General features: G+C 59.9%; 46 protein-coding genes and 1 rRNA gene (1 of these 47 running past the window's edge). 27 read left to right on the top strand and 20 right to left on the bottom strand.

The genetic code is table 11. From position 1 onward, the window contains the following. Positions 1-102: 102 nt before the first annotated feature. Together rrf and mrdA are read left to right on the top strand one after the other, a co-directional pair. Positions 103-218: ribosomal RNA gene (rrf, locus tag CRO59_RS05405) — 5S ribosomal RNA — on the top strand. 236 nt (positions 219-454) lie between these two features. Further along, entirely contained in the window at positions 455-2347 is a 1893-nt protein-coding gene (mrdA, locus tag CRO59_RS05410; protein WP_027611428.1) for a penicillin-binding protein 2, read from the top strand. A 68-nt stretch (positions 2348-2415) separates the two neighbouring features. On the opposite strand, the gene CRO59_RS05415 is transcribed toward mrdA, so the two are convergent. From CRO59_RS05415 to CRO59_RS05435, 5 genes are all read right to left on the bottom strand, one after another. Beyond that, positions 2416-3087, bottom strand: a complete 672-nt coding sequence (locus tag CRO59_RS05415; protein WP_097088530.1) for a hypothetical protein — start codon at positions 3085-3087, stop codon at positions 2416-2418. A gap of 78 nt (positions 3088-3165) precedes the next feature. Continuing rightward, on the bottom strand, positions 3166-3372 hold the full coding sequence (locus tag CRO59_RS05420) for a helix-turn-helix transcriptional regulator (RefSeq protein WP_003226632.1): 207 nt from the start codon (positions 3370-3372) through the stop codon (positions 3166-3168). A gap of 9 nt (positions 3373-3381) precedes the next feature. Continuing rightward, positions 3382-3987 carry a DUF2975 domain-containing protein gene (locus CRO59_RS05425; protein WP_095140016.1) on the bottom strand — a complete coding sequence of 202 codons (606 nt, stop codon included), beginning with the start codon at positions 3985-3987 and terminating at the stop codon, positions 3382-3384. 220 nt (positions 3988-4207) lie between these two features. Then, positions 4208-4612, bottom strand: coding sequence for a lysozyme inhibitor LprI family protein (locus tag CRO59_RS05430; protein WP_097088532.1), 405 nt, complete (start codon positions 4610-4612; stop codon positions 4208-4210). A gap of 56 nt (positions 4613-4668) precedes the next feature. Further along, positions 4669-5589 carry an ADP-ribosylglycohydrolase family protein gene (locus tag CRO59_RS05435; protein WP_097088534.1) on the bottom strand — a complete coding sequence of 307 codons (921 nt, stop codon included), beginning with the start codon at positions 5587-5589 and terminating at the stop codon, positions 4669-4671. 197 nt (positions 5590-5786) lie between these two features. Between CRO59_RS05435 and CRO59_RS05440 the strand changes: the two genes are divergently transcribed. Continuing rightward, complete coding sequence (locus CRO59_RS05440) at positions 5787-6275, top strand: SRPBCC family protein (RefSeq protein WP_025111040.1); 489 nt, start codon at positions 5787-5789, stop codon at positions 6273-6275. Continuing rightward, a complete protein-coding gene (locus tag CRO59_RS05445; RefSeq protein WP_371917804.1) occupies positions 6265-7083 on the top strand; it encodes an aminoglycoside phosphotransferase family protein in 819 nt (272 codons plus the stop codon). The genes CRO59_RS05440 and CRO59_RS05445 overlap by 11 nt, the downstream gene beginning before the upstream one ends. A 353-nt stretch (positions 7084-7436) precedes the next feature. Here the strand turns inward: CRO59_RS05445 and acnA are convergent, their stop codons facing one another. Continuing rightward, positions 7437-10178 carry an aconitate hydratase AcnA gene (acnA, locus tag CRO59_RS05450; protein WP_097088535.1) on the bottom strand — a complete coding sequence of 914 codons (2742 nt, stop codon included), beginning with the start codon at positions 10176-10178 and terminating at the stop codon, positions 7437-7439. Between the two features lie 222 nt (positions 10179-10400). Between acnA and rlmM the strand changes: the two genes are divergently transcribed. Then, the gene (gene rlmM, locus CRO59_RS05455) at positions 10401-11474 is read left to right on the top strand and encodes a 23S rRNA (cytidine(2498)-2'-O)-methyltransferase RlmM (protein ID WP_027611436.1); all 1074 of its coding nucleotides are present in this window, start codon (positions 10401-10403) and stop codon (positions 11472-11474) included. 115 nt (positions 11475-11589) lie between these two features. Then, positions 11590-11841 carry a sulfurtransferase TusA gene (gene tusA / locus CRO59_RS05460; RefSeq protein ID WP_003226616.1) on the top strand — a complete coding sequence of 84 codons (252 nt, stop codon included), beginning with the start codon at positions 11590-11592 and terminating at the stop codon, positions 11839-11841. 138 nt (positions 11842-11979) lie between these two features. Here tusA and CRO59_RS05465 read toward each other — a convergent pair whose 3' ends face one another. Beyond that, entirely contained in the window at positions 11980-13389 is a 1410-nt protein-coding gene (locus CRO59_RS05465) for an MATE family efflux transporter (RefSeq protein WP_097088537.1), read from the bottom strand. Between the two features lie 218 nt (positions 13390-13607). Here CRO59_RS05465 and pdxB point away from each other — a divergent pair, with 218 nt between their 5' ends. Then, positions 13608-14750, top strand: a complete 1143-nt coding sequence (pdxB, locus tag CRO59_RS05470; protein WP_097088539.1) for a 4-phosphoerythronate dehydrogenase PdxB — start codon at positions 13608-13610, stop codon at positions 14748-14750. Between the two features lie 163 nt (positions 14751-14913). Here the strand turns inward: pdxB and CRO59_RS05475 are convergent, their stop codons facing one another. After that, positions 14914-15093, bottom strand: coding sequence for a PA1571 family protein (locus tag CRO59_RS05475; protein WP_027611439.1), 180 nt, complete (start codon positions 15091-15093; stop codon positions 14914-14916). Positions 15094-15349: 256 nt separating this feature from the next. On the opposite strand from CRO59_RS05475, the gene CRO59_RS05480 reads away from it, so the two are divergent. Then, positions 15350-17128, top strand: coding sequence for an ABC transporter transmembrane domain-containing protein (locus CRO59_RS05480; protein WP_097088541.1), 1779 nt, complete (start codon positions 15350-15352; stop codon positions 17126-17128). Positions 17129-17213: 85 nt separating this feature from the next. Here CRO59_RS05480 and CRO59_RS05485 read toward each other — a convergent pair whose 3' ends face one another. Further along, on the bottom strand, positions 17214-19142 hold the full coding sequence (locus CRO59_RS05485) for a transglycosylase SLT domain-containing protein (RefSeq protein ID WP_097088543.1): 1929 nt from the start codon (positions 19140-19142) through the stop codon (positions 17214-17216). A gap of 214 nt (positions 19143-19356) precedes the next feature. Here CRO59_RS05485 and CRO59_RS05490 point away from each other — a divergent pair, with 214 nt between their 5' ends. Then, positions 19357-21279 (top strand): ATP-binding cassette domain-containing protein, encoded by a 1923-nt coding sequence (locus CRO59_RS05490; RefSeq protein WP_096797179.1) that lies wholly within the window; start codon positions 19357-19359, stop codon positions 21277-21279. A gap of 173 nt (positions 21280-21452) precedes the next feature. Here CRO59_RS05490 and CRO59_RS05495 read toward each other — a convergent pair whose 3' ends face one another. Then, entirely contained in the window at positions 21453-21890 is a 438-nt protein-coding gene (locus tag CRO59_RS05495) for a universal stress protein (RefSeq protein ID WP_027611443.1), read from the bottom strand. 103 nt (positions 21891-21993) lie between these two features. Here CRO59_RS05495 and CRO59_RS05500 point away from each other — a divergent pair, with 103 nt between their 5' ends. From CRO59_RS05500 to CRO59_RS05535, 7 genes are all read left to right on the top strand, one after another. Beyond that, positions 21994-22431, top strand: a complete 438-nt coding sequence (locus tag CRO59_RS05500) for a hypothetical protein (RefSeq protein WP_027611444.1) — start codon at positions 21994-21996, stop codon at positions 22429-22431. A 527-nt stretch (positions 22432-22958) separates the two neighbouring features. Next, the gene (gene fadB, locus CRO59_RS05510) at positions 22959-25106 is read left to right on the top strand and encodes a fatty acid oxidation complex subunit alpha FadB (protein WP_024013640.1); all 2148 of its coding nucleotides are present in this window, start codon (positions 22959-22961) and stop codon (positions 25104-25106) included. A gap of 29 nt (positions 25107-25135) precedes the next feature. After that, the gene (fadA, locus tag CRO59_RS05515) at positions 25136-26311 is read left to right on the top strand and encodes an acetyl-CoA C-acyltransferase FadA (RefSeq protein WP_097088545.1); all 1176 of its coding nucleotides are present in this window, start codon (positions 25136-25138) and stop codon (positions 26309-26311) included. A 99-nt stretch (positions 26312-26410) separates the two neighbouring features. Further along, on the top strand, positions 26411-26647 hold the full coding sequence (locus CRO59_RS05520; RefSeq protein WP_027611446.1) for a DUF1653 domain-containing protein: 237 nt from the start codon (positions 26411-26413) through the stop codon (positions 26645-26647). A gap of 114 nt (positions 26648-26761) precedes the next feature. Beyond that, complete coding sequence (gene topA / locus CRO59_RS05525) at positions 26762-29392, top strand: type I DNA topoisomerase (protein WP_096797175.1); 2631 nt, start codon at positions 26762-26764, stop codon at positions 29390-29392. A 144-nt stretch (positions 29393-29536) separates the two neighbouring features. Beyond that, complete coding sequence (locus CRO59_RS05530; protein ID WP_097088548.1) at positions 29537-30061, top strand: DUF6586 family protein; 525 nt, start codon at positions 29537-29539, stop codon at positions 30059-30061. A gap of 106 nt (positions 30062-30167) precedes the next feature. Then, positions 30168-30401 carry a hypothetical protein gene (locus tag CRO59_RS05535; protein WP_003226592.1) on the top strand — a complete coding sequence of 78 codons (234 nt, stop codon included), beginning with the start codon at positions 30168-30170 and terminating at the stop codon, positions 30399-30401. A gap of 94 nt (positions 30402-30495) precedes the next feature. Here the strand turns inward: CRO59_RS05535 and sulA are convergent, their stop codons facing one another. Beyond that, positions 30496-30969 carry an SOS-induced cell division inhibitor SulA gene (sulA, locus tag CRO59_RS05540; protein WP_097088550.1) on the bottom strand — a complete coding sequence of 158 codons (474 nt, stop codon included), beginning with the start codon at positions 30967-30969 and terminating at the stop codon, positions 30496-30498. A gap of 10 nt (positions 30970-30979) precedes the next feature. After that, positions 30980-31588: a transcriptional repressor LexA gene (gene lexA / locus CRO59_RS05545; RefSeq protein WP_003226590.1), complete on the bottom strand. Its 609-nt coding sequence runs from the start codon at positions 31586-31588 to the stop codon at positions 30980-30982. Positions 31589-31816: 228 nt separating this feature from the next. Here lexA and CRO59_RS05550 point away from each other — a divergent pair, with 228 nt between their 5' ends. The 4 genes from CRO59_RS05550 (at position 31817) to CRO59_RS05565 (ending at position 37745) form a co-directional block, all read left to right on the top strand. Then, positions 31817-32524: a TetR/AcrR family transcriptional regulator gene (locus tag CRO59_RS05550; RefSeq protein ID WP_007961819.1), complete on the top strand. Its 708-nt coding sequence runs from the start codon at positions 31817-31819 to the stop codon at positions 32522-32524. 158 nt (positions 32525-32682) lie between these two features. Continuing rightward, positions 32683-33693 (top strand): beta-N-acetylhexosaminidase, encoded by a 1011-nt coding sequence (nagZ, locus tag CRO59_RS05555; protein ID WP_041068989.1) that lies wholly within the window; start codon positions 32683-32685, stop codon positions 33691-33693. Between the two features lie 11 nt (positions 33694-33704). Next, positions 33705-34442, top strand: coding sequence for an S-methyl-5'-thioinosine phosphorylase (locus tag CRO59_RS05560; protein WP_027611451.1), 738 nt, complete (start codon positions 33705-33707; stop codon positions 34440-34442). A gap of 9 nt (positions 34443-34451) precedes the next feature. After that, a complete protein-coding gene (locus CRO59_RS05565; RefSeq protein ID WP_097088552.1) occupies positions 34452-37745 on the top strand; it encodes a DEAD/DEAH box helicase in 3294 nt (1097 codons plus the stop codon). Positions 37746-37870: 125 nt separating this feature from the next. Here the strand turns inward: CRO59_RS05565 and CRO59_RS05570 are convergent, their stop codons facing one another. From CRO59_RS05570 to mfd, 3 genes are read right to left on the bottom strand one after another with little or no spacing between them, the layout of a single operon-like run. Further along, positions 37871-40561 carry a DEAD/DEAH box helicase gene (locus CRO59_RS05570; protein WP_097088554.1) on the bottom strand — a complete coding sequence of 897 codons (2691 nt, stop codon included), beginning with the start codon at positions 40559-40561 and terminating at the stop codon, positions 37871-37873. A gap of 11 nt (positions 40562-40572) precedes the next feature. Beyond that, positions 40573-41139, bottom strand: a complete 567-nt coding sequence (locus CRO59_RS05575; protein WP_097088556.1) for a CsiV family protein — start codon at positions 41137-41139, stop codon at positions 40573-40575. Positions 41140-41149: 10 nt separating this feature from the next. Further along, positions 41150-44599, bottom strand: coding sequence for a transcription-repair coupling factor (gene mfd / locus CRO59_RS05580; protein ID WP_097088558.1), 3450 nt, complete (start codon positions 44597-44599; stop codon positions 41150-41152). A 354-nt stretch (positions 44600-44953) separates the two neighbouring features. On the opposite strand from mfd, the gene CRO59_RS05585 reads away from it, so the two are divergent. Further along, positions 44954-46417 (top strand): glyceraldehyde-3-phosphate dehydrogenase, encoded by a 1464-nt coding sequence (locus CRO59_RS05585; RefSeq protein WP_003226583.1) that lies wholly within the window; start codon positions 44954-44956, stop codon positions 46415-46417. A gap of 181 nt (positions 46418-46598) precedes the next feature. On the opposite strand, the gene CRO59_RS05590 is transcribed toward CRO59_RS05585, so the two are convergent. Beyond that, a complete protein-coding gene (locus tag CRO59_RS05590; RefSeq protein WP_096797170.1) occupies positions 46599-47900 on the bottom strand; it encodes an MFS transporter in 1302 nt (433 codons plus the stop codon). A 72-nt stretch (positions 47901-47972) separates the two neighbouring features. On the opposite strand from CRO59_RS05590, the gene CRO59_RS05595 reads away from it, so the two are divergent. Together CRO59_RS05595 and sthA are read left to right on the top strand one after the other, a co-directional pair. Continuing rightward, positions 47973-49022: an FAD:protein FMN transferase gene (locus CRO59_RS05595; RefSeq protein ID WP_177408956.1), complete on the top strand. Its 1050-nt coding sequence runs from the start codon at positions 47973-47975 to the stop codon at positions 49020-49022. A 197-nt stretch (positions 49023-49219) separates the two neighbouring features. Beyond that, positions 49220-50614 carry a Si-specific NAD(P)(+) transhydrogenase gene (sthA, locus tag CRO59_RS05600; RefSeq protein WP_003226580.1) on the top strand — a complete coding sequence of 465 codons (1395 nt, stop codon included), beginning with the start codon at positions 49220-49222 and terminating at the stop codon, positions 50612-50614. Between the two features lie 42 nt (positions 50615-50656). On the opposite strand, the gene CRO59_RS05605 is transcribed toward sthA, so the two are convergent. Together CRO59_RS05605 and CRO59_RS05610 are read right to left on the bottom strand one after the other, a co-directional pair. Continuing rightward, complete coding sequence (locus tag CRO59_RS05605; protein ID WP_008087738.1) at positions 50657-51379, bottom strand: glycerophosphodiester phosphodiesterase family protein; 723 nt, start codon at positions 51377-51379, stop codon at positions 50657-50659. Between the two features lie 14 nt (positions 51380-51393). After that, entirely contained in the window at positions 51394-51975 is a 582-nt protein-coding gene (locus tag CRO59_RS05610; RefSeq protein ID WP_097088562.1) for a PilZ domain-containing protein, read from the bottom strand. Between the two features lie 94 nt (positions 51976-52069). Between CRO59_RS05610 and CRO59_RS05615 the strand changes: the two genes are divergently transcribed. The 3 genes from CRO59_RS05615 to CRO59_RS05625 all read left to right on the top strand — a co-directional run bounded on the left by CRO59_RS05615 (position 52070) and on the right by CRO59_RS05625 (position 55320). Then, on the top strand, positions 52070-53320 hold the full coding sequence (locus CRO59_RS05615; protein WP_097088565.1) for a lipoprotein-releasing ABC transporter permease subunit: 1251 nt from the start codon (positions 52070-52072) through the stop codon (positions 53318-53320). A 7-nt stretch (positions 53321-53327) separates the two neighbouring features. Continuing rightward, positions 53328-54011 (top strand): lipoprotein-releasing ABC transporter ATP-binding protein LolD, encoded by a 684-nt coding sequence (lolD, locus tag CRO59_RS05620; protein WP_164747873.1) that lies wholly within the window; start codon positions 53328-53330, stop codon positions 54009-54011. Between the two features lie 64 nt (positions 54012-54075). After that, positions 54076-55320, top strand: coding sequence for a lipoprotein-releasing ABC transporter permease subunit (locus tag CRO59_RS05625; RefSeq protein ID WP_097088567.1), 1245 nt, complete (start codon positions 54076-54078; stop codon positions 55318-55320). A gap of 98 nt (positions 55321-55418) precedes the next feature. Here CRO59_RS05625 and CRO59_RS05630 read toward each other — a convergent pair whose 3' ends face one another. Then, the gene (locus CRO59_RS05630; protein ID WP_097088568.1) at positions 55419-56768 is read right to left on the bottom strand and encodes a heavy metal sensor histidine kinase; all 1350 of its coding nucleotides are present in this window, start codon (positions 56766-56768) and stop codon (positions 55419-55421) included. Beyond that, positions 56768-57448: a heavy metal response regulator transcription factor gene (locus CRO59_RS05635; RefSeq protein ID WP_027611462.1), complete on the bottom strand. Its 681-nt coding sequence runs from the start codon at positions 57446-57448 to the stop codon at positions 56768-56770. Before CRO59_RS05635 ends, CRO59_RS05630 begins: the two co-directional genes overlap by 1 nt. A gap of 154 nt (positions 57449-57602) precedes the next feature. Here CRO59_RS05635 and CRO59_RS05640 point away from each other — a divergent pair, with 154 nt between their 5' ends. Then, a protein-coding gene (locus tag CRO59_RS05640; RefSeq protein ID WP_097088570.1) for a plastocyanin/azurin family copper-binding protein crosses the window boundary here: on the top strand, positions 57603-57671 show its beginning. Its footprint extends 465 nt past the window's final position; only the first 69 of its 534 coding nucleotides appear in the window; its start codon is at positions 57603-57605; its stop codon lies off the right edge, out of view.

Below are 57671 nucleotides of genomic sequence, written 5' to 3' on the forward strand. Positions count from 1 at the left end.
AAGACGCAATGAACCGAAAGTTCGCGATGCTCACAAACACCTGTATCACATACCCGATTTGCTGAAGCGAGGCCAGTTGGTCACGAGTCAGTACCCGAATTTCTTGACGACCATAGAGCGTTGGAACCACCTGATCCCATCCCGAACTCAGAAGTGAAACGATGCATCGCCGATGGTAGTGTGGGGTTTCCCCATGTGAGAGTAGGTCATCGTCAAGATTAAATTCCGAAACCCCAATTGCGAAAGCAGTTGGGGTTTTGTTTTGCCCGCAGGAAAGTGCTTCTCTCGTCAGAGTCAGACGGCACGAGAGTTCCAACCGTCGCCGGGACTGCCATTAGGGAAAATCCTTCTGAAGTGACCACTCGGTTTTTGGTATGGTGCAGCTCGTTTTTTAACGGACTGATGTCATGCCCACGGATCGGCACTCAATTTATGTCAAAGAGTTGCTGTAGAAATGCCTGAACCCATCCCGATCAAGGATCACGAAAAAGAGACGCGTCTGGTCAACAAGCGGTTGATCGCCTGCGCTCTGTTCGTCTTTGCCATCAGTTGCGCGCTGGTGGTACGCCTGTACATCCTGCAAGTGGTTGAATACGACTACCACTCGACCATCTCTGAAAACAACCGCGTGCACGTCTTGCCGATTCCGCCGACAAGAGGCCTGATCTACGATCGCAATGGTGTGCTGCTCGCTGATAACCGTCCCAGTTACAACCTGATCATTACCCGCGAACGCGCCACTGATGTTAATCAGGAGCTGGACGAGGTAATTAATCTGCTGCATTTACCCGCCGAAGATCGTACGATTTTCGATAAGGCCATGAAGCAGTCCCGTCACCCATTCACCCCGGTGACACTGTTCTACGAGCTGACGGAGGAACAAATCGCCGTGTTGGCGGTTAACGAGTTCCGTTTGCCTGGCCTCGATGTCGAGCCGCAGTTCGTTCGGCATTACCCGTTGGGGGCGCACTTCGCGCATTCGATCGGCTACGTTGGCCGGATCAACGAAAAAGAATCCAAGACCCTCGATTCGGTAGAGTACCGCGGCACGCAGTCCATCGGAAAAACCGGTATCGAACGCTTCTACGAAGCGCAACTGCACGGTCACGTTGGCTATGAAGAAGTTGAGACCAACGCCCAGGGCCGAGTATTGCGGGTGCTCAAGCACACCGATCCGGTCCCTGGCAAAAACATCGTTCTAAGTCTCGACGTCAAACTGCAGGAGGCTGCGGAAGCCGCACTGGGCGACCGTCGTGGCTCGGTGGTGGCTCTCGACCCGTCCACCGGTGAAGTGCTGGCCATGGTCAGCAATCCGAGTTTCGACCCGAACCTGTTCGTCACTGGCATCAGCTCCAAGGAATACTCGGCGCTACGCGATTCCATCGACCGCCCGCTGTTCAACCGTGTGTTGCGCGGCCTCTATGCGCCGGGCTCGACCATCAAGCCGGAAGTGGCAATCGCCGGCCTCGATGCCGGTGTCGTGACGCCGCAGACCCGCGTCTTTGACCCAGGCTACTACCAACTCCCGGATTTCGATCACAAGTACCGCAACTGGAACCACAGTGGCGATGGCTGGGTGGACATGGACGCGGCAATCATGCGCTCCAACGACACCTACTTCTACGATCTGGCACACAAGCTCGGCATCGATCGCCTGCACGACTACATGGCGATGTTCGGCCTTGGCGAAAAGGTCTCGCTGGACATGTTCGAAGAGTCGCCCGGTTTGATGCCGTCTCAGGCCTGGAAGCGTGCCACGCGCCGTCAGGCCTGGTTCCCGGGGGAAACGGTGATCCTGGGTATCGGCCAGGGTTACATGCAGGTTACGCCGCTACAACTGGCTCAGGCTACCGCACTGATTGCCAACAAGGGCGTATGGAATCGTCCGCACTTGGCGAAGACGGTCGATGGTGTGGCGCCGGTCGACGAGCACCCGATGCCGAATATCCTGCTTAAAAACCCGCGTGACTGGGATCAGGTCAACCACGGGATGCAGATGGTGATGCACGATGCCCGGGGTATCGCGCGCGCCGCAGCGGCAGGTGCGCAGTATCGCATTGCCGGTAAGAGTGGTACCGCGCAAGTGGTAGCGATCAAGCAAGGCGAGCGCTACAACCGGGAGAAAACCCTCGAACGTCATCGCGACAACGCCTTGTTCGTTGGTTTCGCTCCGGCGGAGCACCCGAAGATCGCCATCTCGGTGATGATCGAAAACGGTGAGGCCGGTGGTCGAGTGGCCGGCCCTGTGGTGCGGCAGATCATGGACGCCTGGTTGCTGGACCAGGACGGCCACCTCAAGCCGCAATACGCGGCGCCGGCCAAGCCGCCGGGTGATCCCCACGTCTAACCCGAGTCAGCTTCACAGCACCGCCTCACGCTGGCTGAGCTGTGAAGCTCTCACGTTTGGGCAACTGACTACTTGCAGCTGTAACCCTCGGGCATCGTGACGCTGTAGTTGCGTTGCATGCGATCCTGGAAGTTCAAATTCTGCAGGCCCTGCTCGACCAGAAACGCTTCGACCTTGGCGGCCTGACAGTCCTCGTTATAAGACGACGCCCGCAGCAGATACACCGTGCGCTTACTCGCCTCATCCCGGGCGGTGACAGTGAAGGTACTGAGGGTGGTGTAGCCGATACGCTCTGACGTTCCCACCGGGCCATAGGTCGTATTGGGCTTACTGGTACAGGTCAGTCGGTCATCTTTCTTCTTGGCGTTCTTGCACACGGTCGTAGTGCTGGTTGGAACTTGCCCATAGTCGGTGGCGGTATAGCGATAAGACACTTGCCGGCTGCCGATATCGAGAGTGACGGTCATTTTGATCGGCGCGTGATTCCTGGGCAGGCTGGCGTCGGTATAAACCTCCTGAAAGCCTCTGTCTTTCAGTGCGTTGACCATGTCGCGAAGATAGTAGCGGGCATTCAGTGCGTTCTCATCGGCGCTGTTGGTCGAGGTCACCAGCACGGTTGCCTTTCGATCGAACGGATAGTCCGGATCAGGTATTGCGTTGAGTGCTACGTCTATTTGCGTGGCGCAGCCGCCAAGCAACGCGGTCAGCATTAATAGGACGCAGAACAAATAACGGGACATGACAAAGACGCCTTGCAACTAAGGATTGAATAAAAGTTAAACGGATGAGGGGGCGATAAATAAACCGCCGCCAGCGGGCTAGTCTTTCTGGTATTCCAGCAGATCGCCCGGCTGGCAATCGAGCGCAGCGCAGAGCTTGTCCAGAGTTGCCATCTTCACGCCTTTGACTTTGCCGTTTTTGAGCAATGACAGATTCGCCTCGGTGATCCCGAGCAGGGCGGCTAACTCTTTTGAACGAATTTTTTGCGTGGCCATGACTACGTCAAGGCGGACAATAATGGTCATTATATTGTTCTATATGTATTGGCTTTGCTCATCGCTGAGTACTTTTGCGTCACGCATGATAATTGAAAAAATACAGAGTAATACGCCTTTGATTATTTCGTAGGCAGAAGCGGAAGACATGCCGATCGAGAACTGGAAAATCCGATCCCCCGGCGGCAGATCTATCGACAACGCCAGACCTTGCAAGGTCTCTATTAGCGGGTAGGTTGCCGGAGAAACGATGCAGAGCACGCCTACTCGCCAGAGAACCCTGATGTTGCGGTCGGTCCAGGTTTCGCCGCGCGACAAGCGCAAAAAGAACAAACCGGTCAGCCATAACGCGTAAGCCGACAGGACCACGGGCAGGAAATCCAGAAAGACGATCAGCGCCGTGACCGTTGATGACAGCCAGGTGTCGGGATCAAGCAGTGCACCTTCGACAAACGGGTCAAGCAATTGCGGCGAGCCCTCAGCAAAGGCATAGAGCAGGCCCGCCAGCATTTCATCCTTTTTGAAGAACCAGATCGTTGCGTTGCCGCCGACCTCCGTTACCCCCAGAACCCAGACGAGAATTGCTGCCAGCAGCCCTATCCAATGCATGCGCTGCAGCGCCAATCCGTTGATGTGAGTACTCATGAAAATTCCTGGTTGCTACAATTTGGTAGCGAATTCTCGATGATAAATTATCTAATTACAATAATTAATTTTTGATTTTGATGCTTGAGCATCCTCTTCTAATCCGGCGCCGCATGGTCGCTCGCATGGTGCGGGGAGTCGGTAGGCTGGCCAGCGCGCCGACAGGTGCTCCGAGTGGGGAATCAACAAACCTGTCGGCGAAACTGAAACCCCTGCGACATCAGGCCCCTGGCACCGGGCAGCTCATGTCACCTTCCTGACACTTCAAATACTGCTTCAGCGCCTCGACCCGCACCTTGGTCACCTCGGTCAGGCAGTTGCTGTAAATCAATGGATAAACACTCCCGCCGTCCACACCGGACGCGGAAAACTTGCACTCGGCATCACGAAAGCCGATCCACGCCCGCTGCGCGCTCACCAGCAGCTTTTTGGCGTCGGCGTTGTCCTTCAAACGACCGGTGATCTGCTGATATACCGCGTTCAATTCCTTGTCCGCCGTCTTGAATTCCTGCCCGGCACACTGATTCATGGTGGCCTGATCGCTGGCGTTGGCGCAGTCGACGGCGGCGTGGGCGAAAGGTGTTAACAGGAAGGGGGTCAGGGCCAGGAGCAGGCGTGGGAGCATGGTTAATCTCACTGTGTCGGATAAAAGTGCAGAGCAGTTTAGCGGCTGTGGTGCGGCTATTCAGGAACTCGCAGTCGGGAGGCTTCGAGCAGGCGATCCGCGGCGGCTGCAATTTCCTCGCCGTCATGAAGTATTTCCAGCCAGTGGGCAGGAATCGCCCGAACGCCATAATAGGCCCCGGCCAATTGACCGACGATCGCGGCAGTGGTGTCAGCATCATCGCCGAGGTTGGCGGCTTGCAGAATCGCCGCTGTAAAACTGTCGGTGTGATGAAAACACCACAGCGCGGCTTCCAACGACTCAACGCTGTAGCCGCTGCCACGGATATCATTGACTGATTTGGCCAGATAATCTCCCCGAGCAATTGCGGCAACTTTAGGCTCAGTGAAAGCTGAGCGCGGCAGCCTGCACAGTTCGTTTTTGCAGGTACCGAACAGCGCGTTGGCGATCAGTTCGGCAAACAATTGACAGCATTCGATGGCTTCAGGGGCCGCGTGGGTTGTCCGCGAACTGTCGCTGGCGAAGTTGCGGATCTGCTGGACGTCAGGGAAGAAAAACAGCACCACTGGCGCCAAACGCATGAGCGAGCCGTTGCCGGCGGTAAACGGGTCGGTTGACCCGGCAAAGGGCTGACCGGTTTGCTGATACTGCGACAGTGCCTGACTGACCGTCATGCCAATATCGAAACAATCCCCCGTCGAGCTCAGATATCCCCACCGCCACCAGTTCAGATAGCGCCCCATCTGGTCCGCCGCATCGAATGCGTTTTTGCTCAGAAGACTCTCCGCCAGGCAAAGCGCCATCGAGGTGTCATCCGTCCATTGCCCGGGCTTCAAGTGAAAGGGGCCACCGCCGACCATGTCCGTCAGCGGCTGGAATGAGCCTCGTGGCTTGAACTCCACCGTGGTGCCGACGGCGTCGCCGCAAGCGAGACCGAGCAGAGCGCCGCGATAACGTTCGGATAGAGATGGCTGCATGCTTCGTCCTTGTTTGTTTCCATTTCGCTGGAAAAGGTAACAGGTTCAGCGAGAGGGTTGCGTCAGTCATTCACTCATTCAACGATCGGAAATGCCGCCGAATGTTTCCTTTGGACTGAACAGGTGCAGCCCTTTGATACAACTTCAGGTTGGACATGTGGTCATACAAGCCTACTGTTCAAAACAGGAGGTGACTTATGAAGCCGGTACCCAATAGTTTCGAACGCAAAATCACGCTGAAGGCGCCGCGTTCTTATGTCTGGCGCGCATTGGTCGATGCCGAGGCTTTTGGCCAGTGGTTTGGTGTGGCGCTGGAGGGCAGGAGGTTCATTGCCGGGGAATGGACGCAAGGGCAGGTCACGTATCCTGGTTATGAACACGTGTTGTGGAACGTGCTCGTCGAGCGGGTCGAGCCACAGCAGTTGTTTTCGTTTCGCTGGCACCCTTACGCAGTCAATCCAAAGATCGACTATTCACAGGAGCCGACGACGCTGGTCAAGTTCGAGCTGCAGGATTACGAGGGCGGCACTTTGCTCAAAGTGTCCGAGTCCGGCTTCGCGCACATTCCCGACGTGCGGCAGAAGGAGGCGTATTACATGGACAGCCGTGGCTGGGAGGAACAGCTGAGTCGACTTGAACAGTTTCTCGCCGAAAGCGCCAAGACCCGCGAGCGTGATGGTGACTGACTGCGCAATCTTCGAACCCTGGTTGCAACGCTGGGCGCTGGTACCGGACGGTGAGCCGATCATCACCCCCGGCAGCCGTCTGTTGCCGGTGCGTTTTGGCGAAACGCCGGCCATGCTCAAGGTTGCGCTGGATACCGACGAGCAATTCGGCAATCGACTGATGACTTGGTGGGACGGTGAGGGCGCAGCGCAGGTGCTGGCCCATCACGAGGAAGGTTTGTTGCTGGAACGGGCCATGGGCCGGCGTTCGTTGATGCACATGGCGCTCAACGGTGAAGACGACGAAGCCACGCAGATCATGTGCACGACACTAGCGCGCTTGCATGCGCCGCGCCCGACGCCGCCACCGCCGCTGGTGGAGCTGGCACCGTGGTTCGCCTCGCTGCGCGTGGCCGCGGCCGAACATGGCGGGACCTATGCCCTGAGCCTGCGAGCGGCTGAAGCCTTGCTCGCAGATCCGCAGGACGTGGTGGTGCTGCACGGTGACATGCACCACGACAATGTTCTCGATTTCGCTGCACACGGCTGGCTCGCTATTGATCCCAAACGAATACGCGGCGAGCGCGGTTATGACTACGCCAACCTGATCTGCAACCCGGACTTGCCGACGGCTGGCGATTCACAGCGATTGCGCCGGCAGGTTGAGGTGATCGTCGAGGCGTCCGGGCTTGATCGCCGACGCTTGCTGCAATGGGTGCTGGCGTTTGCCGGATTGTCGGCCGCCTGGTTCCTGGAGGACGATGCGCAGCAACAGGCTGCCCAACAGCTGCAGGTCGCGCAAATCGCCGCTTGCCTGCTGGATGACTGAGAGGGCTAAGGGTTTTCGGAAGGGCTGGTATAGCGAATGTCTTACACGCGGTGGTAGCTTTTGCGACTATTGCCGATTGGATCCACCGCGTAATCTACACCCATCAACTGAGACACAGGGAGTGTTTCAGGATCACGGATGATCGACCATAGCAAGGATCGCTGCCGACAGGGAGTCGATAATGGTCTTGGGAAAAACCCGCTTCGGCGGGTTTTTTTTCGCCTGCAGAAAAGTGCTTGTGTCGAGCATCTGTAGCGAGGGGATTTATCCCCGATGGGTAGCGAAGCGACCCAAAAAAGGGCCCGCTGCGCAGTCCATCGGGGAAAAATCCCCTCACCACAGGAATCAAGCAATCAAGAGGCGATCAGCTGCCGCAACACGTAGTGCAGAATCCCGCCCGACTTGAAGTACTCCACCTCATTCAATGTATCAATGCGGCACAGCACCTCGATTTTCTCCTGGCGCCCGTCTTCACGGGTGATCACCAGCGTCAGGTTCATGCGCGGGGTCAGCTCGACACCGGTCAGGCCCTGAATATCCAGGGTTTCCTTGCCGGTGAGGTTCAGGCTCTTGCGGTTCTGATCGAGCTTGAACTGCAGCGGCAACACGCCCATGCCCACCAGGTTGGAACGGTGGATACGCTCGAAGCTTTCAGCGATCACCGCTTTGACGCCCAGCAGGTTGGTGCCTTTGGCCGCCCAGTCACGGCTGGAGCCGGTACCGTATTCCTGACCGGCGATCACCACCAGCGGCGTGCCCGAGGCCTGATACAGCATGGCGGCATCATAAATCGGCATTTTCTCGCCACTCGGGATGTAGATTGTGTTGCCACCTTCTTCGCCGCCGAGCATCTCGTTACGAATGCGGATGTTGGCGAATGTGCCGCGCATCATCACTTCGTGGTTGCCACGCCGTGAGCCATAGGAGTTGAAGTCCCGCGGCTCCACGCCTTTTTCGCGCAGATAGCGCCCGGCCGGACTGTCAGCTTTGATGTTACCGGCAGGGGAGATGTGGTCAGTGGTTACCGAATCGCCCAACAGCGCCAGAACCCGCGCGCCCTTGACGTCGGTGATCACCGGCAAAGGTCCGGAAATGTCGTCGAAGAACGGTGGATGCTGGATGTAGGTCGAATCGTCCTGCCACACATAGGTGGCGGCCTGCGGCACCTGGATCGCTTGCCATTGCTCGTCGCCGGCAAACACTTCGGCGTATTCCTTGTGGAACATCGCGGTGTTCACCTGATTCACCGCCTCGGCGATTTCCTTGCTGCTCGGCCAGATGTCGCGCAGGTAAACCGGATTGCCTTGCTGGTCATTACCCAGCGGTTCAGTGCTGATGTCGGTGCGCACGCTGCCGGCCAAGGCGTAGGCGACCACCAGCGGTGGCGAGGCCAGCCAGTTGGTCTTGACCAGCGGATGCACCCGGCCTTCGAAGTTGCGGTTGCCGGAGAGCACCGACGCCACGGTGAGGTCGGCTTTCTGAATGGCTTTCTCGATCGGTTCCGGCAGTGGCCCGGAGTTGCCGATGCACGTGGTGCAGCCATAACCGACCAGCGAAAAGCCCAGTTGATCGAGGTATTGCGTCAGCCCCGCCGCCTTGTAGTAGTCGGTGACCACTTTCGACCCGGGTGCCAGCGAACTCTTGACCCACGGCTTGCGGGTCAGGCCTTTCTCCACGGCTTTTTTTGCTAGCAGACCCGCCGCCATCATCACGCTCGGGTTGGAGGTGTTGGTGCAGGAGGTGATCGCGGCGATTACCACCGCGCCGTTTTTCAGGCGATAGGTCTGGCCTTCGTATTCATACTCGGTTTCGCCGACCAGATCGGCGTTACCCACGGCCACGCCACCACCACCCTCGCTTTCCAGGCGACCTTCTTCCTTGCTGGTGGGCTTGAATTGCAGGTCCATGAAGTCACTGAAGGCCTGCGCCACGTTCGGCAGCGAAACCCGATCCTGCGGGCGCTTTGGCCCGGCCAGGCTGGCTTCGACGCTGCCCATGTCCAGCGCCAGGCTGTCGGTGAACACCGGTTCCTGACCGGGCAGGCGCCACAGGCCCTGAGCCTTGGTGTAGGCCTCGACCAGTTTCACCACTTCGGCCGGGCGACCGGACAGGCGCAGGTATTCGAGGGTTACGTCATCGACCGGGAAGAAGCCGCAGGTCGCGCCGTATTCCGGGGCCATGTTGGCGATGGTCGCGCGGTCGGCCAGTGGCAGATCGGCGAGACCGTCACCGTAGAATTCGACGAATTTGCCGACCACCCCTTTTTTGCGCAGCATCTGCGTGACGGTCAGCACCAGGTCGGTGGCGGTGATGCCTTCCTTGAGTTTGCCGGTGAGTTTGAAACCGATCACTTCCGGAATCAGCATCGACACCGGTTGGCCGAGCATCGCGGCTTCCGCCTCGATCCCGCCGACGCCCCAGCCAAGTACGCCGAGGCCGTTGATCATGGTGGTGTGGGAGTCGGTGCCGACCAACGTGTCGGGAAAGGCGTAGGTGCGGCCGTCCTCATCCTTGGTCCATACCGTGCGCCCGAGGTATTCGAGGTTGACCTGGTGGCAGATCCCGGTACCCGGCGGCACCACGCTGAAGTTGTCGAAGGCGCTCTGACCCCAGCGCAGGAACGCATAACGCTCGCCGTTGCGCTGCATCTCTATGTCGACGTTCTGTTCGAAGGCGCTCGGGGTGGCGAATTTGTCGACCATCACCGAGTGGTCGATCACCAGATCCACCGGCGACAGCGGGTTGATTCGCTGCGGATCACCGCCGGCCTTGGCCATGGCGGCGCGCATCGCGGCGAGATCCACTACCGCAGGTACACCGGTAAAATCTTGCATCAATACACGGGCCGGGCGGTACTGGATTTCCCGGTCGGAGCGGCGCTCCTTGAGCCAGGCAGCGATGGCCTTGAGGTCGGCGCCAGTGACAGTTTTTTCATCTTCCCAGCGCAGCAGGTTTTCCAGCAGGACTTTCAGCGACATCGGTAGCTGGTCGATATTGCCAAGGCTCTTGGCGGCATCGGGCAGGCTGAAATAGTGGTAGGTCTTATCGTCGATTTGTAGAGTTTTAAGGGTCTTCAGACTATCGAGGGACGGCATTACGATCACTCCTTTGAATCCGCACGGCTACGGATTGAGGGGACGGGCAGAGCTATCAACGTAGCCCTGTTTTCAGTAGCTGGCTAATAACTGGACTCTATGGGCAAGTCCAAGGTTCCGACATCGGCTATCATGCGCCGGTTTTCGTGACAGGCTTTGCTTCACCGCAAGGCTTGAGCAGCGTGCAGGGGCCGAATGTCCGCCCTCTGCCCAGGAGTAAGAATGAACACCCTATTCATGCATTGCCGGCCAGGCTTCGAAGGCGAAGTCTGTTCGGAGATTTCCGACCTCGCCGCCAAACTCAACGTAGCCGGCTACGCCAAGGCCAAACCGGCCACCGCGTACGCCGAGTTTGTCTGCACCGAAGCAGACGGTGCCGAGCGCCTGATGCGCGGCCAACGCTTCGCCGAGCTGATTTTCCCGCGGCAATGGGCGCGCGGCGTCTTCATCAATCTGCCGGAAACCGACCGTATCAGCGTGATCCTCGAGCACATGGCGGACTTCCCGGTCTGCGGCAGCCTGTGGCTGGAAGTGGTCGACACCAACGACGGTAAAGAGCTGTCGAACTTCTGCAAGAAATTCGAAGGCCCGCTGCGCAAGGCGCTGACCGGCGCCGGCAAACTGGTGGACGACGCGAACAAACCGCGCCTGCTGCTGACCTTCAAGAGTGGTCGCGAAGTGTTTCTCGGCATGGCCGACGCCGGCAACTCGGCGATGTGGCCGATGGGCATTCCGCGCCTGAAGTTTCCGCGCGAGGCGCCAAGCCGTTCGACCTTGAAGCTGGAGGAGGCCTGGCACCACTTCATCCCGCGTGATCAGTGGGACGAGCGCCTGCACAGCGACATGACCGGCGTCGATCTCGGCGCAGCACCGGGCGGCTGGACCTGGCAATTGGTTAACCGCGGCATGCTGGTGACCGCCATCGACAACGGCCCGATGGCTGAAAGTCTGATGGACACCGGGCTGGTGCAGCACTTGATGGCCGACGGCTTCACCTTCAAGCCCAAGCAGCCGGTGGACTGGATGGTCTGCGACATCGTCGAGAAGCCGGCGCGTAACGCGGCGATGCTTGAAGAGTGGATCGGCGAGGGCCACTGCCGCGAAGCGGTGGTCAACCTCAAACTGCCGATGAAACAGCGCTATGCCGAAGTGAAGCGCTTGCTCGAACGCATCGCCGATGGCTTCAAGGCGCGCGGGATCAAGGTCGATATTGGTTGCAAGCAGCTGTATCACGACCGCGAGGAAGTGACCTGCCATTTGCGTCGGCATGACATCAAGAAAGCCAAATCCCGCTAAGTCACCACTAAACCCTGTGGAAATGATCTCTGTGGTGAGGGGATAAATCCCCTCGCTACAGATGACTGAGCCCCCGGCAATGCGCGACAATGCCGGCCAGTTTCAGGAGTGAATCATGAGTGAAATGATCGATACCCCGGTAGACGGCACCCTCGACGCCACCGGCCTCAATTGCCCGGAGCCGGTGATGATGCTGCACCAGCACATCCGTGACCTGGTACCTGGCGGCCTGCTCAAGGTGATTGCCACCGATCCCTCGACCCGTCGCGACATTCCCAAGTTCTGCGTGTTTCTCGACCACGAACTGGTGGGCCAGCACGAAGAGGCTGGTACTTATCTGTACTGGATCCGCAAGAAACAAGCCTGACCCTCAGGCAAACGCAAAACCCAATGTGGGAGCGGGCTTGCTCGCGAAAGCGGTGTGTCAGTCACTGTAAATGTCGACTGAAACACCACTTTCGCGAGCAAGCCCGCTCCCACATTTTTTTTATCCTGCGTAAGGGTTTTAGCCGGCGCTGCGACTGATCCGAATACGTTTGCGCGCGCTGCGGGTCAGGCGGATCGACAGCATGAGTGCCGCGCAGCTCAAACCGACGATCAAACCCTGCCACAAGCCGCTCGGGCCACGCGGTTCGCCGAGCCAGTCGGTCAGGCCAAGGGCGTAGCCCACCGGCAGGCCGATGCCCCAGTAGGCGAACAGGGTCAGGATCATCGTCACCCGGGTGTCCTGATAGCCGCGCAGAGCGCCAGCGGCGGTGACCTGGATTGCGTCGGAAAACTGGAACAGCGCCGAGTACACAATCAGCATCGCCGCGATGTGGATCACCGTCGGATCAGCCGTATAGATCGACGCAATCGGCTCGCGCAGCAACAGCATCATGCTCGCCGAAATACAGGCGTAAGCCAACGCAGTGCCCATGCCGACACCGGCGGCAAAGCGTGCTTCACGCGGCTCCTCACGGCCCAAGGCCTGGCCGACACGTACGGTCACCGCCATGCCCAGCGAATACGGAATCATGAACACCAGCGAGCTGACGTTCAGCGCGATCTGATGCCCGGCCACCACGGTGGCGCCGAGGCTGCCGATCAGCAGGGCGATCACCGCGAAGATGCTCGACTCGGCAAACACCGCGATGCCAATCGGCAGACCGATCGCCAGCAGACGCTTGATCACCGCCCATTGTGGCCAGTCGAAACGGCTGAAGATCTCGCTCGAACGATAGGCCGGCGCCCAGCGCTCGTAACCGGCCAGCCCCAGCGCCATGACCCACATCACGATTGCCGTGGCCCAACCGCAACCCACGCCGCCCATGGCCGGCACGCCGAAGTGACCATAGATGAAGATGTAGTTCAGCGGAATGTTCAGCGCCAGACCGCACAGCCCCAGCATCATCGCCGGGCGAGTGCGGCCGATGCCGTCACTGGTGCAGCGCAGCACGTGATAGAACGCCACCGCTGGCAGACCGCTGGCAATGCCGTGCAGGTATTGCATGCACGGGCCGATCAGCTCGGGATCGACCTTCATCAGATGCAGCACCGGTTCGGCGGCGACCAGCATCGCTGTCGCGATCAGGCCCACCACCAGCGCCAGCCACAGCGCCTGACGCACGATCGGGCCGATTTCACTGTGGGTGCCGGCGCCGAAACGCTGAGCGACTTTCGGCGTGGTGGCCAGCAGGGTGCCGGTCATCAGCAGAAACACCGGGACCCAGATCGAGTTGCCCAGCGCTACCGCCGCCAGATCTTTCGGCCCGACGCGGCCGGCCATCACCGCATCGACGAAGCCCATCGCGGTAGTCGCCAGTTGCGCGATGATGATCGGCAAGGCCAGGGCTAGCAGGTTCCTGAACTCCAGGCGAATTCGCGCGGGGCGGGTGAGTGAGGCAGCGAGAGGTTGATCAGTAACAGAATTCACAGGCAAAGCGTCCACAGGTGTTGATGCGCAAGGCGCGGCATTCTACGCCGCTGACGTGACAGTCAGGAAAAATCCTCTGTTGCGGATTTGTAATCTGTAGGAGCTGCCGCAGGGTGCGATCTTTTGAACTCGATCTCGAGCTTGAAAAACAAAATCAAAAGATCGCAGCCTGCGGCAGCTCCTACAGTTAAACTGCCGATCCCCTCAAGGAGCCCGCCATGCTGATTGTTGCCGACGAAAATATCCCGCTGCTCGATGCCTTTTTTGCCGGTTTCGGCGAGATCCGCCGGGTGCCGGGCCGTTCCATCGACCGTGTGACGGTCGAGCAGGCCGATGTGCTTCTGGTGCGTTCGGTGACCAACGTCAACCGCGCGTTGCTTGAAGGCAGCAAAGTGCGTTTCGTCGGCACGTGCACCATCGGTACCGATCATCTCGATCTCGATTATTTCAACGAGGCCGGCATCAGCTGGTCCAGTGCACCCGGTTGCAATGCGCGGGGCGTGGTCGATTACGTGCTCGGCAGCCTGATGACCCTGGCGGAAATCGAAGGCGTTGATTTGCCGCACCGTACGTACGGTGTGATCGGCGCGGGTGAAGTTGGCGGGCGGCTGATCAAGGTCCTCAAGGGCTTGGGCTGGAATGTCAAAGTTTGCGATCCGCCGCGTCAGGCAGCCGAGGGCGGCGATTACGTCAGCCTCGAGCAGATCATCGAGCAGTGCGACGTGATCAGCCTGCACACGCCGCTGACCCGTACCGGCGCAGGCGCGACCTGGCACCTGTTCGACGAGCAGCGTTTGCTCCAGCTCAAACCCGGCACCTGGCTGATCAACGCCGCCCGTGGGCCGGTGGTGGATAACGCCGCATTGCGCAAAGTGCTGCTGGAGCGCGAAGACCTGCAAGCGGTGCTCGATGTTTGGGAAGCCGAGCCTGAGGTCGATGTCGCCCTTGCCGAACTCTGCGTGTTGGCCACGCCGCACATTGCCGGTTACAGCCTCGATGGCAAACAGCGCGGGACGGCGCAGATCTATCAGGCTTATTGCGAATTTATCGGTCAGCCGCCGAGCATCCAGCTCAGTGACCTGCTGCCGGCACCGTGGCTGTCAGAAGTGACCCTGCACGCCGACAGCGATCCGGCCTGGGCGCTGGCGATGTTGTGCCGCGGGGTGTACGACCCACGCCGCGATGACGCGGATTTTCGCCGGAGTCTTGTAGGCAATGTCACTGAACAGCGTGCGGCCTTCGATGTGTTGCGCAAGCAGTATCCGGTGCGGCGCGAGATCGAGGGGTTGAAGGTGCGGATCGACGGTGATTCGCCGCAGTTGCAACAGATTGTGGCGGCGCTGGGGGCGGTGGCTGTCTGAAAATCCTGTAGGAGCTGCCGAAGGCTGCGATTTTTTGATCTTGCCTCTGAGAAACAAAATCAAAGGATCGCAGCCTTCGGCAGCTCCTACACAGAACAGAAGAGAACGGCAGGCAGAAAAAACCCGGCCAAACAGGGGCCGGGTCAGGAAGACGGTGGCTATATCACTTTTGTTCGGCAGGCTTGACCAATCGCTTCTCCAGTTCGCGGCACGCGTCCTGGATCATGTCTTCAGTGATCGGTACTTCACGCCCATCCTTGTCGATAATCGAGCAACCCAGAGGTTGGCCGGGCTTGGTGCGGATCACTTGAATCTTGTCATCGCTGCTGTGTTGCAAGGACATGGCCTGTCTCCTCATCAGGTTGTGCACGTAGATTAAAACCGCCACGTGACCAGGCTGTGACAACACCCTTGGGTCTGTCAAAAGCGGCACCTCCAGTCCAACAGAAATGACCGCTCGTCTCAACCGGGACATTAGACCAATAGCAACTATGGCCTAGTCTTTGGGGGCATATTTAACCTGACTCATTGTGATTTACAGAGTTCCGCCCCATAGAAGGTTTAGGCTAGCCCTTTCACCAACACGGATGTGTACCTGAATGATCTCGAAGCTTTCTTCCCGGCACCGTCGAGCGCTGAGCCTGACCAGCCGGTTTCTGGCGCCTTATCGTTGGCAAGTCGGCGCTGCACTGCTGGCGCTGATCGTCACCGCGGCCGTCACTTTGTCGATGGGGCAGGGGATCAAATTGCTGGTCGATCGGGGCTTCATGACGCAGTCGCCGCATCAACTGAACCAGAGCATCGGCATCTTCATGCTGATGGTGCTGGGCCTGGCGATCGGCACGTTTGCACGGTTTTACTGGGTATCGTGGATCGGTGAGCGCTGTGTGGCGGACATCCGGCGCGAGGTGTTCAACCATCTGGTCTATCTGCACCCTGGATTTTACGAAAACAACCGCAGTTCGGAGATTCAGTCACGACTGACCGCCGACACCACGTTGCTGCAATCGGTGATCGGCTCGTCACTGTCGATGTTTCTGCGCAACCTGTTGATGGTGATCGGCGGGGTTGTCCTGCTGTTTATCACCAACCCGAAACTCACCAGCATCGTGGTGATTGCCTTGCCGTTCGTGGTCGCGCCGATTCTGATTTTCGGTCGGCGCGTGCGTAATCTGTCGCGGCTGAGTCAGGACCGGGTGGCCGACATTGGCAGCTATGTCTCCGAAACCCTGGGCCAGATCAAGACCGTGCAAGCCTACAACCATCAGGTGCAGGACGAGCGGCGTTTTGCCACGACCGTCGAGGACGCGTTCGATACCGCGCGCAAGCGCATCTTTCAGCGCTCCTGGATGATCACCGTGGTGATCGTGCTGGTGCTCGGCGCGGTGGCGGTGATGTTGTGGGTCGGTGGCATGGACGTGATTGCCGGGCGCATTACCGGTGGCGAACTGGCGGCGTTCGTTTTCTACAGCCTGATCGTCGGCAGTGCGATCGGCACGTTGAGTGAAGTCATCGGCGAGTTGCAGCGTGCGGCGGGTGCCGCTGAGCGCATTGCGGAACTGCTCAGTTCGCAGAACATCATCCAGCCACCGAGCATCGGACTGGTGACATTGCCAGAACGGATCAAGGGCGATCTGCAATTGCAGAATGTGCGTTTCTCCTACCCGTCACGTCCGGACAGCTACGCCGTCAACGGCTTGAGCCTGACCATCAGGGCCGGCGAGACCCTGGCCCTTGTCGGGCCATCCGGGGCCGGCAAGTCCACGGTGTATGACTTGCTGTTGCGCTTCTACGACCCGCTTGAAGGCCGGATCCTGATAGATGGTGTGCCGCTGACCAGCCTCGACCCGCTGGATCTGCGGCGCAATTTCGCCCTGGTCTCGCAATCGCCTGCGCTGTTTTTCGGCAGCGTCGAAGAGAATATTCGTTACGGCAATGCAGATGCGACGCTGGAACAGGTCAAGGAAGCGGCAAGAATTGCCCACGCCCATGACTTCATCGAGAAGATGCCCAATGGCTATCAGACCCACTTGGGGGACGCCGGCCTCGGACTTTCCGGCGGCCAGCGTCAACGCCTGGCGATTGCCCGCGCGTTGCTGGTGGATGCGCCGATTCTGCTGCTGGACGAAGCCACCAGCGCCCTCGATGCGCAGAGCGAACACTTGATTCAGGAAGCGTTGCCAAGCCTGATGCAAAATCGCACCACATTGGTAATCGCGCATCGCCTGGCCACAGTGAAAAACGCCGACCGGATCGCGGTGATGGATCAGGGTAGCCTGGTGGCCATCGGTACCCATCAGGAACTGATCGTAAGCAATCCGCTGTATGCCCGGTTGGCAGCGCTGCAGTTCAACGACGGGCATGCGGTGGCGGTGTAGGAACTGCCGCAGATCTTTGCTGACGGCAAAAAAATGCCCGCATCGATTGATGCGGGCATTTTTCATTTCAGGTATTCAGCACCTGTCATTGATCGTCGAAATACCGCTCATGCCAGTCCACCAGCGGCTGCGGCGAATTGAGCTTCTGCCCGTAGATCACCGAGTATGACAGCACGTTTTGCACGTACTGGCGGGTTTCGTCGAACGGGATGCTTTCCACCCACACGTCGAAGCTCAGGTGATCGGCACCGCGCAGCCACTGGCGCACGCGGCCGGGGCCGGCGTTGTAGGCGGCGGAGGCCAGCACGCGGTTGCCGTTGAACTGGCTGTGCACCTGGCTCAGATAGGCGGCGCCGAGCTGGATGTTCTTGTCCGGATCGAGCACTTGCTGCGGCGAGGCCAGCGGGATGCTGAACTTGCGTGCGGTTTCCTTGGCAGTGCCGGGCATCAACTGCATCAGACCGCTGGCACCAACGCCGGAGCGGGCGTCGTCCATGAAGGCACTTTCCTGGCGAGTAATGGCGAACACCCAGCTCGAATGCAGGCCGCGCGTCTTGGCTTCACGCACCAGTGTGTCGCGGTGGGCCATCGGGAAGCGGATATCCAGGTCGTCCCAGTATTGCGCCTGACTGATGGTGCGGATGGCCGGGAAGTACCATTTCAGGTCGTAGGCCAGTTTGGCCTGAGCGACCATTTCGTCACGATTGAAATGGCGACTGACGTGATACCACTCGCGGCGACCGTCAACGATCTGCCCGCGCGCATGGAATTCCAGCGCGCGCCGCACGCCGGGAGTGTTACGCACCTTGTTGATGGTGGCCTGACTGAGTACCAGCGGCTTGTTCATCAGCGAGTAAGGCAGTTGCGAGCGGTCGGCAGCGAGGAAACCGTAGAAGTCGCGTTCCTTCGCCAGATTTTTGTACAGGGTCTGCGCTTCCGGGTTCTGCGGTTGCGCCAGTTCCAGGCTGCGGGCCTGCCAGTAACGCCAGCGGTTGGTGGTCGCCAGATCCTGTGGCAGACGACGAGTCAACTGATACGCATCGTCCCAGCGTGCCAGTCGCAGCAGCAAACGCAGGCGCCATTCGGACACGGTGTTGTCACGCAGTTCCGGATCGTATTTGGTCATCACGTCCAGCGCGCGGCTGTCGAAACGCCGGGCCAGGGTCAGGCCGATTTCCCGGGCAATCGCGACTTTCTCGTCACGGGAGAAATGCATGCTGCTGGCGTATCCGTCGAGCAGGGCCATGGCCTTGTCCGGATCCTGACGGGCGAGGCGGCGCAGGCCGAGGCTGACCACATCGGACATCGGCTCGTCGGCCGGGGTGAAGCGCGACGGCTGATTGAGCAGCTCGGGTTTCTGCGCCACATCTACCAGCAGCCGACCGCGCGGGGCGAGGGTGGTCAGGCCGTTGACCAGACTGTTGGCCAGTGGATAGTTACGCGCCTGGGCGGCGAGTTTGGTGCGTTCCCAGCGTTTCTGTTCGGTCAGCTGGCCGTCGGCGGCCCAGATCCCGAACAGCCCGTCACAGGCGGCCGGTTGCGATTTACCGGTCAGCCACAGTTTGTCGGCGTTGGCATAACCCTCGGCCTTGTGGCCACTGCTGATCTGGTACTGAGCATTGAGGCAGTCCAGTTCGGTGAAGTTGAGTTTCGGATCGTAATACTTGGTGAAAGTGGCCCAATCGCCACGGTCGGCGAGCCAGCGCAACCAGCGCAGCTTCATCCAGTTGGCCTGGGGCAGGTCGCCGTGCTCGGCGAGGAACTTCTCGATTTCGGCGTTGCTCGCGGTTTTCAGGCGCGCGGTCAGTTCGTCGTAGGCCAGATACGGTTCCAGCGGGTAATCGGCGAGGGCCTGGCTGTAACGGAAGTACGGGCCGGTATCGCCCTTGGCCAGGGCGCGTTTGGCTTCATCGTAATACTGGCGTTGGGTGGACAGGTCCACCGCCTGGGCGGATTGAGCGGCAGCGGCGGTAAGTAGCAAACAGGACAAGACACTGAAAAGGCGACTGCGCATGAGACATCCGGGCAGAGAAATCATGACAAGCACCGGCCGCGGCCAGTACTGAATTGTCTGTAGCTTAGCCTTTTGCCAGCAACGGGCGAAAGCTTTGCCGGTCCCGCAGCACAAGTTCGCAACAAATGTTGTGCAGAGTGCTTCGGCAGACAAATTGCCGGCCTGCTGAGAACCTGAATCAGGTAGAATGCGCGCCCGGTTTTTGGAGAAGCTCATGACCCTGCTCAAATTCAGCGATGTGTCCCTTGCATTCGGCGCGATGCCGTTGTTGGACAAGGTGTCCTGGCAGATCGCCCGTGGTGAGCGGGTGTGCATCATCGGCCGCAACGGCACTGGCAAATCCAGCATGATGAAACTGGTCAAGGGCGACCAGAAGCCCGATGACGGCTCGGTGTGGCGTGCCCCCGGTCTGAAAATCGGCGAATTGCCGCAAGAGTTGCCAGTGGCCGACGGGCGGACCGTATTCGACGTGGTTGCCGAAGGCCTCGACGGCGTTGGCGCCTTGCTCGCCGAATATCATCACCTGAGCCAGAACATCGTCACCGACGCCGATCTGGACAAGCTGATGCACGTCCAGCACGACCTCGAAGCCCGTGACGGCTGGCGCTTGCAGACCCTGGTCGACAGCACTCTGAGCCGCCTGCAACTGCCGGCCGACAAAACCCTCGCCGAGTTGTCCGGCGGCTGGCGTCGTCGCGTGCTGCTGGCGCAGGCATTGGTGTCCGAACCGGATCTGTTGCTGCTCGACGAGCCGACCAACCACCTGGACATCGGTGCGATTGCCTGGCTCGAAGAAGCCCTGAAGGATTTCCAGGGCGCCGTGCTGTTCATCACGCACGACCGTTCCTTCCTGCAGAACCTCGCCACGCGCATCCTCGAACTGGATCGCGGTGGCCTGATCGACTGGAACGGCGACTACGCCAGCTTCCTCGTGCACAAAGAAGCTGCGCTGGCCGCGGAAGAAACTGCCAACGCGCTGTTCGACAAGCGTCTGGCTCAGGAAGAAGTGTGGATCCGTCAGGGCATCAAGGCCCGTCGTACCCGTAACGAAGGCCGTGTGCGCGCCCTGAAAGCCCTGCGTGTTGAGCGCAGCGAGCGTCGCGAGCGTACCGGCAAGGCGAACATCCAGCTGGAAACCGCCGACAAGTCCGGCAAGCAAGTGATGGTGTTGGAGAATGTCAGCTTCCATCACCCGGACGGCCCGTACCTGATCAAGGACTTCTCGATGGTCCTGCAGCGCGGCGACCGTATCGGTCTGCTCGGCGCCAACGGTACCGGCAAGACCACCCTGCTGAAGCTGATGCTCAACGGTCTGCAACCGACCAGTGGCAAGGTGGAAGAGGGCACGCGCATCGATGTGGCCTACTTCGACCAGTTGCGCCATCAGCTGGATCTGGAAAAGACCGTGATCGACAACGTCGCCGAAGGTCGCGATTTCATCGATATCGACGGCCAGAGCCGCCACGTCCTGAGCTACCTCGGTGACTTCCTGTTCAGCCCGCAGCGTGCGCGCACGCCGGTCAAGGCGCTGTCCGGTGGCGAGCGTGCGCGTTTGCTGCTGGCCAAACTGTTCAGCAAACCGGCGAACCTGCTGGTCCTCGACGAGCCGACCAACGACCTCGACGTGGAAACCCTCGAGCTGCTCGAAGAAGTGCTGCTGACCTTTAACGGCACTGTGCTGATGGTCAGTCACGACCGGGCATTCCTCGACAACGTGGTCACCAGCACCCTGGTCTTCGAAGGTGAAGGCAAGGTGCGTGAATACGTCGGTGGCTATCAGGACTGGATCCGTCAGGGCGGTTCGCCGCGCCTGCTGGGCGTGACCGAGAGCAAGTCGGGCAAGGCTGATCTGAATTCGGCTGTGGTCACCGCTGAACCTGTCGTGGCTGCCGCACCTGCTGCTGCCGCGCCGGCAGCCAAGAAGAAGCTGAGCTACAAGCTGCAGCGCGAGCTGGAAGCATTGCCGGGCGACATCGATGCCAAGGAACAGCAGATCGCGGCCGTCGAAGCCGAAATGGCTGAAGCCGGCTTCTATCAGCGTCCGCCAGCAGAAACGGCCAAGGTGATTGCTTCGCTGGAGCAGTTGCAGGCTGAGCTGGATGCACTGTTGGAGCGTTGGGCCGAGCTGGATGCCTGATTGATCCGGCCATGAAAAAGCCCGGCGTTCAGTGATGAGCGCCGGGCTTTTCATATCCGGGTGGAGACCTAATGTGGGAGCGAGCCTGCTCGCGAATGCGGTATGTCATGCGGCATTAATGCTGATGTGCCGACGCCTTCGCGAGCAGGCTCGCTCCCACAATGATCAGTGTTTCAACGTTTGACCAGGTGTACCGCCAAAACATCGCAAGGCGCGCCGTGCAGCACGTCGTTGGCCGTGGAGCCCAGCAACAGTGCCAGACCGTGACGGCCATGGCTGCCGACCACGATAAGATCGCACGAGTTTTCCTTGGCGAAATGATGGATCTCCTGACGTGGCTGGCCATAGGTCAGGTGGCAATTGGCGCCTTCGAGCTCGGCATATTTGGCTTTCAGGCGCTCAAGACGCTCCTTGGCCTGATCGAACTGCTGCTGTTGCAGTTGTGACAGATCCATCGGCACATCGCCGCCGAACGCCATGGCCATCGGTTCGACGATATGCACCAGCGACAGCTTGGCGCCATTGCTCGCCGACAGCTCTCGGGCGCGGTGAATCACAGGGTCGCACTCTTCGGTCAGGTCTACGGCGACCAGGATATGGTTGTAGGGCATGAGGTGCTCCTCGTGACGGTTCAATATTGTTAAGTATGGCTGGTTTCAAGCGCATTGGTTCCAAAGTGACACAATGCGCTCACCTTAAGTCGGGAGTAGAGATATGACGGTCTGGTTGGTGGTGTCAATCCTGCTGGTGGTTTTGAGTCCACTGGCGTGGTTGCGCCCGTCGCGCGTGCAGAGCGGCCGGATGGCCCTGCGCATGGAGGCGCGACGCATCGGGCTGGCCATGCAGCTGGCGCCTCAGGAGTGGCCGCACTGGCTGTCTCAGGAGCCGCCCAGCCCGTGCGCGCAATATCATCGGCCACGGCGTGGCACTCAGCCGGCGTGCTGGACCTACTGGCAGAAATCGCCGGGGGTATGGGTCAATCAGTGGCAGGAAGTCTGCGAGGACCGGTTGCTGCTCGATCATTTTGAAAAGTTGCCGGGCAACGTGTTCAAGGTCGAGGCCGACAAGCAGATGATCGCGCTGTACTGGGGCGAGAAGGGCGAAGCCACGGTTTTGCAGGATATCGACGCGACTCTGAAAGCGCTGGCCTGACTCGCGGACTTTTCCCACTGCAAGGGTGGGGAGCGTCCGGCAGACGAGCAATAAAAAGCCCGACATGATTCATCGGGCGGGGTGGCCAGGCAGGCCGGTAACTGTTTTTGTCGCTGATTTGGCTTTTCGCGGTCAGCGATTCTCCCTGTAGTCCAGCCAGCGTAGCCTGTTAAACAAGGCTCGCAGGGAATTAGGGCGACTTTTCTAACTATTGATTCTATGAATGGCTTTGCACGCAGCTGCGTGTTGCGGATCTGTGTGCAACGGAAATGACCACAAAGTCGCATTTCAACCCGTATTTTGGGCGATTGACAATTGTTGGAAATTCCGTGAAGGTGACGTACCCAAATCAAACGGGCGTATGAATTGAGCGTTTGTCTTACAGACTGCTCCTACAGAATCCCGACTATCGCGTTGGCGGGTGTGCCGGGTGGATTGGCGTCAGCATCGACGAAAAAGCGTCCTGCCGAGCCATTTACCTGCGTCCGACGTGTACTGTTCAGCTTCCATATCGTGGAGATCAGTTGATGATTTACGAAGGTAAAGCCATCACGGTTAAAGCTCTTGAAAGTGGCATCGTCGAATTGAAATTCGACCTCAAGGGTGAGTCCGTCAACAAGTTCAACCGTCTTACCCTGAACGAACTGCGTCAGGCCGTGGACACCATCAAGGCAGATGCTTCGATCAAGGGCGTGATCGTCAGCAGTGGCAAGGACGTGTTCATCGTCGGCGCCGACATCACCGAATTTGTCGACAACTTCAAGCTGCCGGATGCCGAGCTGGTTGCTGGCAATCTCGAAGCCAACAAGATCTTCAGCGATTTCGAAGACCTCAACGTTCCGACCGTGGCCGCGATCAACGGCATCGCCCTGGGTGGTGGTCTGGAAATGTGCCTGGCGGCGGACTACCGCGTCATGTCGACCAAGGCCAAGATCGGTCTGCCGGAAGTCAAACTGGGCATCTACCCAGGCTTCGGCGGTACTGTGCGTCTGCCACGTCTGATCGGCGTCGATAACGCCATCGAGTGGATTGCCGCCGGCAAGGAAAACCGTCCTGAAGACGCGCTGAAAGTCAGCGCCGTCGACGCCGTGGTTGCTCCGGAGAAGCTGCAGGAAGCTGCCCTTGAACTGATCAAGCGCGCCATCTCCGGCGAGTTTGATTACAAGGCCAAGCGTCAGCCAAAACTTGAAAAACTCAAGTTGAACGCCATTGAGCAGATGATGGCTTTCGAAACCGCCAAAGGTTTTGTGGCAGGGCAGGCTGGCCCGAATTACCCGGCGCCGGTCGAAGCGATCAAGACCATCCAGAAAGCCGCGAACTTCGGTCGTGACAAGGCGCTGGAAGTCGAAGCCGCCGGTTTCGTCAAACTGGCCAAGACCTCTGCCGCGCAGAGCTTGATCGGTCTGTTCCTGAACGATCAGGAGCTGAAGAAAAAGGCCAAGGCCTACGACGAAATCGCCAAGGACGTGAAGCAGGCTGCCGTACTGGGCGCCGGCATCATGGGTGGCGGCATCGCTTATCAGTCGGCCTCCAAAGGTACGCCGATCCTGATGAAGGACATCAACGAGCACGGTATCGAGCAGGGGCTGGCCGAAGCCGCCAAACTGCTGGTTGGTCGCGTTGACAAAGGCCGCATGACCGCCGCGAAAATGGCTGAAGTGCTCAACGGTATTCGTCCGACCCTGTCCTACGGTGACTTCGGTCACGTCGATCTGGTTGTTGAAGCCGTGGTCGAGAACCCGAAGGTCAAGCAAGCGGTACTGGCTGAAGTCGAAGACAAGGTCAAAGAGGACACCATCCTCGCGTCCAACACCTCGACCATTTCCATCAGCCTGCTGGCCAAGGCCCTCAAGCGCCCGGAAAACTTCGTCGGCATGCACTTCTTCAACCCGGTGCACATGATGCCGCTGGTGGAAGTGATCCGTGGCGAGAAGTCCAGCGAGCTGGCGATTGCCACAACCGTTGCCTACGCCAAGAAAATGGGCAAGAACCCGATCGTCGTCAACGACTGCCCGGGCTTCCTGGTCAACCGCGTTCTGTTCCCGTACTTCGGCGGTTTCGCCAAGCTGGTCAGCGCTGGTGTGGATTTCGTCCGCATCGATAAAGTCATGGAAAAATTCGGCTGGCCGATGGGCCCGGCGTACCTGATGGACGTGGTCGGCATCGACACCGGTCACCACGGTCGTGACGTGATGGCTGAAGGTTTCCCGGATCGCATGAAGGATGACCGTCGTTCGGCCATCGACGTGCTTTACGAAGCCAAGCGTCTGGGCCAGAAGAACGGCAAGGGCTTCTACGCCTACGAAGCCGACAAGAAAGGCAAGCAGAAGAAGGTTGCCGATCCGTCGGTGCTGGAAGTGCTCAAGCCGATCGTTTACGAGCAGCGCGAAGTCACTGACGAAGACATCATCAACTGGATGATGATCCCGCTGTGCCTGGAAACCGTGCGCTGCCTGGAAGACGGCATCGTTGAAACCGCCGCCGAAGCCGACATGGGTCTGGTCTACGGTATCGGTTTCCCTCCATTCCGTGGCGGTGCGCTGCGCTACATCGATTCGATCGGTGTGGCCGAGTTCGTTGCCCTGGCTGACCAGTACGCTGATTTGGGCGCGCTGTACCACCCGACCGCGAAGCTGCGCGAAATGGCCAAAAACGGCCAGAGCTTCTTCGGTTAAGCGCCCCCAACTAGAGTGAGAGTGAACTTATGAGCTTGAATCCTAGAGACGTCGTGATTGTCGACTTCGGTCGTACTCCGATGGGCCGCTCCAAGGGCGGCATGCACCGCAACACCCGCGCCGAAGACATGTCGGCGCACCTGATCAGCAAACTGCTGGAACGCAACGCCAAGGTCGATCCTGCTGAAGTCGAGGACGTGATCTGGGGCTGTGTGAACCAGACCCTGGAGCAGGGCTGGAACATCGCGCGCATGGCGTCGCTGATGACCCAGATTCCGCACACCTCGGCCGGCCAGACCGTCAGCCGTCTGTGCGGCTCGTCGATGAGTGCCCTGCACACTGCAGCGCAAGCGATCATGACCGGCAACGGTGACGTATTCGTGGTTGGCGGCGTCGAGCATATGGGCCACGTGAGCATGATGCACGGTGTCGATCCGAACCCGCACATGTCGCTGTACGCGGCGAAAGCCTCGGGCATGATGGGCCTCACCGCTGAAATGCTCGGCAAGATGCACGGCATCACTCGTGAGCAGCAGGACGCCTTTGGCGTGCGCTCCCACCAGCTCGCCCATAAGGCGACGCTTGAAGGCAAGTTCAAAGACGAAATCATCCCGATGCAGGGCTACGACGAAAACGGCTTCCTGAAGCTGTTCGACTACGACGAAACCATTCGTCCGGAAACCACTCTGGAAAGCCTGGCGGCTCTCAAGCCTGCCTTCAATCCAAAGGGCGGCACCGTGACTGCCGGTACTTCGTCGCAGATCACCGATGGTGCTTCGTGCATGATCGTGATGTCGGCGCAGCGTGCGCAGGATCTGGGGATCCAGCCGATGGCCGTGATCCGTTCGATGGCAGTGGCGGGTGTGGACCCGGCAATCATGGGCTATGGTCCAGTGCCGGCTACACAAAAAGCCCTGAAGCGTGCGGGCCTTGGCATCAACGATATCGACTTCTTCGAGCTCAACGAAGCTTTCGCTGCACAGGCCCTGCCAGTGCTGAAAGATCTGAAAGTGCTCGACAAGATGAACGAGAAGGTTAACCTGCACGGCGGCGCGATCGCCCTGGGTCACCCGTTCGGTTGCTCCGGTGCCCGTATTTCCGGCACCTTGCTGAACGTGATGAAGCAGAATGGCGGCACCTTCGGGGTGGCCACCATGTGCATTGGTCTCGGCCAAGGCATCTCCACCGTCTTCGAACGCGTTTAAGCGTCTCGTCGATGGAAGCCGGGGCCCAGTGCCCCGGTTTTTGTTTTTGCGGATTTATTTTTGTATTTATTTTGAAAAAATTTGAGTGAGGGCCGAAGCATGCCGATACAACCTGGGCTCTACCAACATTACAAAGGTCCGCAGTACCGCGTATTCAGTGTTGCGCGGCACTCCGAGACCGAAGAGGAAGTGGTGTTTTACCAAGCCCTGTATGGCGATTACGGCTTTTGGGTGCGCCCTTTGAGCATGTTCGTCGAGTCGGTCGAGGTTGACGGCGAGCAGGTGCCACGCTTTGCTTTGGTGCACGCCGAACCGAGCCTTTTTTCCAAGGCATAAGGCGAGTGCGCACAGAACCCTGTGCTTGACCTCACCTTGTAGCCACTATATATAGCGGTGCCGCGTCAGGCGCCAACCGCCTTTCACTTCTAGAATTCAGGAATTTTCTGATCCATGGGCAAATCGCTGGTCATTGTGGAATCCCCGGCTAAGGCCAAGACCATCAACAAGTATCTGGGCAACCAATACGTGGTGAAGTCGAGTATCGGCCATATCCGAGACCTGCCCACCAGCGGTTCGGCTAGCGCCAGCAAAGAGCCAGCCGCCAAGCGCGGCAAGGCTGCCGCGGGCGAGGGGCCGGTGCTCACGCCGAAAGAGAAAGCGCGCAAGCAACTGGTCTCGCGCATGGGTGTCGATCCCGATCATGGCTGGAAAGCCCAGTACGAGATCCTCCCGGGTAAAGAGAAGGTCATCGAAGAGCTGCGCCGGCTCGCCAAGGATGCTGACACCATCTATCTCGCAACCGACTTGGATCGCGAGGGGGAAGCCATTGCCTGGCACCTGCGCGAAGCCATTGGTGGTGACGACAGCCGCTACAAGCGCGTGGTGTTCAACGAAATCACCAAGAAGGCGATTCAGGAAGCTTTCTCCGAGCCGGGCGAGCTGGACATTGATCGTGTAAATGCCCAGCAGGCGCGTCGTTTCCTCGACCGCGTCGTGGGTTACATGGTCTCGCCGTTGCTGTGGGCCAAGATCGCCCGTGGCCTGTCAGCCGGTCGCGTGCAATCGGTTGCCGTGAAACTGGTGGTGGAGCGTGAGCGTGAGATTCGTGCATTCAACCCGGAAGAGTACTGGGAAGTGCACGCTGATCTTGGCACCGCCAAGGGTTCGACCGTACGTTTCGAAGTGGCGCGCGAGAAGGGTGAAGCCTTCAAACCGCTGAACGAAGCTCAGGCCACAGCCGCGCTGGAGAAGCTCAAGTCCTCCAGCTACAGCATCGTCAAGCGCGAAGACAAACCGACCAGCAGCAAGCCGTCGGCGCCGTTCATCACCTCCACCCTGCAGCAGGCCGCGAGCAACCGCCTGGGCTTCGGCGTGAAGAAAACCATGATGATGGCCCAGCGTCTGTACGAAGCCGGCTACATCACTTATATGCGTACCGACTCGACCAACCTCTCGGCTGATGCCGTGGCGATGGCGCGTACCTATATCGAGGACGAGTTCGGCAAGAAGTACCTGCCGGAAACACCGAACGTCTACAGCAGCAAGGAAGGCGCACAAGAGGCTCACGAAGCGATTCGTCCTTCCGATGCCAATACCACGCCAAGCAAGCTTGCAGGCATGGAGCGCGATGCTGAGCGCCTCTACGAGTTGATCTGGCGCCAGTTCCTCGCTTGCCAGATGCTGCCGGCGCAATATCTGTCGACCACCGTCAGCGTTGCCGCTGGCGACTTCGAGCTGCGTGCCAAAGGCCGCATCCTCAAGTTCGACGGTTACACCCGCGTTCTGCCGCAAATCACCAAGCCTGGCGATGACGATGTTCTGCCGGACATGGCGCAGGGCGATGCGATGAAGCTGATCAAGCTCGATCCGTCGCAGCATTTCACCAAGCCGCCGGCCCGTTACTCGGAAGCCAGCCTGGTCAAGGAAATGGAAAAACGCGGCATCGGTCGTCCTTCGACTTACGCAGCGATCATTTCGACCATTCAGGATCGCGGCTACGTGACCCTGCACAACCGTCGTTTCTACTCGGAAAAGATGGGCGATATCGTCACCGAGCGTCTGTCGGAGAGCTTCTCGAACCTCATGGACTACGGCTTCACCGCCGGCATGGAAGAGAACCTCGATGATGTGGCTCAGGGCGAGCGCGACTGGAAAAACGTGCTGGACGAGTTCTACGGCGACTTCAAGAAGAAGCTCGAAGTGGCCGAGAACCCGGAAAGCGGCATGCGTGCCAACCAGCCGGTCATGACTGACATTCCGTGCACCACGTGCGGTCGTCCGATGCAGATCCGTACGGCATCGACCGGCGTGTTCCTCGGTTGCTCGGGCTACAGCCTGCCGCCAAAAGAGCGCTGCAAGGCCACCGTCAACCTGGTGCCGGGCGACGAGATCGCTGCGGACGACGAGGGCGAGTCGGAGTCGCTGGTGCTGCGCGGCAAGCATCGCTGCCCGATCTGCAGCACCGCGATGGACGCCTACCTGCTCGACGAGAAGCGCAAACTGCACATCTGCGGTAACAACCCGGATTGTGCCGGCTATGAAATCGAAGAGGGCAACTACCGCATCAAGGGCTACGAAGGTCCGAGCCTGGAATGCGACAAGTGCGGCAGCGAGATGCAGCTCAAGACCGGCCGTTTCGGCAAGTTCTTCGGCTGCACCAACCCGACCTGCAAGAACACCCGCAAACTGCTGAAGAGTGGTGACGCGGCGCCGCCGAAGATGGACCCGGTGAAGATGCCTGAGCTGAAATGTGAAAAGGTCAACGACACCTACATTCTGCGCGACGGTGCTTCCGGTCTGTTCCTGGCGGCCAGCCAGTTCCCGAAAAACCGCGAGACTCGTGCTCCGCTGGTGATCGAGATTCTGCCGCACAAGGATGAGATCGATCCGAAGTACCACTTCCTCTGCGAAGCACCGCAGAAGGATCCTGATGGTCTGCCGGCAGTAATCCGTTACAGCCGCAAGACCAAGGAGCAATATGTGCAGACCGAGGTCGACGGCAAGCCTACCGGCTGGAAGGCTTACTACGACGGTGGCAAGTGGACTGTTGAAGACAAGCGCACAAAAGCCAAGGCTGAGTAAGCGCTAGCCTGATCCACAAAAGGCCGCATGATGACTCTCGGGTTTTCATGTGGCCTTTTTGTTTTGTGCTTGCGGTGGGATCGGCTGATCCATGACACTGTCCGGCCTGTGTGACGCAATTATTTCGCTGTGGAGACTGCCGGCATGGCGCACGAACTCTATACCCGCACCAATCAGAAGATCTATTTCGCCGGCCTGTCGCTGGAGGCTCTGGCTCGCGCCGAAGAGGGGCGGGCGATGAATTCGTTGGCGCTGATTCAGGCTGGCCGTGAATCAGCATTGTTTCACCTCTATGGCGCGCTTCTGGGACTGTGTCACGAGATCGCCGGTTTCTATCGTCTGCCTCAGGCCAATGCATCGCGAGCCGAAGCGTTGCTGACTCGCGAAGTCCTGGAATCGATTGCGATCCCGGAACTGGCCGAGATGGTTGAGCTGGCTGGTAACCCTGAAACCTGGCTGGCGAAATTGCTGGCGGCGCACTCAGCGTTGTTTCAGCCGCCACGGGTGCCCCACAAGCCCAAGGGTGATGTGACACAGCCATTGATTCAGGCCATTAATCTCGATGAAGAAGAGGCGCCGCAGGAGTTGAGTCGGGAAGAGCTGGAGAGCTGGCGGCAGAATCTCAAGGGCCTGGCAATCCGCTTTCGCGAAGGCTTGAACGAATGCTGAGGACAATTGACACGGTGGCAATCTGAAACATGCTGCTGGTCAAGATCCCGAGCGAAGCCCGAATGATGTCTATATAATCCCTGCCTTTCGTGGAGAACAGACCTATATGCCAACGTCCTTTCTAGAAATTGTCGAGTTACCAGACGGCCGAATCGAACTGCGCAGGGCTGAGGACGAGGGTTCTCTGGTGACGCTGGATTTCTCCGAGGATGCCAAAGCATTCCTGCAAGGCCAGCATGTGGAAATCGCGAAAGCGATGTTGAGCGTCGGCGTACAGATGGCCGGCCGTATGGTCGAAGGCGAATTTGATAAGGAAGAAGGGCCGCGGGTTCTTCACTGAGATCCGCCTGTCGGCGCTTGCCGCTGCAACATCAGATCGGCTTCTCTGTCCCTGGAGAAGCCCTGCGCTTCACACAGCGCGCGTTACAAGTGAATCAACCCAATCGAATGTTCAGGCTCTGAGCGTCGCCCGTGCGGGCTGCGCTGATCAGTTGTTGCCGTGAACTTGTGTTCAGCGGATTGAGCCAGGTTACCACCGTATGGCTACGACCCAGGCGCAGTGCTTCGCAGGCCAGTTGCTGAGCGCTTTGCGCACCACGAGGTTGCAGTAGCAGAATGCGTTCACGGTTCAGGCCGGCCTCTCGCAGCCAGATCTGGGTCAGGCTGGCTGGAGGGGCGATCAGCGTCAGCCAGCGTGCATCCTGATCCTCGCTCAGTTCGCGAAGGATCGGGGCCAGCAGGTTCAGGCAGTTCCCGGTCGCACCGCGCAGTGACAGCTCACTGAATACTTCCGGTTCGGCAATCCATGGGCGCTCGACCACATCTTTCAGGATCGGTGCCATCGGTTGTGCCAGAAACGCTTCGAATAGAGGCAGTTGTGTTTGCTGGGGTGTGTGTGGGAACTGCATAAAGCCTCCTTTAGCGGCGGATTACGCCGACACTCAAGCCTTCGATCACCAGTTCCTGATCTTTCAGGTCGACTTCGATAGGGGCGAACTCAGGGTTTTCGGCAATCAACCAGACTTTGCTGCCTTCGCGCTTGAAGCGCTTGACCGTCACTTCATCGCCGATCCGTGCAACCACCACCTGGCCATTGCGTGCTTCGCGGGTGGTGTGAACCGCCAGCAGGTCACCGTCGAAAATGCCGATGTCCTTCATGCTCATGCCGTGTACGCGCAACAGGTAATCGGCCCGTGGGTGAAAGAACGCAGGATTGATGTTGCAGGACTCTTCGATGTGCTGCTGGGCGAGGATCGGTGCGCCGGCAGCGACCCGGCCAATGATCGGCAGGGTAGAGTCGTCAGCCTTGGCTTCGAAACCGGGGATGCGAATGCCGCGGGAGGCGCCCGGGGTCATCTCGATAGCGCCTTTGCGGGCCAGGGCCTTGAGGTGTTCTTCCGCCGCATTGGGCGACTTGAAACCCAGTTCCTGAGCGATTTCCGCGCGGGTTGGCGGGTAGCCGTTGTCTTCGAGGCAGCGTTTGATAAAGGCCAGAATCTCGGCTTGGCGTGGCGTCAGCTTTAGCATATTGATCGCTCTGTCTTTTTATACAGTGACTGGGATTATATACAGTGAAGCGGTCTTGGCAATGCCCGTTTTTTGCAGCCCGCCGGACGGTCGGTTCCCGTGCTTATTAATGCGCCGGTCGAGTGTGGTTAAATAGCTGACCGACCATTCCCAAAACGAACTGGCAGGCTTGACAAGGCACAGGCTGAAACGTATGTTTCAAACAAGTGTTTGTCAGGCGGAGTAGCCATGGCCCAGTCGGAAACCGTTGAACGCATTCTTGATGCTGCCGAGCAGTTGTTCGCGGAGAAAGGTTTCGCTGAAACCTCATTGCGTTTGATCACCAGCAAGGCCGGGGTAAACCTGGCGGCGGTGAATTATCATTTCGGCTCCAAGAAAGCGCTGATCCAGGCGGTTTTCTCGCGCTTCCTCGGGCCGTTCTGCATCAGCCTCGATAAAGAGCTGGAGCGTCGCCAGGCCAAGCCTGAAAACAAGCCGACCCTTGAAGAGTTGCTGGAAATCCTCGTCGAGCAAGCGCTCGTGGTGCAGCCACGCAGCGGTAACGACCTGTCGATCTTCATGCGTTTGCTCGGTTTGGCGTTCAGCCAGAGCCAGGGTCACCTGCGTCGTTATCTGGAAGACATGTACGGTAAGGTGTTCCGCCGCTACATGCTGTTGGTCAACGAAGCGGCTCCGCGCATCCCGCCAATCGAGCTGTTCTGGCGCGTGCACTTCATGCTCGGCGCTGCGGCGTTCAGCATGTCCGGGATCAAGGCCTTGCGCGCGATTGCCGAGACCGACTTCGGCGTCAACACCTCGATCGAACAAGTGATGCGTCTGATGGTGCCGTTCCTTGCCGCCGGCATGCGTGCCGAAACCGGTGTCACCGACCCCGCGATGGCGACTGCGCAGCTTCGCCCGCGCAGCAAATCGACTCCGGTGGCCGCCAAGGTTTAACCGCACACGGGTGGGCGCGGCTGCTTGTATCCGCTAAGCTAGCCGCCCATGCCGACTTTCGTTCTGAACCCGATCTCCATAGAAATTATTGGCCTGCCGAGCCCTGCTCACGGTAGCGATTTCTGGCGGATCGGGTTTTTCGTTTTCAAGGAATCTCTATGACTGCTGGCCTGCAAGGCTCGTTGATGGTGGACGTCGCCGGTACTTGGCTGACGGCCGAAGATCGCCAATTGTTGCGCCAGCCCGAAGTGGGCGGCCTGATCATTTTCGCGCGCAACATCGAGCACCCGCGCCAAGTGCGCGAGCTGAGTGCTGCGATCCGCGCCATTCGCCCGGATCTGCTGCTGGCGGTCGACCAGGAGGGCGGCCGGGTGCAGCGTCTGCGTCAGGGCTTCGTGCGCCTGCCCGCGATGCGTGCCATCGCCGACAACCCGAACGCCGAATACCTCGCCGAACAATGCGGCTGGGTCATGGCCACCGAAGTGTTGGCGGTCGGCCTCGACCTGAGTTTCGCCCCGGTGCTGGATCTGGATTACCAGCGCAGCGCCGTGGTCGGCACTCGTTCGTTCGAAGGGGATCCCGAGCGCGCAGCGTTGCTCGCCGGCGCCTTCATCCGCGGCATGAACAGCGCGGGCATGGCCGCTACCGGCAAGCATTTCCCCGGTCACGGTTGGGCCGAAGCCGACTCCCACGTCGCGATCCCGAATGACGAGCGCAGTCTCGACGAGATCCGCGCCAACGACCTCGTACCGTTCGCCAGACTCAGCAAGCAACTCGCTGCGGTCATGCCGGCGCACGTCATCTATCCGCAAGTCGATTCGCAGCCGGCCGGGTTCTCCCGTCGCTGGTTGCAGGACATCCTGCGCGGCGAGTTGCAGTTTGACGGCGTGATCTTCAGCGACGACCTTTCGATGGCCGGCGCCCACGTGGTCGGCGACGCTGCCAGCCGGATCGAAGCCGCGTTGACTGCCGGTTGCGACATGGGCCTGGTGTGCAATGACCGCGCTGCGGCCGAACTGGCCCTGAGTGCTGCGCAACGGATGAAGGTCAAACCGTCCGCACGCATTGCGCGGATGCGCGGGCAGGCGTTCGCCAGTACCGATTACCGCCAGGATCCGCGCTGGCTCACCGCCATCGGCGCGCTCAAAGACGCTCAACTGATCGATTAAGGATTTTTGCTATGACGGTTTACGCAATCATCGGTGGCACCGGCCTGACCCAGCTCGAAGGCCTGAGCATTCGTCAGTCGTTGGCGGTGGATACGCCTTACGGTTCGCCGTCGGCTGAAGTGCAGATCGGGGAATATGCCGGCAAGGAAGTGCTGTTCCTCGCCCGTCACGGCCATCCCCATCGTTTCCCGCCGCACAAGGTCAACTACCGCGCCAACCTGTGGGCGCTGAAGCAGGCCGGCGCCGAGGCGATCATCGCGGTCAACGCGGTGGGCGGGATCCATCCGGCCATGGGCACCGGGCATTTCTGTGTGCCACACCAGATCGTCGATTACACCAGCGGTCGCGAACACACGTTTTTCGCCGATGATCTGGAGCACGTCACCCATATCGATTTCAGCTTCCCTTACAGTGAGCCGCTGCGTCAGCAATTGATCGTCGCGCTGGCTGCCGAAGGCTGCGAATACAGCGATCAGGGCGTGTACGCCTGCACCCAGGGCCCGCGTCTGGAAACCGTGGCCGAGATCGTGCGTCTGGAGCGTGACGGTTGCGACATCGTCGGCATGACCGGCATGCCGGAAGCGGCATTGGCTCGTGAGCTGGATCTGGATTACGCCTGCCTGTCGCTGGTGGTGAATCCGGCGGCGGGCAAGACCACGGCGGTGATCACCATGGCCGAGATCGAGCAGGCGCTGCATGACGGGATGGGCAAGGTGAAATCGACGTTGGCGCGGGTGTTGGCCAGCTAAGGACTGTCCATGAGCAGTTTCATCGAGCGGCTTAAAGGGCTGGCATGGACTCACGCATTCAGTAGCAAGGCGTTGGCCAAGGCCCGCGCTTATGCTGCCGATGATCGGGTAGAGATCATCGAGATCGATGACAGGAAAATCGAGGCGTTCTGCGTCGGTTCGGAAACACAGGCGTATGAACAAAGCATCTACCTGTCCGATGATCGCCTGGGATCGGTTAATTTGCGTTGCTTATGCACCTGCCCCGTCGCGATTGATTGCAAGCACTGCGCGGCGGTGCTCTATCACCTACAGGGCATTGACGACGATACGTCCGAAGGTGACGCACAGATCCCCTTGGGTCGGGCGCTGGAGCATTGGCTTTCGACAGTCCCCGTCCCGGCCAGGCCCGTCGACGAAGGGGCGCAAACCGCGGGCACGCGCCTGTTTTACAAACTCAAACCCACGTCTGCGAACGGCAAGTGGTTGCTTGATATTTTCAAGGTCTATCAGCTCAAGAGCGGCGAGTTACGCGAAGTAAAACCGATGTATTCGCTGTCGGACATGCTCATGCGTCAGCCCGGTTATCTGTCCGACCTGGATCTGCGCGTTGCCAGGCTGTTGGTCGCCATGCATTCCCATCACGCCTATTACAGCGGCTATCCGCTGGAAGGCAGCAGTGGCGCGGAACTGCTGGAAATGCTCCTGCGCACCTCGCGCCTGTTCCTCGACTTCGAAAACTTGCAGCCACTGACGCCGGGCGCGAAACGCATGGGTCTGTTCTCTTGGGCCGAGCAGGCCGATGGTGGGTTCCGCGCCCAGTGGAGCAGTGCCGAGGCTGCGCAGGAAACCGTGCTGGCGCTGGAGCCGCTTTATTACATCGATCGTGAGCAGCGACAGGTTGGCCCTCTGTTCAGTGAGTTGGAAGAAAAACTGGCCTGCCATTTGACCCTCGCCCCAGACATCCCGGCGCGTCAGGCGATGCAGTTCAGCCATCGCATGAGCGCGATGACCAAAATCCCGCCGCCGCACAAGCTCACCGAACGAATCATCGATGACGTGCTTCCGCAGCCGCAACTGACCTTGGTCAGCGGCCGGGAGCGTTCGCGCTGGGAATACGTTCTGGAGCACCGCGCCGCTCTGGTGTTTACCTACAACGGTCATCCGGCGGTGGATCGTAATCCGGAAGTGATGATCCTCAATGGCACTGAAACCCAGCGCATTCGACGCCAGCCTGCGATGGAAAAGAAGCTGCGCCAGAGCCTGCAAAAGCTCGGCTTCAAAAAAGCCACGCGCAAGAGCGCTATGGATCGTCTCGGCGAGATGTTCACCTTGCCGGATGATTCCGCCTGGCTCGGATTCATGCATGAAGGGCTTGCCACACTGCGCGCCGCGGACTGGGAAATCGAAATCAGTCCCGGCTTCCATTTCGATGTGCAGCCGGTCGAACACTGGTACGCGGAGGTCGAAGAAGAGGCCGGGCATCAATGGTTTGATCTGCAACTGGGCATCGTCGTCAATGGCGAGCGCTACAGCTTGTTGCCGATCCTTCTGCATCTGTTGCGCACCCAGCCACGTTTGCTCGACCCGGCGAATCTGGCGCAACGCAGCGACGACGAAAAACTCCTGATCGAACTCAAGCCCAGCGGTTTTGGCGACCCGGCAGGCGCCAAGGTGGCGTTGCCGCTGAGTCGGGTCAAACCGCTGATGGCGACGCTGGGCGAGCTGTACCTGGGCGGACATCAGGGCGATGCGCTGCGCTTGACTGCTCCAGACGCCGCGCGCCTGAGTATGCTCGATGGCATGCCACTGGAATGGCAGGGCGGCGAACGCCTGCGCACTTTTGCCAAGCGGCTGCACAATTCCAGTCACACCCATATTGGTGCGCCGGCCGGCCTTAATGCGCAACTGCGCCCATATCAGCTCGAAGGCCTTGGCTGGATGCAGACTCTGCGGGAGCTGGAGGTCGGCGGCATTCTTGGCGATGACATGGGCTTGGGCAAAACCCTGCAGACCCTGGCGCATCTGCTCACGGAAAAGCACGCTGGTCGCCTCGATTGCCCGGCACTGGCGGTGATGCCGACCAGCCTGATTCCCAACTGGCTCGACGAGGCCCAGCGCTTCACGCCTCAGTTGAAGGTCCTGGCGCTGCATGGGGCCGGGCGGCAAAAAGACTTCGCCAATCTCGCCGAATACGACTTGGTGCTGACCACTTACGCCTTGCTGCCCAGGGATCTTGAAACGTTGCGGCCGCAGTCGTGGAGCGTGCTGATTCTCGACGAAGCGCAGAACATCAAGAACCCGCTGAGCAAAGCGGCGCAGGCCGCACGTGACTTGCAGGCCCGTCAGCGCTTGTGTCTGAGCGGCACGCCACTGGAAAACCATCTCGGCGAGCTGTGGTCGCAGTTTCATTTCCTCATGCCTGGCTGGCTGGGCGACAGCAAATCCTTCAACCGCGATTACCGCACACCGATCGAGAAGCATGGCAATGTCCAGCGCATGCAGCACCTGACGGCGCGCATCAAGCCGTTTCTGCTGCGTCGCAAGAAAGATCAGGTCGCCACTGAGCTGCCGCCGAAAACCGAAATCATCCATTGGGTTGAACTCAGCGACGGCCAGCGCGACGTCTATGAAACGGTGCGCGTGGCGATGGACAAAAAAGTGCGCGATGAAATTGCCCGCAGCGGTGTGGCGCGCAGTCAAATCATCATTCTTGATGCCTTGCTCAAGCTGCGTCAGGTCTGCTGCGATCTGCGCTTGATCAACATGCCTCTCACGGCGAAGGCATTGCGCTCGGGCAGCGGCAAGCTGATCAGCCTGATGGAGATGCTCGAAGAGTTGCTCGGCGAAGGTCGGCGCATCCTGCTGTTCTCCCAGTTCACCTCGATGCTGGCGCTGATCGAGCAGGAGTTGCAGCAGCGCGCTATCGGTTATTCGTTGCTGACTGGCGACACCACCGACCGGCGCACGCCAGTCAAGAATTTCCAGGGCGGCAAGGTGCCGTTGTTCCTCATCAGCCTCAAGGCTGGCGGTACCGGTCTGAACCTGACGGCTGCGGACACGGTGATCCACTTCGACCCGTGGTGGAACCCGGCAGTGGAGAATCAGGCAACTGATCGCGCTTATCGTATCGGGCAGAACAATCCGGTGTTTGTTTACAAGTTGATTGCCAAAGGTACCGTGGAGGAAAAAATCCAGGCGCTGCAGCAGGAGAAGGCTGCGCTGGCCGGGGCGGTGCTTGAAGGTGGTACGACGGGTGGATTCAAACTGGAACAGAGTGATATCGAAGCGCTGTTTGCGCCGTTGCCCGCTTCCAGGCAGTAAGCTTCAGTTTGAACCTTCAACTGAGGTGATCCGTTCGCGAGCAGGCTCGCTCCCACAAGGGGAAATGCGATCCAACTGCGGGAGCGGGCTTGCTCGCGAAAGCTATCTAGCAAACACTGCAAATCTCAGCGCTTGTCGAGCTTATCCGGCAACGGCGCAAACAGCGCTTCAATATCATCGCTCTGCAACTTCCAGTCCCCGGCCTTGCGCCCATCCAGCACGCCCGCTGCCAAGTCAGACTTTTCCTTCTGCAGGTGCTGAATCTTCTCTTCCACTGTGCCCCGGGCAATCATCTTGTAGACGAACACCGGTTTTTCCTGACCGATTCGATAGGCGCGGTCGGTTGCCTGGTTCTCGGTCGCCGGGTTCCACCACGGATCGTAATGGATCACCGTATCCGCTTCGGTCAGGTTCAAGCCGACGCCGCCGGCCTTCAGGCTGATCAGAAAAATCTGACGCTTGCCGCTCTGGAATTCCTTCACCGGCGTGCGCCGATCGCGGGTCTGGCCAGTCAACAAGGCGTAGGCAACGTTGCGTTTCTTCAGTTCGTCCTCGATCAGTGACAGCATCGAGGTGAACTGCGAGAACAATAGAATCCGCCGACCTTCTTCGAACAACTCTTCGAGCATTTCCATCAGGCTGTCGAGCTTGCCCGAGCTGCTGCCACGGGCGGGCAGGGTGGCGTCGTTGACCAGGCGCAGATCGCAGCAGACCTGACGCAGCTTGAGCAGGGCTTCAAGAATGATGATCTGGCTACGCGCCACGCCTTTGCGAGTGATCTCGTCGCGGACTTTCTTGTCCATCGCCAGGCGCATGGTTTCGTACACGTCGCGCTGCGCCTCATTGAGATCGACCCAGTGGATGATCTCGGTTTTGGGCGGCAGTTCGGTGGCCACCTGTTCCTTGGTGCGGCGCAGCAGAAACGGTTTTATCCGCCCATTGAGGTGCTGCAGCCTGACTTCGCTGGCGCGCTTTTCGATCGGCACGCGGTAGTCGGCATTGAAGCTTTTGACATCGCCCAACCAGCCCGGCAGCAAAAAGTGGAACAACGACCACAACTCGCCGAGGTGGTTTTCCAGCGGTGTGCCACTCAGGCACAGGCGCTGGCGCGCGTTGAGTTCGCGAGCGGCCTGCGCGGCCTTGCTGTTAGGGTTCTTGATGTACTGCGCTTCGTCGAGCACCAGAACGTGCAGCGGCTGTTGTGCCAGCCGTTCGACGTCCTTGGGCAGCAGTGCATAGGTGGTCAGGATCAGGTCGAAGTCGGCCAGATGCTCGAAATGCTTTTTGCGGCCGGCACCGTACAGCGCGACCACTTTCAGTTGCGGCGTGAAGTGCGCGGCTTCGTCGAGCCAGTTCGGGATCAGGCTGGTGGGCATCACCACCATGCACGGTCGATCCAGACGCCCGGCGTTTTTCTCACTGAGAATATGCGCCAGGGTCTGTAAGGTTTTACCCAGACCCATGTCGTCCGCCAGAATCCCGCCGACCTCAAGCTGACGCAGGGACTGCATCCAGCTCAAGCCTTCGAGCTGATAGGGACGCAACGTCGCGTTCAAGCCTTCCGGCGCTTTCGCGCTGTAGTCGCGGATGTCGCGCAGGCGTTGGGCGAAACTTCGAATCTGTTCGCCGCCCTCCCACAGCAGGGGAATGCCTTCCAGCGAGTTGAGGCGTGTGGCATCGGCCTTACTCAGGCGCAGGGTGGTTTCGCCCGGCTCCTGCAGGTAGAACTCGCCCAGCGTTGCCAGTACCGGTTTTAGTCGGCCAAGGGGCAGCGCCACTTGCAGCGGCCCGTGCTCACTGTTGCGTTGCGGCACATTGACCAGTATCAGCTCGTCATCGCGGCGCCGCGCCAGGCGTTCCGGGTTGAGGATTTCCGTGTGCGAGCGCATCAGGTTGAGCAGGATCGGCAGCAGGCTCAGGCGTTCACCATTGACGATGATCCCCAATTCCAGATCGAACCAGTCGCGCTCCGGCGCCTGTTCGACGGTGGCGTACCAGTCGTCGACGGCGGTCAGGTCGAAACCGAATTCCTCGTCGATCTGCAATTCCCAACCTTGGGTGCGCAGCTTCGGCAGTTCGTTGAGGGTAAACGTCAGCCAGGCGCTGTCGTTGACCATCTCGTACAGCTCGCCGGCGCTTTCCGGCAGCGCTTTGCTCTGGCGCGTGGCGATACGGAAGCCGAGGATTCTTAACTGTTCGCGGTAGGACTGTTCCACTTCCGGATGGCGTTTTATCCGCAGGGTCTGGGTTTCCTGGCGAATCAAAATATCGCTGTTTTTCTGCCCGCTGACGTACTCATCCAGATAGCTGAACGACAGCGCCGCCCGATGCTGGATGTAGCGCTGCATCTTGCCGTTGCGCGGCTCGAACGCGCTGAACTCGACGCTGGCCAGCCACAGGCGCGGCAGCGGTTGCACGTTGTCCACCAGCACTTGCGGCGGCGCCTTGGGGCTGCGGTTTTCCAGAACAGCCTGGAGTTTTTCCAGCAGTTCGGCGTCTTTGGCGGCGGCAGGGTATTCGAGGGTTTCCTGCACTTGCAGGAGTACTGCGGCGCAGTGTTTGCAGTTATTGCGCACCGGGCAGGTGCAGGTGGCGTCAACCAGCAACAGGGTGTCTTTGGCTGACTCGCGCAAGTGAATGGTCTGACGGTAGACGTTACCGCCAGAGCCTTCGCAACTGGCGGTGATGGTCGCATCGCCCACCTGCGCGATGCGTACCCGGTTCTCCAGGGCGTAGCGGCGGCCACGCTCCAGGCTCTGTTCCTTGAATCGGCTGACCCAGGAGGGTGCCAACGGTTTACTCAGGGGCGGGGACATAAGGACTTCGATCAGTCCGGAATCGCTTCAGGGGCTTGCCGAGGGGCGGGCGCCGTCAGGGACGTGATCTTGATCAGCAGCGCCAGGTGGCCGTTGTCGAGATAGTTGAGCTGGCCGTTTTTGGTGTGGCTGTCCTGTTTCAGGTGTTCGCTGGCAGTGACCATGCCGTTGGCGTCGATCTGGTTGACCCAGAAGTCGGCGTTCACGTCGGTAAAGCGTCCGAGTTTCATTTCCAGCGTGCCCTCGATCGGGAACTGGCCGAACTGTTCCTTGCCGTCGCTGACGGCCACCTTGGTCGGCGCTTCGCCGAGGGTCTGCTGCCAGGCCTTGTGCATCAGCACACTGTAATCACCGCTGGCGGTGAGTTTGCTGGCAACGTCGCCGAGCGCAGGTGTGCGCAGGCTGTCATCACCCAGGCGTTGAGCGCCGGCGGCCCAGTCTTCCGGGGCGGCGCGGCTGACGATAGCCGGCACGGCGTTCTGGCGCACCAGAATCATTTCGACCTGATACAGGTCATCGGCGAAAACCGAAGGGGCTACCAAGGCAAGTAGCAAAGTCAGTGAGCGAAACAGGCGCATGCGGCGTCCTTCAAACAGTTTTCGGGAGGAGGCGCTCGAACAGCGCCTCTACAGTATTAAAGCGCTCTTCCGGGCGTTCCATCGGCACCTGGAACTTGAACATCGTGGCGCCTTCGAATTTGTAGCGTTTTGGCTGAGTCTGGATCAGTTTGATCAAGGTCATCGGGTCGACCGGCGTCTGCGCGGCGAACTCGATGCGTCCACCCTGCGGGCCACCGTCGACTTTCTTGATGCCCAGCTGTTCGGCCTGCAACTTCAGCGCAGTGATGCGCACCAGATTCTTGGTCGGCTCCGGCAGCAGGCCGAAACGATCGATCATCTCCACTTGCAGATCCTTCAGGCCTTCCTCGTCGGTGGCCGAAGCGATGCGCTTGTACAGAATCAGGCGGGCGTGAACGTCCGGCAGATAGTCTTCCGGAATCAGCGCAGGCACGCGCAGGTTGACCTCCGGGCCACCGCCGAGCGGTTGATCGAGATTCGGTTGCTCGCCCTTGCGGATCGACTTCACCGCGCGCTCGAGCATTTCCATGTACAGCGTGAAGCCCACGGCCTGAATCTGCCCACTCTGGCCGTCGCCCAGCAGTTCGCCGGCGCCACGGATTTCCAGGTCGTTGGTCGCCAGCACGAAACCGGCGCCCAGATCCTGGGTGTTGGCAATCGCTTCCAGACGCTTTTCCGCGTCCGAAGTGATTTGCTGGCGCGGCGGGGTTAGCAGGTATGCGTAAGCCTGGTGGTGACTGCGGCCGACGCGTCCGCGCAACTGGTGCAATTGCGCCAGACCGAACTTGTCGGCGCGCTCGATGATGATGGTGTTGGCGCTCGGCACGTCGATGCCGGTCTCGATGATGGTCGAGGCAATCAGCACGTTGAAGCGCTTGTGATAGAAGTCGCTCATCACCTGTTCGAGTTCGCGTTCACGCATCTGTCCGTGGCCGATGCCGATCCGCGCTTCCGGCACCAGTTCGGCGAGATCCGCCGCGCACTTCTCGATTGTTTTGACGTCGTTGTGCAGGTAGTAAACCTGACCACCGCGCAGCAGTTCACGCAGCAGGGCCTCTTTGACCGTGCTCTTGTTCTGCTCCATGACGAAGGTGCGCACCGACAGGCGGCGCGCCGGCGGCGTGGCGATGATCGACAGATCACGCATGCCCGACACCGCCATGTTCAGCGTGCGCGGAATCGGCGTGGCGGTCAGGGTGAGAATGTCGACTTCGCTGCGCAGGGCCTTGAGCTGTTCTTTCTGCCGCACACCGAAACGGTGTTCTTCGTCGATGATCACCAGACCCAGGTTTTTGATCTTCACATCGTCGGACAGCAGCTTGTGCGTGCCGATGACGATGTCGATCTTGCCTTCCGCCAGATCGGCGATCGCCGCGTTGACTTCCTTGGCCGATTTGAAGCGGCTCATCACTTCCACGGTCACCGGCCAGTCGGCGAAGCGGTCGCGGAAGCTGTTGTAATGTTGCTGGGCGAGCAGGGTGGTCGGCACCAGAATCGCCACCTGACGCCCGCCGTGCACGGCGATGAACGCGGCGCGCATCGCCACTTCGGTCTTGCCGAAACCGACGTCGCCGCAGACCAGACGATCCATCGGCTTTGGCGCGAGCATGTCTTCGCGCACCGCTTCGATGGTCGCTTGCTGGTCCGGGGTTTCTTCGAACGGGAAACCGGCGCTGAAGGTCGCGTAATCGGCTTTCGGGTCGGCAAACGCGTAGCCTTCGCGGGCGGCACGACGGGCATAGATGTCGAGCAATTCAGCAGCGACATCGCGCACCTGTTCGGCGGCCTTGCGCTTGGCTTTCTGCCAGGTCTCGGAGCCGAGGCGGTGCAGCGGCGCCAGTGAGTCATCGCTGCCGGTGTAACGCGCGATCAGGTGCAGGTTGGCCACTGGCACGTAGAGCTTGGCGTTCTCCGCATATTCCAGAGTGAGGAATTCTGCAGCCTGGTTGTCGATTTCCAGAATCGTCAGGCCCAGATAACGCCCTACACCGTGATCGATGTGCACCACCGGCGCGCCTTCGCGCAGTTCGGTAAGGTTTTTGATCACTGCATCGTTGTTGGCGTCGGCGCGTTTTTCCCGGCGACGACGCTGCATGACGCGCTGACCGAACAACGGGCTCTCCGCCACCAGCGCCAGCGCCGGCTCATCGAGCATCAAGCCCTCGTCGAGCGGCGCGATGGTGATCGCCAGGCGATCCTTGCTCGAAACGAAGTCCGGCCAGCTGTCGACGGTTTTCGGCCGCAGCTTCAGGCGTTCCAGCAGCTCCAGCAGGACTTCACGCCGGCCCGCGGATTCGGCGGTGAACAGCACGCGTCCGGGGAATTCGTCGAGGAATGTCGAGAGCGCCGCCAGTGGTTGTGTGGCCTTGGCTTCGATCGCCAGGTTTGGCAGTGCCTGCGCCGGGAAGCGCTCGCGACCGGCACCGGATTCGACGTCCTGCTGACTGGCGACGACCCGTGGCCAGCTCTTGAGGCGGGCGAAGCAGTCTTCCACCGGCAGGAACAATTCCGCAGGCGGCAATAGAGGGCGCGATGGATCGACGCGGCGCTCTTCGTAGCGATTGCGCACGTCGTTCCAGAAATTTTCTGCCGCTTGTTCGATACCCGGCAGCGAGAACACTTGAGTGTCCTGCGGCAGGTAATCGAACAGTGTCGAGGTTTCGTCGAAGAACAGCGGCAGGTAGTACTCGATACCGGCTGGGGTGATGCCGCTGCTCAAGTCCTGGAAGATCGGGCAGCGTCGGAAGTCGACATCGAAACGCTCGCGAAAGCGCGCCTTGAAGCGGGTGACCGCATCTTTCTGCAGCGGGAACTCTCGGGCCGGCAGCAGCTTGACCGAATCGACCTTGTCGATGGAGCGCTGGTTTTCCGGATCGAAGGTGCGCAGGGTTTCGATTTCGTCGTCGAACAGGTCGATGCGATAGGGCAGTTTGCTGCCCATCGGGAACAGGTCGATCAGCGCGCCGCGTACGGTGAACTCGCCGTGCTCGTAGACCGTATCGACGTAGCGATAGCCGCTGGCCTCAAGGCGCGAGCGCATCTGTTCGACATCGAGCTTCTGCCCGACATCCAGCACCAGACTGCTGCCGAGCAGGAACTTGGTCGGCGCCAGGCGGTGCAGGGCGGTGGTGATCGGCACCACCAGCACGCCGTGCGCCAGCTCCGGCAGTCTATAAAGGCTGGCAATGCGCTGGGAAATGATGTCCTGGTGCGGCGAGAACAGATCGTACGGCAGGGTTTCCCAGTCGGGGAAATGCAGCACGGGCAAATCCGGGGCGAAGAAACTCAGCTCCTGTTCCAGCCGTTCGGCACTCTGGCTGTCGGCGGTCAGTAGCAGGGTGAAGCGCTTGGCAGCGCTGGCAGCCTCGGCAATCGCCAGGCTGAGGGCAGCACCGGGCAGGTTGCCCCAATGCTGTTTACCTGCCGCGGCAGGGAGAAGCGGTAGACGCAGAACGGGCACGGAAGGTTGAGCTCCAGGCTTTGCGACAAAGTCGGTAATTGTAGCGGCGTCCGGTGCCGGCTGTCAGTTGCAGACTGCGTCTATCTTCGCGGTTTGCGCAAAATGTAGTGGTAACCATAAAAACGAGCACTTTTTTAGTGGTTATGTAGTGTCGAAATCGACTGGTGTTACGGAGGGTTACAGACATCGTCTAACAGTCGTCGAAAAATTGACTGCGCTGGAAGCCCCGGTTTTACTGGGCTGGCGCGGGGCGTAATTTTTTTGAACGGAATTTTGTTACCGATTGCGCGACAAGCGCGCATTGCTACAAGAGGTTCTCGGCGGCATAATGTAGCCCCTTTTTTCTGCCCCTACATGTGGAAGGTTCCCGTGACTCAGAAGCCCGACCAGTGTCTTGGTGAATGGATCGACCGTGAAGCACTCGCAGAAGCGATGATTCCGCTTATCGGTCAGCTCTACCGCAATAACAACGTGGTGAGCTCGATCTATGGCCGCAGCCTGATCAACCAGTCTGTCATCGCGATTCTCAAAGCTCACCGCTTTGCTCGCCACCGTTCCTCCGACGATAGCGAACTCTCCGTCCACGAAACATTCCCTCTGCTGAAAGCCATGAGCGAGCTCAAGCTCGGCGCGGCTTCGGTAGACCTGGGCAAGTTGGCGTTCAAATTCCGCAGCGAAGGCAATGGCCGCAGCGCCGAGCAGTTCGTGCGTGAAGAACTGGCTGACGTGGTTGGTCAGCAAAACGCTTCGGCCCGCAAAGGCACTGACGTTGTGCTGTACGGCTTCGGTCGTATCGGCCGTCTGCTGGCGCGCATCCTGATCGAGAAAACCGGTGGTGGCGACGGTCTGCGTCTGCGTGCCATCGTCGTGCGCAAAGGCGCCGAAAACGACCTGACCAAGCGCGCCAGCCTGCTGCGTCGCGATTCGGTACACGGTCCGTTCAACGGCACCATCGTCATCGACGAAGAAAACAACACCATCACCGCCAACGGTAACCTGATCCAGGTGATCTACGCGAAGAACCCGACCGAGGTGGATTACACCCAGTACGGCATCAAAGACGCGCTGCTGGTGGACAACACCGGTGTATGGCGCGACGCCGATGGCCTGGGTCAGCACCTGCAATGCCCGGGTGTCGCTCGCGTTGTTCTGACCGCGCCTGGCAAAGGCAAGCTGAAGAACATCGTTCACGGTATCAACCACAACGAAATCACCGCTGACGACAAGATCGTGTCCGCCGCTTCCTGCACCACCAACGCCATCGTGCCGGTGCTGAAGGCTGTGAACGACAAGTTCGGCATCATCAACGGTCACGTCGAAACCGTTCACTCGTACACCAACGACCAGAACCTGATCGACAACTTCCACAAGGGCGATCGCCGTGGCCGTTCCGCCGCGCTGAACATGGTCATCACCGAAACCGGTGCTGCCACCGCTGCTGCCAAGGCTCTGCCTGAGCTGGCCGGCAAGCTGACCGGTAACGCGATCCGCGTTCCGACGCCAAACGTGTCGATGGCCATTCTCAACCTGAACCTTGAGAAAGCCGCCAGCCGTGAAGAGATGAACGAGTACCTGCGCTACATGGCGCTGCACTCCGATCTGCACAAGCAAATCGACTTCGTCAACTCGCAGGAAGTGGTGTCCACTGACTTCGTGGGTTCGCGTCACGCCGGTGTGGTCGACGCTGAAGCGACCATCGTTCAGGACAACCGCGTTGTTCTGTACGTCTGGTACGACAACGAGTTCGGCTACAGCTGCCAGGTGGTTCGCGTGATGGAAGACATGGCCGGTGTAAACCCGCCAGCGTTCCCGCGCTAAGCCTTCGCTGCAAATGAAAACGCCCCGACTTAGGTCGGGGCGTTTTTTTATGCCTGCTGAATCTTTATTGCCTGTACCGGCCTCTTCGGGAGCAAGCCCCCTCCCACAGGTTTGGCGGTGTTCACACAATCATGTTGGCACCACCGGTCCTTGTGGGAGGGGGCTTGCTCCCGAAGGCGTTTTATCGGGCGCCACCTGCCACGGCCGCTTGCGCAGTCCGCAGTTCATGTTTGTTGCCACGGAACAGCACCAGCGTCGCAATCAACCCCAGTACCGCCGCACCGCTGAGCCAGATCCCCGGCGCAGCCTTGTTGTCCAGCACATGGATCAGATAAGTACAGGCTGCTGGCGTGAAGCCACCAAAGGTCGCCGTCGCCAGGCTATAGGCCAGCGAGAATCCGGTGGTGCGCACTTCCACCGGCATGATTTCGGTCAGAGCCACGACCATCGCGCCGTTGTACGAACCGTACAGGAACGACAGCCACAGTTCGACGATCAGCAGATGACTGAAACTCGGGTTCGCCACCAGCCACGACAGCGCTGGGTAGGCGGTCAGGATCGCCAGAATGGTCGCCGCCAGCAGTAGGGGTTTGCGCCCGATCTTGTCGGACACCGCGCCCATCACCGGCAGCCAGAAGAAGTTCGACAGACCGATGCACACGGTCACCAGCAGCGCGTCGAAATCCGACAGATGCAGTTCAGCCTTGCCGAAGGTCGGGGTGTAGGCGGTGATGAGGTAGAACGAAACCGTGGTCATCACCACCAGCGCCATGCCGGCGATGACGATGCCAAAGTTCTGACCGATTGAGCGGACGATTTCCCGCAGGGTAGGGCGATGTTTGCGCGCCTGGAATTCCGGGGTTTCCTCCAGCGAACGACGAATGACGAAGATCACCGGAACAATCATGCAGCCGATCAGGAACGGCACGCGCCAGCCCCAGTCACCCATCTGTTCCGGGCTCAGCCAGTGGTTGAGGCCAACACCGAGCAGGCCGGCAAACACCACCGCCGCCTGCTGGCTGGCGGACTGCCAACTGACGAAAAAGCCTTTGCGGCCCGGCGTAGCGATTTCCGCCAGATACACCGAAACACCGCCTAGCTCGACGCCGGCCGAGAAGCCTTGCAGCAAGCGACCGAACAGCACGATCAACGGCGCTGCGACACCCAGAGTGGCATAGCCCGGCACGCAGGCGATCAGGATCGTACCGGCGGCCATCAACGCAAGGGTAATGATCAGGCCCTGGCGACGACCGTGGCGGTCAATGTAGGCACCAAGGAAGATCGCGCCCAGCGGACGCATCAGGAAGCCGGCACCGAAGGTGGCCAGGGAAAGCATCAGGGAAGCGAAGGCGCTGTCGGCCGGGAAGAAGGTTTTGGCGATGGCCGTGGCGTAGAAGCCATAGACCATAAAGTCGAACATCTCGAGAAAATTGCCGCTGACAACGCGAAAAATCGCTTTGCCTTTGCCCGTGGTCGAGGACATTTTCAGTTACTCATTATTGGTTTCTTATGACGCGTTGCATCCGTTGGGGAGCGTGCGGGCCTTTGATCCATAATGGCTGGCGCGCTTTTATGGGGAGATGAAGAATTGTTCACTGGACGGTGGGTTTGGCTTGTGAGTGTGGCGGTTGTCCTCGCTGCCTGTGGCAACGGTGAGTCCATGGAAAGCTTTGGGGGGCCGACCATGGGCAGCACGTATTCGATCAAGTACGTGCGACACGCCGGTGTTGCCGAACCGGCGCAAGTTCGCCGGGAAGTGGAGGCTATCCTCGCGGAAGTGGATCGGCAGATGTCGACCTACCGCAATGACTCCGATATTGAACGCTTCAATGCCTTGCCAGCGAACAGCTGTCAGACCATGCCGGCTGCCGTGCTCGAATTGGTCCGTGTCGGCGAACAGCTGTCGGAGCAAAGCGAAGGTTCCTACGACCTGACTGTCGAACCGCTGATGAACCTGTGGGGGTTCGGCCCACAAGGGCGTGAAGAGAAAGTCCCCGACTCCGCCGCGCTGGCCGAAACCCTGCAGCGAGTCGGCTACCGCCATTTGCATATCGACGGCGACCGCTTGTGCAAGGACGCCGCTGTCGAAGTCGACTTCAACAGCATCGCCGCCGGTTACGCGGTCGACACCATCGCCGCCAGGCTCGAGTCGATGGGCATCCATGACTATCTCGCCGAAGCCACCGGTGAACTAAAGGCCAAGGGCAAGAAGCTTGATGGCTCATCCTGGCGTATTGCGCTGGAAGAGCCGCGAGACGATCAACAGGTGGCCGAACGGATCATTCAGGTCGACGGCTACGGGGTTTCCACCTCCGGTGATTACCGTAACTATTTCCTGCAAGGTGGCCGGCGTTATTCCCACACCTTCGATGCGCGGAGCGGGGCACCGGTCCTACACAACCTGGCGTCAGTCACGGTGATTCATCCTTCAGCGTTGATGGCCGATGGACTATCGACGCTGTTGCTGATTCTCGGGCCTGAAAGGGCTTGGGACTATGCCGAAAAACACGACATTGGTGCATTCTTCGTGATTCGTGCCGATACAGGTTTTGTTATCCGCACCAGTGCAGCTTTCGAGCGCCTCAGTCACCTAAAAGTTGACTGAAAACAGTACGAAAGCTGGCGTTGTAGTGCAGGCAAAAGTAGCCTACGACGCGACCAAGGGTTAATGTGCGCGGCGTTGACGCTTCTATAGACTGTATCCGGGTTCTTTACTGACCCCCAATTGTTCCTTCGCGCCGCGATTCGGCGTGATTTAGCCGTCGGTGCTGCTGGCACCGCGGCCTGTTCTGAGGAGTACGCATGGCTGTCTACAACTACGACGTGGTGGTGTTGGGTTCCGGCCCGGCGGGAGAAGGCGCGGCAATGAACGCCGCCAAAGCGGGGCGCAAGGTGGCAATGGTCGACAGCCGTCGCCAGGTCGGCGGCAACTGCACCCACCTGGGAACCATCCCGTCCAAGGCCCTGCGTCACTCGGTGCGGCAGATCATGCAGTTCAACACCAACCCGATGTTCCGGGCGATCGGCGAGCCACGCTGGTTCTCCTTCCCGGACGTGTTGAAAAGCGCCGAGAAAGTCATTTCCAAACAAGTCGCTTCGCGCACTGGCTACTACGCTCGTAACCGCGTCGACGTGTTCTTCGGCACCGGCAGCTTCGCCGACGAGCAAACCATCGAAGTGGTCTGCGCCAACGGCGTGGTCGAGAAGCTGGTGGCCAAGCACATCATCATCGCCACCGGTTCGCGCCCGTATCGCCCGGCGGACATCGATTTCAATCACCCGCGCATCTACGATAGCGACACCATCCTCAGCCTCGGCCACACCCCGCGCAAACTGATCGTTTACGGCGCCGGCGTGATCGGCTGTGAATACGCCTCGATCTTCAGCGGTCTGGGTGTATTGGTTGAACTGGTGGACAACCGCGGTCAGTTGCTGAGCTTCCTCGACTCGGAAATCTCCCAGGCGTTGAGCTATCACTTCAGCAACAACAACATCACCGTGCGCCACAACGAAGATTACGATCGCGTTGAGGGCGTCGATAACGGGGTTATCCTGCACCTGAAGTCCGGCAAGAAGATCAAGGCCGATGCCTTGCTCTGGTGCAACGGCCGTACCGGCAACACCGACCAGCTCGGTCTGGAAAACATCGGGGTCAAGGTCAACAGCCGTGGCCAGATCGAAGTCGACGAGGCCTACCGCACCTGCGTGCCGAACATCTATGGCGCTGGCGACGTGATCGGCTGGCCGAGCCTGGCCAGTGCCGCCCATGACCAGGGTCGTTCGGCTGCCGGCAGCATCGTCGATAACGGCAGCTGGCGCTTTGTGAATGACGTGCCGACCGGTATCTACACCATTCCGGAGATCAGTTCGATCGGCAAGAACGAGCAGGAGCTGACCCAGGCCAAGGTGCCGTACGAAGTCGGCAAGGCGTTCTTCAAGAGCATGGCGCGTGCGCAGATCGCCGGCGAGCCGCAAGGCATGCTGAAGATCCTGTTCCACCGTGAAACCCTGGAAGTGCTGGGCGTCCACTGCTTCGGTTATCAGGCGTCGGAGATCGTGCACATCGGTCAGGCGATCATGAGCCAGCCGGGCGAGTTGAACACCCTGAAGTATTTCGTCAACACCACGTTCAACTACCCGACCATGGCCGAAGCCTATCGGGTAGCAGCGTACGACGGCCTCAACCGGCTTTTTTGACGGGCTCCGGCCGGTGGCCTGAGCCGGCCGGGGAGACCGATTTCAGCAATTCTCAAGGGTGGCAGTGGCCAAACCGGGAAAGTCTGTAATCAGGCTGTCAACGCCGAAGTCGGCGAGTCTGCGCATCAGCGCAGGCTCGTTGACGGTCCACACCGAGACATGCAGCCCCTGACGCTGCGCCTTCTGCAGGCGTTCCGGCGTACACAGCGTCCAGTTCAGAGCCAGAATCTCACAGCCATAGCTGGCGGCGACCTTTAGCGGGTCGAGCCAGGCGTATTCGGCCACCAGTCCACGCGACACGTCCGGCACCAGGTCCAGCGCCGCTTTCAGCACTTCCCGTGAGCTCGAAGTGATGGTGACCTTGTCCAGCAAGCCATGACGCTGAGCCATTTCGCGAATCGCCAGTACGGTAGTCGCGGCGCGGGTGCGTGAAGCACTTTTGACTTCCAGTTGCCAGTGCTCGAAATCGCACTGCTCGAACAGTTCTTCCAGGGTCGGAATCGGGCACGGTTTGATCCAGCCCGGGCCGCCCTTACGCGCGTCGTAGGTCACCAGTTCGGCGGCGGTGTGTTCGACCACCTTGCCGCGCCGATCGGTGGTGCGCTTGAGGGTCGGGTCGTGGATCACCATCAGCTCGCCGTCCTTGGACAGGTGCAGATCCAGTTCGCAACGGCGTACGCCGTGCTTGAGACATTCCTGAAAACTGCTCAGGGTATTTTCCGGTGCTTCGCCCTTGGCGCCGCGGTGGCCGTAGATGAGGGTCACGGTGCTTCCTTAATTTAAATGCCTGATTCGTTCTGTTCACGGGCCAGGCGTCGTTCCTGGGCCTGTTTCTGCAAGATATAGCGGGCGAGCAACTGGCGCTGGGCGTCGGTCAAGTGTTCGAACTCGGTGCCGACGTCGTAGCCGTCGCCCTTGCGGTCGCAATGGGTGACGCGGGCGCGCAGCAGCAGGCCCAGTGCCTGCGGCATCAGCACCAGTTTCACCGAAAGGTGCGCGCCAGTGGCAATCGGGGTCGGGTGCTGAAAGTCGATCCCGCCTTCGGAGATGATCACCGGTTGTGGCTCGCCGATATGGCCGAGCACGGTCAGGGCGACCACCTGGCTGAGCAGGTCGACGCGTTTGTTCTGGGATTTGAGAAACGCGGCGATCGCCCGGTCGCGCTCGCTGATCTGGCGTAACAGGTGCTGCGACTCGAATTCGCTCAGGTGCAGTTCGCTGAGCAGGTTGAACAGCGGGGAAGCATCCTGCAACACTTCCTGGCCTGCGGCTTCGGGAGCGGACAGGGGCCGAATTTCCAGTGCGATCATGTCCTCGATACGGTAGTATTCGCGGCGATCTTCTTCATCTAATGTCGACATGGCGAACCCATGGTAGCGGCGGTGGTCTGAGTGTAAAGCTGGTTATCGACCCCCGCCACAAGGACGTTCCTTTTCCCTCCGAACAAGCCCCGACATGTTCAGACCTCTCTTCGTATTTATCGGCACGCGTTATACCCGTGCAAAGCGTCGCAATCATTTTGTGTCATTCATTTCCCTGACTTCGATGATCGGGCTCGCCCTCGGCGTGATCGTGATGATCGTGGTGCTTTCGGTGATGAACGGCTTCGATCATGAGATGCGCACCCGCGTGCTGGGCATGGTGCCCCACGCGACTCTTGAAACCGGCGAACCGATCAACGATTGGCAGAGCCTGGCCGCCAAGGTCAAACGCAACCCTGAGGTGACGGCGGTTGCGCCGTTCACCCAGATGCAGGGTTTGCTGACCAACAACGGTCAGGTATCCAAGGTGTTGCTCAACGCCATCGACCCCGCGCTCGAGCGCAATGTGTCGATCATCGACAACTTCATGAAGCAGGGCAAACTCGACGACCTGACGCCGGGCAGCTTCGGCATCGTCATCGGCGACAAGGCTGCGACCAAGCTCGGCGTGGGCCTCGGTGACAAAGTCACCTTCGTCGCGCCGGAGGTCAGCGTGACCCCGGCCGGGATGTTCCCGCGCATGAAGCGCTTTACCGTGGTCGGCATCTTCCATGTCGGCGCCGGTGAGCTGGACGGCTATCTGGGCGTCACCAACCTGCAGGATCTGGCGAAGATGCACCGCTGGAAACCTGATCAGGTGCAGGGCATCCGGTTGAAGTTCGATGATCTGTTCCAGGCGCCGCGCGTGGCCTGGACCATCGCCCAGCAGTTGGGCGAAGACCATTACTTCGCCCGCGACTGGACCCGCACCCACGGCAACCTGTATCAGGCGATCCGCATGGAAAAAGCCATGATCGGTCTGCTATTGCTGCTGATCGTCGCGGTGGCTGCGTTCAACATCATTTCCACGCTGGTGATGGTGGTAAATGACAAGAAGAGCGACATCGCCATTCTGCGTACCCTCGGCGCCACGCCGGGGACGATCATGCGCACGTTCATGGTGCAGGGCACCGTGATCGGCGTGGTCGGTACGGCGATTGGTGCCGTGGTCGGGATCTTCGCTGCGCTCAACGTCAGTGCGGCGATTTCCGCCCTCGAAGGGCTGATCGGCCACAAGTTCCTCAACGCCGATGTGTATTTCATCGATTACCTGCCGTCGCAGGTGCAGAGCCAGGACGTGGTCATGGTCTGCGCCGCTGCGTTGGTCCTGAGTTTCCTCGCCACCCTGTATCCCGCCTGGCGTGCTGCGCGCACCCAGCCGGCGGAGGCGCTACGTTATGAGTGAGTCGGGCATGAGTGATAAAGCAATCTTGAGCTGCCGCAACCTGGGCAAATCCTACGAGGAAGGCCCGGAGTCGGTGCAAGTGTTGGCCGGTCTGCAACTGGAGTTGCACCCGGGCGAGCGTGTGGCGATCGTCGGCAAGTCCGGTTCCGGCAAAAGTACCTTGCTCAACCTGCTGGGCGGTCTCGACACGCCGACTGAAGGCAGCGTCTGGCTCGACGGCGAAGAACTGTCGGCGCTGAGCGAGAAGAAGCGTGGCCTGCTGCGTAACCGTGCCTTGGGGTTCGTGTACCAGTTCCACCACTTGCTGCCGGAATTCACCGCGCTGGAAAACGTCTGCATGCCGCTGCTGATCGGCAAGACCGCGATCCCGGAAGCACGTCAGCGTGCTACCGCGTTGCTGGAGCGCGTGGGGCTGGGCCATCGTCTGGAGCACAAACCGGCCGAGCTGTCCGGTGGCGAGCGCCAGCGTGTGGCTATCGCCCGGGCGCTGGTGAACAATCCAGGCCTGGTGATGCTCGACGAGCCAACCGGCAACCTTGATTCGCACACCGCCGAAGGCATCCAGGACTTGATGCTGGAACTCAGCACTTCGATGCGCACGGCGTTCCTGGTGGTGACTCACGACATGAACCTGGCCCGCCAGATGGACCGCGTCCTGCAGTTGCAAGAAGGTTGCCTGACCGCCATCTGACCGACCGAAACCCGGTGCCTGTGTAAGGCATCGGGTCTTTTATTTTTATACGGTGCCCCAGCGAATGTTCAGACCGTTATCGATCTTTATCGGCACGCGCTATACCCGCGCCAAGCGCCGCAATCGCTTTGTTTCGTTCATCTCGATGACTTCGATGATCGGGCTCGCCCTCGGCGTGCTGGCGATGATCGTGGTGCTGTCGGTGATGAACGGCTTCCAGCGTGAAATGAGCTCGCGCATCCTCGGCATGGTGCCGCACGCGACCATCGTTGGCGTCAAGCCGATCGATGACTGGCAGCCGGTAGCCGCCACCGCGCTGAAAAATCCTGAAGTGACCGCCGCCGTGCCGTTCACCGAGATGGAAGGCATGCTGTCCTACAAGGGTTTGATGCAGCCGATTCAGATCAGCGGCGTCGATCCGGCCCAGGAAGGCAAGGTGTCGATCGTGGCCCAGCACATTGTGCAGGGACGTCTCGATGACCTGAAACCGGGCGAGTTCGGTGTAGTGATCGGTGAAATCACCGCGCGCCGCTTCCGCCTCAACGTCGGCGACAAGATCACTCTGATCGTGCCGGAAGTCAGCACCGCACCGGGTGGCATTACCCCGCGCATGCAGCGCCTGAACGTGGTCGGTGTGTTCAAGGTCGGCGCTGAACTGGACGGCTCGATGGGGCTGATCCACGTGGCCGATGCCGCGACCATGCAGCACTGGCAGCCGAATCAAGTGCAGAGCGTGCGCCTGGCGGTGAAGGATCTGTACGCCGCGCCGAAAGTCTCCTCGGACATCGCCGCAGGCCTCGGTGCCGAGTTCAAGGCTGACGACTGGACTCACACCCAGGGCAGCCTGTTCAGCGCGATGAAAATGGAAAAAACCATGATCGGCCTGCTGTTGCTGATGATCGTTGCGGTGGCGGCGTTCAACATCATCGCCACGCTGATCATGGTGGTTAACGACAAGGGCGCGGACATCGCGATCCTGCGCACCATCGGCGCCACGCCCCGGCAGATCATGGCGATCTTCATGGTGCAGGGCACGGTGATCGGCATTGTCGGCACACTGATTGGTGGCGTGCTCGGCGTGATCGCGGCACTGAATGTCAGCGAGATGGTCGGCTGGGTCGAGCGCGTTACCGGGCAGCATATCTTCAGTTCCGACGTGTACTTCGTCAGCAACCTGCCTTCGGAATTGCAGGGCGGGGATGTGCTGTTGATCTGCTCGGCGGGGTTTGTTCTGAGCTTCCTGGCGACGGTGTACCCGGCGTTGCGGGCGGCGAAGATCGAGCCGGCGCATGCGCTGAGATATTCGTAAGCGCCAATACCGTCTTCGCGAGCAGGCTCGCTCCCACAGGGAAATGCATTCCAATTGTGGGAGCGAGCCTGCTCGCGAAGGGGCCGGTCCTATCGACCTCATTCTCCTTTGGGCAACTCGATCACAAACCGCGTCCACCCCGCAGCCGATTCGCAATGAATCTGCCCACCATGGGCGCGGACGATCGATTGGGTAATCGCCAGCCCCAGCCCCGCATGTTCACTGCTGCCTTCCTGCCGCGCCGGATCTGCTCGATAAAACCGGTCAAACAGCCGTGGCAACAACTCTGCCGAAATGCCTTCGCCACTGTTCTCCACCGACACCTGCGCTATGTGCGGTTGATCGACGATGGACAGGCGCACGCTGCCTGACGCCGGGGTGAAGCGCAGCGCGTTATCCAGCAGATTCGACAAGGCCCGGCGCAGCATGCTGCGATCGCCTTCTATACGCGCATGACCTTCGCGGCTCAGCGTCACCCCGGCGTCCTCGGCCAGTGGCGCAAAAAACTCCAGCAGCACATCGCTCTCATCCGCCAGCTCCAGCACCTCACGCTTGGGCATCAGCAAACCGTGGTCAGCCTTGGCCAGATAAAGCATGTCGTTGACCAGTTGGGCCATCCATTGCAGTTCTTCGAGGTTGCTGTGCAGGGCTTCGCGGTAATCCTCGATCGGTCGCGGGCGGGTGAGGGTGACCTGGGTGTGGGTCAGCAGGTTCGACAGCGGAGTGCGCAGTTCATGGGCGATGTCGGCAGAGAACGCCGACAGCCGTTGAAACGAGTCGTCGAGGCGTCCGAGCATGGCGTTGAAGCTGTGGGCCATTTCCGCAAGCTCCGGCGGCATTTGCGCTTCCGGCAGTCGGGCGTTGAGCGAATGTGCAGAAATCCCACGGGCGACTGCGCTCATACGGCGCAACGGACGCAAACCGCTGCGCGCGGCCCACGCGCCGAGCAGCGCAGTGGCCAGCGCCGACAACCCGACAGTCAGCCAAATGAGATGCTGCATGCGCTGCAGGAAGTGCTGGTGATGAGTGATGTCCAGCAGCAGAGTGAGCTGTGGCGAGTCGGTTTTGTCAGGGTAGAGCGGGGCGTTGAGCACGCGGTAGTCGGCGCCGTCATGGCTGATGGTCGACAGGCCCGGCTGTTGCGGCAAGTCCTGCGGTAAATTGATCGAGCTGTCGTACCAGCGCTGGCCGTCACTGCCGGTAACACGCAGCGCCAGATCGGCCTGACGGCTCAGCTCATCCGCCAGCCGCGCCTCACGCTGAACGGGTTGCACATCCTGCAAGGCCCGGCGCAAACCGATCAGCTTGCCGTCCAGCAATTGCTGATCGAGCTCAATGAAGTGCGCCTCGCTGGCGCGGCTGAACAGCACCCCGGCGAACAGCGATACTACGGCGGTGCAGGCGGCAAACAGCAAGGCCAGACGAGAGCTCAAGGACAGGCGACGCATCAGGCCGGACGCTCTTCAAGCACGTAACCCATGCCGCGCACGGTGTGAATCAGTTTATTGGGGAAGTCATCGTCGATTTTCAGGCGCAGACGACGGATCGCCACTTCGATCACGTTGGTGTCGCTGTCGAAGTTCATGTCCCAGACTTGCGAGGCAATCAGCGATTTCGGCAACACTTCACCCTGGCGGCGCAGGAGCATTTCCAGCAGGGCGAATTCCTTGGCAGTCAGGTCGATGCGCTGACCGCTGCGTTCGACCCGGCGACGGATCAGGTCCAGACGCAGATCGGCCAGTTGCAGACTGGTTTCCTGGGGCAGGGCGCTGCCACGGCGCAGCAGGCTGCGCACCCGGGCCAGCAATTCGGAAAAGGCGAAGGGTTTGACCAGATAATCGTCGGCGCCGAGTTCGAGTCCGTGCACCCGATCTTCGACTGCATCTTTGGCGGTCAGAAACAGCACTGGCGTGTCGAGGCCGGCACTACGCACCGCCTGCAGAATCTGCCAGCCACTGCGCCCGGGCAGCATCACGTCGAGAATCAACAGCGCATAATCTCCGCTCAACGCCAGTTGCTGACCGCTGACGCCGTCGGCCACCAGTTCTGTGTTGAAACCGGCCTCGGTCAGGCCCTGGCGCAGGTAGTGGCCGGTTTTCGGTTGGTCTTCGACGATCAGCAGTTTCATGGGCGACTCGGGTTGTAGGAACAAAAGCGTTATACCGTGGGAGCAGGCGACACATGCCAACCTGACAAAGTTGTAATCTGCCTGTCAGGTAGCTGCCAGCGCAGGCGGGCTAGAGTTTCCCACAGGCTGAACCTTATCTTGTTGGAGTATGACTATGTTTTTGCGCAACCCTCTGGCCGTCGCCGCCTGTGTGCTGGCGCTGAGTTCACCTGTCTGGGCCGCA

Source organism: Pseudomonas sp. LAMO17WK12:I5 (assembly GCF_900215165.1).
GTDB classification, from domain to species: domain Bacteria; phylum Pseudomonadota; class Gammaproteobacteria; order Pseudomonadales; family Pseudomonadaceae; genus Aquipseudomonas; species Aquipseudomonas putida_A.

Bases quoted from the DNA above. Each gene is read 5' to 3' on its own strand.
- mrdA (WP_027611428.1), top strand. From the start codon at position 455: ATGCCTGAACCCATCCCGATCAAGGATCACGAAAAAGAGACGCGTCTG.
- CRO59_RS05415 (WP_097088530.1), bottom strand. From the start codon at position 3,087: ATGTCCCGTTATTTGTTCTGCGTCCTATTAATGCTGACCGCGTTGCTT.
- CRO59_RS05420 (WP_003226632.1), bottom strand. From the start codon at position 3,372: ATGACCATTATTGTCCGCCTTGACGTAGTCATGGCCACGCAAAAAATT.
- CRO59_RS05425 (WP_095140016.1), bottom strand. From the start codon at position 3,987: ATGAGTACTCACATCAACGGATTGGCGCTGCAGCGCATGCATTGGATA.
- CRO59_RS05430 (WP_097088532.1), bottom strand. From the start codon at position 4,612: ATGCTCCCACGCCTGCTCCTGGCCCTGACCCCCTTCCTGTTAACACCT.
- CRO59_RS05435 (WP_097088534.1), bottom strand. From the start codon at position 5,589: ATGCAGCCATCTCTATCCGAACGTTATCGCGGCGCTCTGCTCGGTCTC.
- CRO59_RS05440 (WP_025111040.1), top strand. From the start codon at position 5,787: ATGAAGCCGGTACCCAATAGTTTCGAACGCAAAATCACGCTGAAGGCG.
- CRO59_RS05445 (WP_371917804.1), top strand. From the start codon at position 6,265: ATGGTGACTGACTGCGCAATCTTCGAACCCTGGTTGCAACGCTGGGCG.
- acnA (WP_097088535.1), bottom strand. From the start codon at position 10,178: ATGCCGTCCCTCGATAGTCTGAAGACCCTTAAAACTCTACAAATCGAC.
- rlmM (WP_027611436.1), top strand. From the start codon at position 10,401: ATGAACACCCTATTCATGCATTGCCGGCCAGGCTTCGAAGGCGAAGTC.
- tusA (WP_003226616.1), top strand. From the start codon at position 11,590: ATGAGTGAAATGATCGATACCCCGGTAGACGGCACCCTCGACGCCACC.
- pdxB (WP_097088539.1), top strand. From the start codon at position 13,608: ATGCTGATTGTTGCCGACGAAAATATCCCGCTGCTCGATGCCTTTTTT.
- CRO59_RS05475 (WP_027611439.1), bottom strand. From the start codon at position 15,093: ATGTCCTTGCAACACAGCAGCGATGACAAGATTCAAGTGATCCGCACC.
- CRO59_RS05480 (WP_097088541.1), top strand. From the start codon at position 15,350: ATGATCTCGAAGCTTTCTTCCCGGCACCGTCGAGCGCTGAGCCTGACC.
- CRO59_RS05485 (WP_097088543.1), bottom strand. From the start codon at position 19,142: ATGCGCAGTCGCCTTTTCAGTGTCTTGTCCTGTTTGCTACTTACCGCC.
- CRO59_RS05490 (WP_096797179.1), top strand. From the start codon at position 19,357: ATGACCCTGCTCAAATTCAGCGATGTGTCCCTTGCATTCGGCGCGATG.
- CRO59_RS05495 (WP_027611443.1), bottom strand. From the start codon at position 21,890: ATGCCCTACAACCATATCCTGGTCGCCGTAGACCTGACCGAAGAGTGC.
- CRO59_RS05500 (WP_027611444.1), top strand. From the start codon at position 21,994: ATGACGGTCTGGTTGGTGGTGTCAATCCTGCTGGTGGTTTTGAGTCCA.
- fadB (WP_024013640.1), top strand. From the start codon at position 22,959: ATGATTTACGAAGGTAAAGCCATCACGGTTAAAGCTCTTGAAAGTGGC.
- fadA (WP_097088545.1), top strand. From the start codon at position 25,136: ATGAGCTTGAATCCTAGAGACGTCGTGATTGTCGACTTCGGTCGTACT.
- CRO59_RS05520 (WP_027611446.1), top strand. From the start codon at position 26,411: ATGCCGATACAACCTGGGCTCTACCAACATTACAAAGGTCCGCAGTAC.
- topA (WP_096797175.1), top strand. From the start codon at position 26,762: ATGGGCAAATCGCTGGTCATTGTGGAATCCCCGGCTAAGGCCAAGACC.
- CRO59_RS05530 (WP_097088548.1), top strand. From the start codon at position 29,537: ATGGCGCACGAACTCTATACCCGCACCAATCAGAAGATCTATTTCGCC.
- CRO59_RS05535 (WP_003226592.1), top strand. From the start codon at position 30,168: ATGCCAACGTCCTTTCTAGAAATTGTCGAGTTACCAGACGGCCGAATC.
- sulA (WP_097088550.1), bottom strand. From the start codon at position 30,969: ATGCAGTTCCCACACACACCCCAGCAAACACAACTGCCTCTATTCGAA.
- lexA (WP_003226590.1), bottom strand. From the start codon at position 31,588: ATGCTAAAGCTGACGCCACGCCAAGCCGAGATTCTGGCCTTTATCAAA.
- CRO59_RS05550 (WP_007961819.1), top strand. From the start codon at position 31,817: ATGGCCCAGTCGGAAACCGTTGAACGCATTCTTGATGCTGCCGAGCAG.
- nagZ (WP_041068989.1), top strand. From the start codon at position 32,683: ATGACTGCTGGCCTGCAAGGCTCGTTGATGGTGGACGTCGCCGGTACT.
- CRO59_RS05560 (WP_027611451.1), top strand. From the start codon at position 33,705: ATGACGGTTTACGCAATCATCGGTGGCACCGGCCTGACCCAGCTCGAA.
- CRO59_RS05565 (WP_097088552.1), top strand. From the start codon at position 34,452: ATGAGCAGTTTCATCGAGCGGCTTAAAGGGCTGGCATGGACTCACGCA.
- CRO59_RS05570 (WP_097088554.1), bottom strand. From the start codon at position 40,561: ATGTCCCCGCCCCTGAGTAAACCGTTGGCACCCTCCTGGGTCAGCCGA.
- CRO59_RS05575 (WP_097088556.1), bottom strand. From the start codon at position 41,139: ATGCGCCTGTTTCGCTCACTGACTTTGCTACTTGCCTTGGTAGCCCCT.
- CRO59_RS05585 (WP_003226583.1), top strand. From the start codon at position 44,954: ATGTGGAAGGTTCCCGTGACTCAGAAGCCCGACCAGTGTCTTGGTGAA.
- CRO59_RS05590 (WP_096797170.1), bottom strand. From the start codon at position 47,900: ATGTCCTCGACCACGGGCAAAGGCAAAGCGATTTTTCGCGTTGTCAGC.
- CRO59_RS05595 (WP_177408956.1), top strand. From the start codon at position 47,973: ATGGCTGGCGCGCTTTTATGGGGAGATGAAGAATTGTTCACTGGACGG.
- sthA (WP_003226580.1), top strand. From the start codon at position 49,220: ATGGCTGTCTACAACTACGACGTGGTGGTGTTGGGTTCCGGCCCGGCG.
- CRO59_RS05610 (WP_097088562.1), bottom strand. From the start codon at position 51,975: ATGTCGACATTAGATGAAGAAGATCGCCGCGAATACTACCGTATCGAG.
- CRO59_RS05615 (WP_097088565.1), top strand. From the start codon at position 52,070: ATGTTCAGACCTCTCTTCGTATTTATCGGCACGCGTTATACCCGTGCA.
- lolD (WP_164747873.1), top strand. From the start codon at position 53,328: ATGAGTGATAAAGCAATCTTGAGCTGCCGCAACCTGGGCAAATCCTAC.
- CRO59_RS05625 (WP_097088567.1), top strand. From the start codon at position 54,076: ATGTTCAGACCGTTATCGATCTTTATCGGCACGCGCTATACCCGCGCC.
- CRO59_RS05630 (WP_097088568.1), bottom strand. From the start codon at position 56,768: ATGCGTCGCCTGTCCTTGAGCTCTCGTCTGGCCTTGCTGTTTGCCGCC.
- CRO59_RS05635 (WP_027611462.1), bottom strand. From the start codon at position 57,448: ATGAAACTGCTGATCGTCGAAGACCAACCGAAAACCGGCCACTACCTG.